Here is a 55853-nt window from a genome sequence, read left to right as displayed (position 1 = left end):
GCGAGGACGAAGCCGCCCGCGACGACGAATGCCCGGTCCACCTTCTGGGCCAGGGCCGCGGAGACCGGGGCCGCGGCGCCGATGACGACCGACGGGGCCAGGCTCCACAGGGCGGCCTCCAGGGTGCCCATGCCGAGTACGGACTGCAGGTACTGGGTGGTGAAGTACGCCGAGCCCATCATGGCGAAGGCGGCGATCGTGTTGAGGCCGACGCCGGCGCCGAAGCCGCGGCCCCGGAACAGCGCCCTGGCGACCATCGCGTCCTCACGGGTGCGCTGACGGCGGACGAAGACATATCCGAAGGCCAGGCCGGCGAGCAGGCACCCGAGACGCAGGGGCTCGAAGCCCTCGGCGGCGATCTCCTTGAGCCCGTAGACCACGGGGAGCACGGCCGCCATGGACAACGGCACCGACAGCAGGTCGAAGCGGCCGGGGGCCGGGTCCATGAACTCGGGGACCAGTACGGGGACCAGGGCCAGCAGGAGCAGCATCGCGGGCACGTTGACGAGGAAGACGGAGCCCCACCAGAAGTGGTTCAGCATCACGCCGCTGAGCACCGAGCCGAGGGCGATCCCGCCGGTCATGGCCCCGGACCAGATGGCGATGGCCTTGCCGCGCTGCTGGTCGTCCTGGAAGAGGTTGCGGATCAGCGCGAGCGTGGAGGGCATCAGGGTGGCGCCCCCGATGCCGAGCAGCACGCGGGCCGCGATCAGCATCTCCGCGCTGGTGGCGTAGGCGGCGCCCGCCGAGGCGAGGCCGAAGGCGGTGGCACCGATCAGCAGCAGCCTGCGGCGGCCGATCCGGTCGCCGAGCGACCCCATGGTGATCAGCAGGCCGGCGAGGGCGAAGGCGTAACTGTCGAAGATCCACAGCTGCTGGGTGGCGCTCGGGTCAAGCTGCTCGGTGATGGCGGGGATGGCGAAGTAGAGGACGGAGACGTCCATCGAGACCAGGAGCAGGGGCAGCAGGAGGACCGTGAACGCGGTCCATTCGCGGCGGCCGGCGAGTCGCGCGGTGGCGCTGGGGTTCGTCATGAGGAGGAATGTACATTCGTCATAAACGGTTGTCTATGACGGATGTACATGACGCTTGTCTTGGACTTTCGTCTGTGACGTCCGTCTTGCTACGGTGACGCCATGGGACATCGCGAAGATCTGCTTGAAGGCGCCAAGAAGTGCCTGGTCGAGAAGGGATTCGTGCGCACGACGGCGCGCGACATCGTGAAGGCGTCGGGCGCGAACCTGGCCTCGATCGGCTACCACTACGGCTCGAAGGACGCCCTTCTGGCCGAGGCCTTCATCGGCCTGATGCAGGAGATCGGCGACGTCTTCAAGGAGGGGGTGGCGGGCGAGGGCGGCTCGCTCGAGCGGTTCCAAGGGGTCTGGGAGGGCTTCTTGGCCCACCGAGCCGAAGCCGGTCCGGTCTGGTCGGCCAGTGTGGAGGTCGCCTTGGCCGGCGACCGGATGCCGGACCTGCGGGCCATGCTCGCCGCCTCGCAGGCCGAGGGGCGCCGGGGGCTCATCTCGATGCTCACCGGGAACCCGGAGGAGGAGATCACGGAGCGGGAGGAGCGGACGCTCGGGGCCTTCTACCAGGCGCTGCTCAACGGCCTCATGCTCCAGTGGCTCTTCGACCCGGAGTCGGCGGCCAGCGCGGAGGAGTTGACCGAGGGCATGCGGGCCGCCGCCACCGCGGCGCTGGCGCGCCCCGCGGAGTAGCACGCCGGGCGGCCCGAGCAGAGCCGGAACCACCGCCCGGGCCGGACGCCCCCGCATTCGACCGGGGACGAGGGGGAGTCGCGATGGCGGCACGAGCCGTGCGCGGCAGCCGCGGCCCGGCGCGGGTGCCCGCATGGCTGTTCACCGCCGAGGTACCTACGGGACGCCGCCGGCCGGGATCGCGATCCGGCCGCGGGAACTGCCCCTGCCCCCATCGCGCCGCCGCGCGCCTTCGAGGGGGCACGGCCCGGCTGTTCGGGCACTGGGCCGCCTTCCCGGACACCACCTCCTTCGAGGTGACGGCCGGTCACGGTGGGGGAGCGGCTCCTCCCCGACGCTGCGGAGCGGCGCACCGCTCCGGAAGGGGGTCCGCCACCGCTGAGGCCCCGTCAACAGGTGATGACGACCTTGGCGCTCGCGTGTTCCATCTCGAGGTAGCGGATGGCCTCGGCCGCTTCGCTCAGCGGGTAGGTCCGGTCGACGGCCGGAGCGAGCGCACCCCGCTCGACGAGCTCGCTCAGCGCCGCCAGGTTGTCCGCACTCGCCTTCGCCGTCAGGACGTGGATTCGCGCGCCGCCGAAGCGGGACATGAGTTTCCCGCGGATGATGAGGCCCATCGGGCCGAACAGGCTGCCCCCTTCGGACACGCCGCCGCCGGACAGGACCACCGCGCCCGTGGGGGTCGCCGCACGCCGCAGGTCGGCCAGCGTCCGGTTGCCGACCAGGTCGAGCACGAGGTCGTACCGCAGGCCCGTGCGGGTGAAGTCCTCCTGCCGGTAGTCGACGACGTGGTCGGCGCCGAGCGAGCGGACCAGATCCACGTTCCGCGTGCTGCACACGCCGGTCACCTCCGCGCCGAGCGCCTTGGCGATCTGCACGGCGAAGGTCCCCACCCCGCCCGAAGCGCCGTTGACCAGGACGTGCTGTCCCGGCCGCAGCCGCCCCAGATCGCGCAGGCCCATCAGGGCGGTGTTCCCGGCCAGGGGCACCGCCGCGGCCTGCTCGAAGGTCAGGCCGGCCGGTTTCGCGCCCACCACCTGCTGCGGGGCGCGCACGTACTCGGCGAACGCCCCGTCGGCCTCGCCGTACACCTCATCGCCGGGACGCAGGCCGGTGACGCCCCGGCCGACGGCCTCCACCACACCCGCGAAGTCGGTGCCCTGGATCGGCTGTCTGGGTCCGGTCAGCCCGAAGGCCAGGCGTGCCACGTACGGATCGCCGCGCATGACGTGCCAGTCGCGGGCGTTGACCGAGGCCGCGCGCACCCGTACGAGCACCTCGCCGTCGCCGGGGGCCGGGCGGTCGACCTCCTTGAACTCCAGAACGTCGGATGAGCCGTACCGGTCCTGGACGATCGCCTTCATCGGGCCTCCGTAAGTCAGGTGTTCGCGACGTTAGGGGACCCGCGGCCGTACGGGTATCGGGGACCGCCCCTAGGGGCCACCCCGAGCCGGCCCCCGTCGTCAGCCGTGGAGCCGGGACGCCTTGAGGGCCATGTGCAGCAGCAGCCGGTCCTCGCCCTCGTCGAGGTCCAGCCCGGTCAGCTGCTCCACCCGCGAGAGCCGGTAGTACAGGGTCTGCCGATGGATCCCCAGGGCCGCCGCCGCGCGCCCCGCCTGCCCCGCGCAGTCCAGGAACACCTCCGCGGTGCGGGCCAGTTCGCGGTGGGCCGGCTCCAGCAGGGCCCGGGCCGCCGGATCGTCCACGGGGTCGGAGGCGAGGGCGGCCAGCATCCGGTACGGGCCGATGGCCGACCACCGCGCGACCCGGCCGAGCCGGGGCTGCGCCGCGGCCGCGCGGGCCGCCGCGACGGCCTGCTCCCAGGCGGCGGGCAGCGCCCCCAGGCCCCGGATCGGCTCGGCCACACCGGCGGTGGCGAGACGCGCTCCCGGTGCGGCGGCACCCGCGCCCGCTCCGCCCGCCCCGGCTCCGGACGCCCCCGGGAGCAGCCGGGCCACCGCCGCCAGGGCGGGGTCCAGGGCGTCCGGCGAGCGCAGCCGCAACAGCACCGCGAGGTCGCCGCCCCCGGACGCGGCGCCGCCGGCGTCGCCGCCGCCGTCGGCCCCTCCCGCCCCGCGCGGGACCACGCAGACCGCCGCCGCGCCCGGCACCGAGGCCGGGGCCTCCCCGGGCCACGGCGCCACGCACACCGCCGCGTGCAGCCCGTCCCCGCCCGCGCCCAGGGCGAGCCGCAGCGCGGACACCGCCATGTCCTGCTGCCAGCCCCGCCCGGCCGTCAGCACCGCCAGGAACTCCCGCGAGAGGTCGGCGCCCGCCTTCGCCTCCTCGGCGAGCAGGACCCCGATCCGCTGGGCGACCTCCATGGCCGCGTCCAGCGCCGCGGCGCTCGGGCCGGGATCCTGGTCGAGGAGCCACACGTACCCCTGCACGATGCCCCGGTAGCGCACCGGAAGGCAGATCCGCCCCCGGAAGACCCCCGCGTCGGGCGCCGCCGGGATCCGGACGGGCCCGGTGGCGCGGGCGATGCCGAACCCCTCGAACCAGGACCGGACGGCCGCCGTCGACTGCCGCGTGAGGATCGACCGGGTCCGGACCGGGTCCATCGCGGCGTCGTCCTCGCTGTCGTGCGCGCCGAAGGCGATGAGGCGGAAGTCCCGGTTCTCCAGCGTCGCCGGGGCGCCGAGCAGCGCCGAGATCTCGTCCACCAGGTCCTGGTAATCGCCCTTCACCCGGACATTCTCCCACCCGTCGCGCGGCTCTTCAGACAGATGTATGAGATCCGGGACACGGATGCGTGACAGCTGTCGATGGCAGAGCATCGAAGCGATCCTTAGGTTTCACGGTGGTTTTACTTGAGCTTTTCTTCTGCCACCCGCTGGAGGTGCCCCCGTGCTGGGTCCCGTGATCCTCGCCGCTTCGCGCAGCGACAAGATGCGCCGAATCGTCTCTGCCGCCCCGGTGACCAAGCCCGTGGTGAACCGGTTCATCCCCGGTGAGACGGTCGAGCAGGTGATCCCGATCGTCGAGGACCTCACGCGCAGCGGCCTGGAGGTCACCCTCGACGTCGTCGGCGAGGACATCACCGAGGTGGCCCAGTCGTACGCCGCCCGTGACGCCTACCTCCGGCTCATCGAGCACCTCGCGGTCCTCGGCCTCGGCGAGACCGTCGAGATGTCCGTGAAGCTGTCGATGTTCGGCCAGGCGCTGGAGGGCGGCCACGAGCTCGCCCTCGCCAACGTCCGCCCGGTCGTCGAGGCCGCCGCCGCCATCGGGACCACCGTGACCCTCGACGCCGAGGACCACACCACCCTCGACTCGATGTTCGCCATCCACGAGGAGCTGCGCCGGGACTTCCCGCAGACCGGCTGCGTGATCCAGGCGTACCTCTTCCGCACCGAGGCCGACGCCCGGCGCCTCGCCGCCGCCGGCAGCCGCGTCCGGATCGTGAAGGGCGCCTACAAGGAGCCCGCCGAGGTCGCCTACCAGGACAAGGCCGAGATCGACAAGGCCTACGTCCGGATCATGAAGATCCTGATGGAGGGCGAGGGCTACCCGATGATCGGGTCGCACGACCCGCGCCTGATCGCCATCGCGCAGGAGCTCGCCCGGGCCGCCGGGCGCAAGCTGGACGAGTACGAGTTCCAGATGCTCTACGGCATCCGCAGCGAGGAGCACCTGCGGCTCGCCGCCGAAGGACACCGGATGCGCGTCTACACCGCGTACGGGACGGACTGGTACGGCTACTTCATGCGCCGCCTCGCGGAGAAGCCCGCCAACCTCCTCTTCTTCCTCCGCTCGATGATCACCAAGAACTAGTCCAGAACCAGGTCAAGGAGTTAGCAGAGCCATGGACGCAGTGACCCAGGTCCCCGCTCCGGTCAACGAGCCGGTCCACTCGTACGCCCCCGGCAGCGCCGAGCGCGCGCGTCTCGAAGCGCAGCTCAAGCAGCTGTCCGAGAACCCGATCGACCTCCCGATGACGATCAACGGCGTCAAGCGCATGGGCGGCGGCGAGCGCTTCGACGTGGTCCAGCCCCACGACCACAAGTCGGTCATCGGCACCTACGCCAACGCCACCGAGGCCGACGCGCAGGAGGCCGTCGACGCGGCCCTGGCCGCCGCCCCGGCCTGGCGCGCGATGTCCTTCGACGACCGCGCCGCGATCATCCTGCGCGCCGCCGAGCTGCTGGCCGGCCCGTGGCGCGAGAAGCTCGCCGCCTCGACGATGCTGGGGCAGTCCAAGACCGCGCAGCAGGCCGAGATCGACACTCCCTGCGAGCTCGTCGACTTCTGGCGCTTCAACGTCCACTTCGCCCGCCAGATCCTGTCCGAGCAGCCGGTCGCCAACTCCGCCGGCGTGTGGAACCGCAGCGACCACCGCCCGCTGGAAGGTTTCGTCTACGCGATCACGCCGTTCAACTTCACGGCCATCGCCGGCAACCTGCCGACCGCCCCCGCCCTCATGGGCAACGTGGTGGTCTGGAAGCCCTCCCCGACGCAGACCCACTCCGCGGTGCTCCTCATGGAGCTCCTGGAGGAGGCCGGCCTGCCGAAGGGCGTCATCAACCTGGTGACGGGCGACGGCATCGCGGTCTCCGAGGTGGCCCTGAACCACCCCGAGCTCGCGGGCATCCACTTCACCGGTTCGACCAAGACCTTCCAGTACCTGTGGAAGACGGTCGGCAACAACATCGAGAAGTACAGGTCCTACCCGCGCCTGGTCGGCGAGACCGGCGGCAAGGACTTCGTCGTCGCGCACCCCTCCGCGGACCGCGCGATCCTGAAGACCGCCCTGACCCGCGGCTCCTTCGAGTTCCAGGGCCAGAAGTGCTCGGCGTCCTCGCGCGCCTACATCCCGGCCTCGATCTGGAACGACGGCTTCAAGGAGGCCTTCGCGGCCGAGGTCGACGGCATCGCCATGGGTGACGTCCGCGACCTGACCAACTTCATCGGCGCCGTCATCGACGAGCGGGCCTTCGCGAAGAACAAGGCCGCGATCGACCGTGCGAAGGCCGACCCGACCTGCGAGATCATCGCGGGCGGCACGTACGACGACTCGGAGGGCTACTTCGTCCGCCCGACCGTCATCGCGTGCACCGACCCGGAGAACGAGGTCTTCACGACCGAGTACTTCGGCCCGATCCTCGCGGTCCACGTCTACGAGGACGCCGACTTCGACGCGATGCTGGCCCAGATGGAGTCCGTCTCGGCGTACGCCCTGACCGGCTCGATCATCGCCGCCGACCGCTACGCGGCGGCGGACGCGATGGAGAAGCTGCGCTTCGCGGCGGGCAACTTCTACATCAACGACAAGTCCACGGGCGCCGTGGTCGGCCAGCAGCCCTTCGGCGGCGGCCGTGCCTCGGGCACGAACGACAAGGCCGGCGCGGCGACCAACCTCCAGCGCTGGACCTCGACCCGCTCCATCAAGGAGACCCTGGTCCCGCCGACCGAGTACGGCTACCCCCACATGGGCTGACCGCCCCCGCAGAACCCCGCCCCCGCTCCGGTACCCCCAAGTCCGGAGCGGGGGCGGTCCCATGTCCGGGAGCGACAACTCCTGCTAGCCTGAGCCCGGTTGTCGTGTACGGCGACACGCTCCACGACTCGGGCCCGGCTTCCCGAGGGAGCCGAGGGCTCTGACGAGTTCCCGTACGGGTGGGATGAATGCCAGGAGATACGAGACCTCTACGCGTCCGTGCCGGGACGACGCCCGGGGAGACGTATGTCCAGGCGCACCGACAACCGCCACCGCGTGGCGACCATCTGCCGTGAAGCCACCGGTCTGCCGCACCACACCTGCCTCGAGTGGGCCGAAGCCGGCCTGATCACCCGCCACCGGCCGGTGCCCGACGCGGCCCACCCGGCCCAGCGCGCCTTCGAGGCGAGGGTCGCGCTGACCGCGGGCGACGCCCTGCGCGACGGACAGCTCGACGGGGCTGTCTTCGGTGTCGTCGCCGCAGCACCGACGGCGGGCGGACTCTCCCTCAGGCTCCACGACCAGATGGCCCGGAGGCTCCTTACCGAGCTGCTGCCCCGCCTCGACGAGAGCTACGGGGGGCTGCGCGGCGTGCCGGGCCTGCGGGTCACCGCCGACCGGCGGGGGCCGGTCCTGCGGGACGCCGCCGGGGGCGGTTCCGTCCGCATCCAGGGGCTCTCCGGTTCCTGGCGGCTTCCGGACGACGGCGACGGGCTGCGGTACGTGGGTCGCATCGCACCCAGGGAGCCGCATGAGGCGGAGCAGGAGGAACTCCACTACTGGACGGGCACCGCGATGGCCGGACCGGACCCCGCCTCCCGCGACCACCTGCTCAGTCGGCTGCTCCGCCGCCCCCGGCTGGTCAACCGGACGGGGACCGCCCACGGCTGGGTGAACTCCTACTGCCACCAGTACCAGGACCTCGTGCTGGAGTGGTGCTGCGCGCCGGGCGCTCCCGCGATGGAGCAGCGTCTGCGGCGCAGTGGTCTCGCCGCGCCCCCGGACGGGACTCCCCCCGAACCGGCGGTGCGGGCCGGCCGTCCCGGGGTGATCCGGCTCGGGGCTGCCGAGGTGACCGTTCGGTGCATGGACTTCGCACACGCCGGCGGGGAGATCGCCGAGATCACCGCGTCGATCGAGCGGAGGTACGGGTGATGCTGACCGCCGCGATCGTGACGGCCGCCGTGCTCGGTGTGGCCAAGGTGGTGCGGGACTGGCTCATCCTGCGACAGGTGCGGGCGGCGATGGACGCCTGTGCGCCGGAGGACCGGGTGCGGATCGGGATGCGGCTCGCCGAGGCCCTCGGCGGCGGGCAGGCCGCCGTGGCCCCGGAACCGCCCGCCGGAGAGGACGTCAGACCTCCACGATGACCTGGTCGAGGGACTTGCGGACCAGGTCCGGGACCTGGCAGTCGTCCGCCGGGTAGCCGACCGGGATCACCGCGAAGGCCTTCTCGTTCTCCGGGCGCTCCAGTACCCGGGAGAGGAAGCGCATCGGGCTCGGTGTGTGGATCAGCGCCGCCAGGCCCGACAGGTGGAGGGCCGACAGCAGCATGCCGACCGCTATGCCGACCGACTCGTCCACGTAGTAGTGCTTGCGCTTCGTGCCGTCCGGGCCGAGCCAGTAGCGCTGCTGGAAGACCACGATCAGGGCCGGGGCGTCCGTGAGGTGGGTCTTCACGGCGTCCGTGCCGAGGGGGCGCAGGGCCGCGAGCCATTCGTCGCCGAGTCGGCCGTCGTAGGAGAGCTCCTCCTCCTGCTCGGCGGCGGCGCGGATCCGCTCCCGTACGGCGGGGTCCTTGACCAGGACGAAGGTCCACGGCTGCTGGTGCGCCCCGGACGGAGCGGTCGCGGCGCACGCGATGGCGTCGCGGACCACCTGCTCGGGCACGGGGTCGGGGGAGAAGTGGCGTACGGTCCTGCGCTCGTCCATCCGCGCCCGCAACTCGGCGGCGCGCGCCAGGGATTCCTCGCCGGGCATCCGTGCGGGGCGGTAGGGGGCGGGTCGGTACGGCAGGCCGTGGATCGGGGTCCACGCTTCGGCATCGGGCGACATGGGGCGAGTCTGCCGGGGCAATGGTCCAGACCGCCAGAGCCGCGTCGGCCCGAAGGCGGCCGGTGTACGGCGTTCCGCGTCCGCAATGCGGTCGCCTCGGTCGCCCTTGGTACGGTCCCGGGATGAGCGACTGGGACGCGGAGGCCGTACGAGCCCGGCTGCGCGAGAAGGCGGGGGCCCCTGGAGCGCCGCGCCGGAGCCACGGGTACGTGCTGGAGGCCGCCCTCCCGGAATCCGTGGTGCGTGCCTTCGAGGAGGAGCACGCGATCCGCCTGCCGGCCGCCTACCGGGGCTTCCTCGTGGCCGTCGGCGACGGGCCCGCCGGCCCCGGGTACGGGCTCATGCCGCTGGCCACCCCGCGTCCGGACGCCGATGAGGACGGCGCCGCGGAGGCGGAGTGGCAGGACGACCGCGGGCCGGGCCGCCTCGCCGCGCCCTGTCCGGTCACGGAGCCCCGGCCGTTCGACGCGGACCGGAGGTTCGACGCGCGCGAGGGGCTGACCCGGGGCACGCTCGTCCTCGCCGACCAGGGCTGCGGCACGTACTCCCGGCTCGTGGTCACCGGCCCCCGGGCGGGCCAGGTCTGGCACGTGGACCAGGACTTCGGGAGCTGCGTGCCCGAGAGCCCGGACTTCCGCGCCTGGTACACGGCATGGCTGGAGCGGTGACGGACACGCGGACCGCGCCCGCGCCCGCTCCTGCGGCACGGCACTAGCTTCCGCTGATGCTGGGGGCGCCCGTCTCGATGTGGCCCGTGTAGCGGCGCGACCAGGTGCCGTCGGAGTCGGCGAGGATCGTGAAGTCGTACCAGCCGTTGCTGTACGCCACCGCGTTGAAGTAGTCCTCGGTGGAGGAGTTCGCCGGGACGGTGTAGGTCCACGGGCCGTCGGTGCGGTAGGCGTTCGAGCGGACCGTGAAGGTGACCGGCGAGGCCGAGGCGTTCGTCATCCTGAACCAGATCGCCGTCCTGCCCGTGCCCGCCTCGACGGCGAAGCGGGCCGCGACCTCCAGGGACTTGCCCGGCTTCGTGGCGTCGCCGAGGAAGCGCCGCAGGAAGCGGTTCGGGCCGTACATCGAGATGTCGTACTTGCCGGAGCCGCTGCCCAGCCCGATGTTGAAGTAGTCGGTCGAGGTGGCGCCCGGGTCGACCGTGTACTGCCAGGCGGCCGTGTCCCGGTACTGGTGCGGGTGGATCGAGAAGTGCGCCGGCCGCTTCGCCTCGGCGCCCTGGTTGGTCATGGAGAACCAGGCCAGGATCTTGCCGGCCGCGCCGAACTCCAGCCGGTCCATGTTGCCGTTCACCTGGTACGGCAGGGCCCGCGCGGGGCGGGTGCCGGGCTCCTGGGCCGGGAGGGCGTTGTCCTGCGGCGCCGGGTTGGGCAGCGGGCCGCAGGTCGACTGGCCGATGACCTTGGCCGTGCCGGGCAGGCCCGCGGGCACCCCGTAGACCGGGTGCGCGAAGTCGAACACGCCGGTCAGGTCGCCGACGACCTTGCGGCGCCAGGCACTGATGTTCGGGCAGGTGGCGGGGGTGCCGAGGGCAGCCGTCCACGTCTCCATGAAGCGCAGTACGGAGGTGTGGTCGAAGACCTCGGAGCTGACCCAGCCGCCCCGCGTCCACGGCGACATCACGATCATGGGGACACGGAAGCCCAGCCCGACGGGGATGCCGTCGATGTACTCGCCGGGGGTGCCCGGCGGGGCGACCGGCGGCGCCACGTGGTCGAAGAACCCGTCGTTCTCGTCGTAGTTGAGGAACAGCACGGTGGAGTCGAAGACCTCCGGGTTCGCGGCGAGTGCCCGGTAGACCAGGTCCACGAAGTGCGCGCCGTCGCCGGGCGGGGCGTACGGGTGCTCGGAGAAGGCCTCGTTCGCCACCACCCAGGAGACCTGCGGGAGGGTCCCGGCGACGACGTCGGCGCGGATGGCGGCGGCGATGTCGTCCGGGGTCGAGCCGGTCACCTTCGGCACGGAGCCCATGCCGCGGTCCCACAGCGGGTCGCCCGGCCTGGCGTCGGTGAACTTCTTGAAGTAGGCGAGCCCGTTGTCCCCGTAGTTGTCCTGGGCGTTCTGGTAGACCTTCCAGGTCATGCCGGCCCGCTGGAGGGCTTCCGCGTACGTCTCCCAGGTCAGCCCGGACTCGTCGCCGCCGTCCTTGCTGCCCGCGTCGACCTTTCCGCTCCACAGGAAGGTGCGGTTCGGGCCGGTCGCGCTGAGCGTGGAGCAGAAGTAGGCGTCGCAGATCGTGTAGTTGTCGGCGAGCCCGTAGTGGAAGGGGATGTCCCCGCGGTCGAGGTAGCCGAGGGTGTGGGTCTTGCCGACGGCGGTCACCCAGTTGTCCATCCGGCCCTTGTTCCAGGCGCCGTGCTGGGAACTCCAGCTGTGCGGGAGGTCGCCGGTGCACTGGGCGAGGGTCTCGCTGTCCGCCCCGCCGGCCGGCGGGGTGGAGGACAGCTTGAACGGGTACTGCCGGGCGCCCCAGTTGTACTGGTTGAAGGTGCCCCAGCCGCCGGGGATGTTGCCGGCGGCGCGGTCGCCGAACCCGCGGACACCCTTCAGCTTGCCGAAGTAGTGGTCGAAGCTGCGGTTCTCCTGCATGAGGATCACGACGTGCTTCACATCGGTGATGGTGCCCGTCGCGGCGGCCGCGGCCGCCGTCGCCGGCAGGAGCGGGGGCAGGGCGGCCCCGGCCACCAGCCCCGCGCCGATTCCCACGAAACCTCTGCGGCTGATCGGTGTCACTGAGTCCTCGCCTCCAACTCCAGTGCCCCGTTGGCACATTGACGCACAGAGTGGCGGCAGCCGATGCAAAGGTCTACATCCGTGCGGTAAGAACTCGGTGAACATCCGGTTGGCCTGATTCAGTCGTCGATCCGCACGAGCATCTTGCCCAGATTGTCCCCACGGAACATGCCCAGGAAGGCGTCCACCGTGTGATCGAAGCCCTGCACAACGGTGGTGTCGGTGCCGATCCGGCCGCTGCGCAGGTGCGGGACGAGGAAGTCCTCCAGCTCGTCCTGGAGATTGGTGTGATTGCGAACCAATACCCCTTCCAGCCGCAGTGACTTGTGTACGACCTCGAAGAGGTTGCGGGGCGCGGCCGGGGACCGGTCGCCGTTGTACATCGACAGGGCGCCGACCCAGGCGATCCGCCCGTACTCGCGCAGCACGTCGATCGCGCCCTCCAGGTGCTCCCCGCCGACGTTGTCCACGTAGACGTCGATGCCGTCGGGGGCGGCCTTCGCGAGCTGCTCGCCGACCGGCCCGTCGTGGTAGTCGAAGGCCGCGTCGAAGCCCAGCGTCCGGGTGAGGTGGCGGACCTTCGCCGCCGAGCCGGCGCTGCCGATGATCCGGCGGGCGCCGAGCAGCCGGGCGATGCGGCCGGTGGCCGTGCCGACCCCGCCGGCCGCGGCGGAGACGAAGAGGTCCTCGCCCTCGCGCAGGGCCGCGGTCCGGGTCAGCGCGGCGTACGCGGTCAGGCCGGTGCCGCCGAGGATGGAGAGGTACGCCTCCAGCGGGACGCCCTCGTGGCCGCGCAGCCTGCGCGTGCCGTCGGTGCCCAGGGTGACCAGGGCGTGCGTGCGCCAGCCCGAGCGGTGGAAGACCAGGTCGCCCTCGGCCAGGCCCGGGTCGCGGGAGGCGATCACCCGGCCGACGGAGCGCCCTTCGAGGGGGGTTCCGAGCGCGAAGCCGCCCTCGCCGCCGTCCATCAGCCCTCGGTGGTACGGGTCCACGGAGAGGAGCAGGTTCCGCACGAGGGCGGTGCCGGGCCCCGGCTCGGGGACGGGGGTGCGGACGTACGTGAAGTCGGCGGCTGTGGGGAAGCCGGTCGGGCGGGCGATCTGGTGGACGGCGTACGCGGTGGTGTTCGTGGTCATGGCGCAGACGCTAGGAAGGAATCACCGGGCCGGGCAGAGGGTTGGGCTCATGGAAGCGGCACATCCATGAACAGCGCTCATAGAACGAGGTGAAGGCCATGACAGCCGGCCAGTTGGCGCCGCAGGAACTGCGGGTCCTGGTCGCCGTCGCCGACAGCGGCGGCTTCTCCGCCGCGGCGGTCGCGCTCGGCCTCACCCAGTCGGCCGTCTCGCACTCCGTGCGCGGCAGCGAGGGCAAGCTCGGCGCGGTCCTCTTCGAGCGCGGCCGCGGCGGAGCCTCGCCCACCGCCGCGGGGGAGCGGGCCGTCGGCCACGCCCGCCGGATCCTGAGGCAGTACGAGGTGATGGGCGCGGAGGTGCGCGGCGCGGCCCGCGGCGCGGACCCGGTGGAGGGCGTGCTCCGCATCGCCGCCTTCCGCAGCGCGGCCCTGCACCTGCTGCCGCCCGCCCTGGAACGGCTCACCGCCCGCCACCCCGGCATCCGCCCCGAGGTCAGGGTGGTCCGGGAGATCGGGCCGGGCACGGCGGGGGAGGTCGCCGCCGGCCGCGCGGACCTCGGCATCGCGACCCTGGGCGCCGCGCAGGGACTGCCGCCGGGCCTGCTGAGCGGGGTGCTGGTGGAGGAGGCGTACGCCCTGGTGCACCCGGCGGGGCACCCCGAACCGAAGGCGCTGCCCCTGATGGACTGGGACGAGAACTGCGGCTCGTACACCCGTGCCTGGTGGCTGGCGCAGGACTGGATCCCGCGGGCCACCGTCAAGGCGGAGGACGACGCGATGGTGCTGACCATGGTCGGCCGCGGGCTCGGCATGGCGATCATGCCCGAGCTGTCCCTCCGGGAGGCGACCGACGCCGTGGACGTCACCTGCCTGGGCCCCGGGGGGCCGGTGAGAAGCGTGGGATACGTCACCACCCCGGAATCGGCCGCAACCTTCGCCGTAAGGGCTCTGATCAGGGAACTCCGCTCCGGGAGCAGCTGAAAACGGAGCCTTCGGAGCGGCCTTCCGGGCCGCCCGGCGTCTCAGATAGTAGGAAGTCCGAGTAATTGCGGAGACAGACAGCGGGAGCTGCCCTAGCTTGGTAGGAGCCGAACGTCTCGCCGATCCGGCGAATGGCGGTAGAGGGCGCGCGCCCCGGCAGGCAACCCCTGCGGCGCACTGCTCCCCGCCTCTTCCGGCGCCTTGAAGGAACCCCTCATCCGTGGCCCCGCCACGCCGTGATCTCAAGGAGTCGATCACCCATGAAGACCACCACCGCCACCGCATCCCGCCGCGTCCGCCGCTCCTCCACGGCCGACGCCGACCGCAAGAACGCCGCAGCCGCCCTGCAGCGCGCGCTCGACCGCCGTGACAACGGCGGAGCGACCGGTCACTGATCAACCCGCTCATCCGACATATTGCGCCACGCGTCCACATGGCGGACGCAATATGTCTGAGGGCTGGGACAGGGAGTACGGTTTCGCCATGTCGACCAGCATCAATCTCGCAGTGATCCCCGGTGATGGCATCGGCCAGGAAGTCGTGGCTCAGGGCCTCAAGGTCCTTACCGCGGTCCTGCCCCAGGATGTGAAGCTGGAGACCAAGGAATACGACCTCGGCGCCCAGCGCTGGCACCGCACCGGTGAGACCCTCCCGGACGAGGAGCTCGAAGCCCTCAAGCACCACGACGCGATCCTGCTGGGCGCCATCGGCGACCCCTCGGTCCCGTCCGGCGTGCTGGAGCGCGGTCTGCTGCTGAAGCTCCGCTTCGCCTTCGACCACTTCATCAACCTGCGCCCCTCGAAGCTCTTCCCGAACACGGCCACCCCGCTGGCCGGCCGTCCGGAGATCGACTTCGTCGTGGTCCGCGAGGGCACCGAGGGCCCGTACACCGGCAACGGCGGCAGCCTGCGCACCGGCACCCCCGCCGAGGTGGCCACCGAGGTCAGCATCAACACCGCGTACGGTGTCGAGCGCGTCGTCCGTGACGCGTACGAGCGGGCCAACGCCCGTCCCCGCAAGAAGCTGACCCTGGTCCACAAGAACAACGTCCTCGTGTACGCGGGCCACATGTGGAAGAACATCTTCGACAAGGTCGGCCAGGAGTACCCCGAGGTCACCACCGACTACCTGCACGTCGACGCCGCGACGATCTTCTTCGTCACCCAGCCCGAGCGCTTCGACGTCATCGTGACGGACAACCTCTTCGGTGACATCCTCACCGACCTGGCCGCCGCCGTGACCGGCGGAATCGGCCTCGCCGCCTCCGGGAACATCAACCCGACCGGCGCGTTCCCGTCCATGTTCGAGCCCGTCCACGGCTCGGCCCCGGACATCGCGGGCACCGGCAAGGCCGACCCGACCGCGACGATCCTCTCCGTGGCCCTCCTGCTGCGCCACCTGGGCTACGAGGCCCAGGCCGCCCGCATCGAGGACGCGGTCTCCGCCGACCTCGCGGAGTGCGACGGCACCTTCCGCTCCACCGACGCCATCGGCGACGCACTCGCCGCGCGAGTAGCCGGCTGACCCGGCTGCACCACTCCAGGAAGCCGTCGGGTCACACAGGCGACCCGGCGGCTTTTCCTGCGCGGCCCCGGGTGCCACCATCTCCCTGGGCCGCTGTCCCCGCTTCTCCGAAGTCCTCGCGCGCGCGATAATCGAACGCGAGGCCGCGGAATGCGGGGAAGCTCGGACGTCCTAGTACGCCGTGAGCGCGGTCCGCCATACACAACCGGTGAAGGACAAGCACTCATGACGACGCCCACGATCGAGCTCAAGCCCTCCTCGCACCCGCTGTCCGACGCGGAGCGCGAGGCGATCCTGGCCAGCCCCGGCTTCGGCCGCCACTTCACCGACCACATGGTGACGATCAAGTGGACCGAGGGCCGCGGCTGGCACGACGCAGAGCTGGTCCCGTACGCGCCGCTGTCGATCGACCCGGCGAACATGACGCTGCACTACGCGCAGACCATCTTCGAAGGCCTCAAGGCGTACAAGCAGCCCGACGGCACCGTCGCCACCTTCCGCCCCGAGGCCAACGCCGAGCGCTTCCAGGCCTCCGCGCGCCGCATGGCCATGCCGGAACTGCCGACCGAGCTGTTCATCGCCGCCTGCGACGCCCTCATCCAGCAGGACCGGGCCTGGGTCCCGGACTCCGGTGAGGCCTCCCTGTACCTGCGGCCCTTCATGTTCGCCTCCGAGGTCGGGCTCGGTGTCCGCCCGGCCAACGAGTTCCTCTTCATCGTGATCGCCTCACCCGCCGGCGCGTACTTCCCCGGTGGCGTGAAGCCGGTCTCCGTCTGGCTCTCCGAGGACTACGTCCGCGCCGTCAAGGGGGGCACCGGCGCGGCCAAGACCGGAGGCAACTACGCGGCGTCGCTGGTCGCCCAGGCCCAGGCGGCCTCGCACGGCTGCGACCAGGTGGTCTGGCTCGACGCCGTCGAGCACCGCTGGATCGAGGAGATGGGCGGGATGAACCTGTACTTCGTGTACGGCGACCGCATCGTCACCCCCGAGCTCACCGGCTCGCTCCTGCCGGGCATCACCCGCGACTCCCTCCTCACCATCGCCCGCGACCTCGGCTACACCGCCGAGGAGGGCCGCCTGACCACCGAGGACTGGGAGCGGGACAACGCGAACGGCACCCTCACCGAGGTCTTCGCCTGCGGCACCGCGGCCGTGATCACCCCGGTCGGCTCGGTCAAGTCCGAGCGCTCCAACTGGATCCAGGGCGACGGCGAGCCGGGCGAGGTCACCATGAAGCTCCGCAAGGCCCTCCTGGACCTCCAGACGGGCCACGCCGCCGACACCCACGGCTGGATGCATCCGCTGGGCTAGTGCGTCCTCCCCCTCACGACCCGAAGGCCCCCCGCGCGATTGCGGGGGGCCTTCGGGTCGTGAGGGGGAGCGGGGCGGGGGCGTGGTCGGGGCTACTCGTCCGCCTCGTCCTCGTGCTTCTCGCGCTCCTGCTTCGTCCCGTCCGGGCCGAGACCCACCAGGACATCACCGAAGGCGTGGGCCAGGCCTGCGGCACCCTTGACGATCTTGCCCGCGACGTATGCGAGTTCTTCCACGACGTCTCCCCGTGTCGTTCGTGGCGGCCCTGTCCCGTTCGGCCGCCGTCGTCCAGGTAGACGCCACCACGGGCCCGACGGTTGAACGCCGAGGCAGAACCGCGGAACCCGGAGGGGGCCGGCTCAGGCGGCGGCGGCCGCCGGCTCCGGCTCCTCCGCGGCGGGGGCGGCCGCGGGGGCGGTGCGGGCGGTCAGGACCGTGTACACCAGGCCGCCGACCAGGCCGGAGAGGATGAAGGAGCAGTCCACCCCGCCGGTCAGGGCCAGCAGCGGGCCCTCGTAGAAGGGGGTGGTCACCGCGAGCAGGCCGACCCCGGCGCCGATGGCCCAGGAGACGGTGGCGGCGAGGTTCCAGCCGCCGCGGTACCAGTAGATCCCGCCGACCGAGCGGCGGTTGAAGACCTGGAGGGCGTCGGCGTCGTACCGGCCGCGGCAGCGCACGAAGCCGATCAGGGTGATCACGGCCCAGGGGGTGCCGATCGCGGTCAGCAGCAGCACGAACGAGGTCATCGCGGACTGGACGTCCCACTCGAAGGAGCCGAAGAAGACGAACGCGGTGGCGACGGCCGCGGCGATCACGGTGGCCTTGGTGCGGGTGGCCCTGGGGACGATCGCGTCCAGGTCGAGGCCCATGGAGTAGAGCATCAGCCCGGCGTTGCCCACCGAACCGGCCGCGGCGGCGGCGAGCAGGGGGATCAGGTACCAGAACGGCGCGGCCTCGACGAGGGGCCCGGCGTAGTCGGCGCCGGCCTTGGCGGCGAGGGCGGTGTAGGTGCCGAAGAGCTGCGGGACCAGGAGCCCGATCAGCAGGCCCAGACAGGTGGCCCAGAAGACCTTGCGGGAGCTGTGGGCGCGGGGGGAGATGTAGCGCGTGTAGTCGCCGAGCAGGGTGATGAAGGCGACGGGGCCGCTGAGACCCGCGGCGACGGCCGCGAGCAGCCAGGTCGGCCAGAAGGAGCCGAGGAGGAGGGGGGTCTCCGGCGGCGCGGCGGTGGTGAAGCCGGGGGCGTAGGCGTAGATCCCGATGGCCAGCAGCACCACCATGCCGATGGACAGGACCTTGCTCATCCGGAGCAGCAGTCGGTAGCCGAAGACGGCCCCGACGACGGTACACGCGGCGAGTACGCCGTACATCGCGGCCCGCGAGACGCCGGTGTCGGGCAGTCCGGTGAGGCGGGACAGTACGCCGACCATGACGTCGCCGCCGATCCACAGCGTCAGCGCGGTGTAGCCGAGGGCGAGCAGCAGGCCCACGACCGACCCGACCAGCCGCCCGCGGACGCCGAACTGGGCGCCGCTGGACGTCGACAGGTTGGTGGCCGTCCGCAGGGAGACCAGCGCCAGCGGCGCGGTGAAGGCTATGCCGACGAGGGTGCCGGTCACGATGGCGGTGACCGAGGGCCACAGGCCCAGTCCGAAGGACGGGGGCAGCCAGCCGAAGACGATCACGCCGAGGCAGAGGTTGGAGCCGAGGAGGATCGAGATCAGGTCACGGGGACCGCTCGTCCGCTCCTCCTCCGGAATGGTGTCGACTCCGCGCTGTTCGATGGGCATGGGGGGACTCCCTTGGCAGGGCGGGGGGTGGTTGCATATGCGTTTGAGTGACACTCAATGTGACTTACTGCCTGGTCCCAGGTCAATGATTCCTTGCGAGGAAATGAAGAGTTAGAGTGATGCTCTAACCCATCGACTCAAGAGGTGGTGGATCGGCATGCGGCTGACCCCTACGGAGCGCGACCGGCTGCTGCTCCGCGGCGCTGCTGAACTGGCCAGGGCCCGGCGGGCCCGGGGCCTGCGGCTCAATGTCCCCGAGGCCACCGCGCTGATCGCGGACACGGTCTGCGAGGCGGCGCGCGACGGCAAGCGGCTGGCGGAGGCGATCGAGGAGGCCCGCAGCGTGCTGGGGGCGGACGACGTCCTCCCCGGCGTGGCCGACGTGGTCACCGAGGTGCACGTGGAGGCCGTCTTCGACGACGGTTCGCGTCTCGCGGTGGTCTCGTCGCCCATCCGGGGCGCGGTACCGCTCGGCGACGACGCCCCGGGCGCGGTCGTGCCCGGCCCCGGCGTCCCCCAGCCGGAACCCGTGCTCCACCTGCGGGTGCGCAACACCGCCCCCGTGCCGGTGAGCGTCACCTCCCACTTCCACTTCTTCGAGGCGAACCCGCGCCTCGACTTCGACCGCGCCGCCGCCTACGGCATGCGGCTGTGCGTACCGGCCGGCTCGTCCGTCCGGTTCGACCCGCACGGCGAGGGCGAGGTCGGCCTGGTCCCGATCGGCGGCGACCGCATCGCCATCGGCTTCGCGGGCCTGGTCGACGGTCCGCTGGACGCCCCCGGCGCCAAATCGCTCGCACTGAGCAGGGCCGCGGCCTGCGGGTACCTGGGCGCGGCCCAGGAGCCCGGCCCGGACGCCCCGGCCGCCGGCACCGCCGGCACCACCGGCCAGGAAGGAACCCAGGCGTGAGCCGTCAGACCCCCCACACCGACCACAGCGCGCACTGCGCTCCCGGCAGCCGCCACATCGACCCGCACGAGTACGCGGCCGTCTTCGGCCCCCGCGTCGGGGACCGGGTGCGGCTCGGCGACTCCGGACTCACCGTCCGGGTGGAGTCCGACGCGCAGAAGCCCGGCGACGAGTTCCTGGCCGGTTTCGGCAAGACCGCGCGCGACGGCCTGCACCTGAAGGCCGCCGCCGTCCGCGAGACCTGCGACGTCGTGATCAGCAACGTCCTGGTGATCGACGCGGTCCTCGGCATCCGCAAGGTCTCCATCGGCATCCGCGAGGGCCGGATCCACGCCATCGGCCGGGCCGGCAACCCCGACACCCTCGACGGCGTCGACGTCGTCGTCGGCACGGGCACGTCGATCGTCTCGGGCGAAGGCCTCATCGCCACCGCCGGAGCCGTGGACACCCACGTCCACCTGCTCTCCCCGCGCGTCATGGAGGCCTCGCTCGCCGCGGGCGTCACCACGATCATCGGCCAGGAGTTCGGCCCGGTCTGGGGCGTCGGCGTCAACTCCCCGTGGGCGCTGAAGCACGCCTTCAACGCCTTCGACGCCTGGCCCGTCAACATCGGCTTCCTCGCCCGCGGCTCCTCCTCGGACGCCGCCCCGCTCGTCGAGGCCCTCGCCGAGGGCGGCGCGTCCGGCTTCAAGGTCCACGAGGACATGGGCGCTCACACCCGGGCCCTGGACACCGCGCTGCGGGTGGCCGAGGAGCACGACGTACAGGTCGCCCTGCACAGCGACGGCCTGAACGAATGCCTTTCCGTCGAGGACACCCTGCGCGTGCTGGAAGGCCGTACGATCCACGCCTTCCACATCGAGGGCTGCGGCGGCGGGCACGTCCCGAACGTCCTGAAGATGGCGGGCGTGCCGAACGTCATCGGCTCCTCCACCAACCCCACCCTGCCCTTCGGCCGGGACGCGGTCGCCGAGCACTACGGCATGATCGTCTCCGTCCACGACCTCAAGCCGGACCTGCCCGGTGACGCCGCCATGGCCCGCGACCGGATCCGCGCGGGCACCATGGGCGCCGAGGACGTGCTGCACGACCTGGGCGCGATCGGCATCACCTCCTCCGACGCCCAGGGCATGGGCCGGGCCGGTGAGACCGTACGCCGGACCTTCGCCATGGCCGCCAAGATGAAGGGCGAGCTCGGCCCCCTGGAGGGCGACGGCGAGGGCGACGACAACGCCCGCGTGCTGCGCTACATGGCCAAGCTGACCATCAACCCGGCCATCGCCCACGGCCTGGCCCACGAGATCGGCTCCATCGAGGTCGGCAAACTCGCCGACATCGTGCTCTGGCGCCCCCAGTTCTTCGGCGCCAAGCCGCAGCTGGTCCTCAAGTCGGGCTTCCCGGCCTACGGCGTCACCGGCGACCCCAACGCGGCCACCGACACCTGCGAACCGCTGGTTCTCGGCCCGCAGTTCGGCTCGTACGGGGCCACGGCCGCCGACATCTCCGTCGCCTTCGTCTCCGCCGCCGCCGCGGCCCTGGGCGGCGACGAGATGCCGACCCGAAGGCGCCGGGTCGCCGTCCGCGGCACCCGCGGCATCGGCCCCAAGGACCTGCTCCTCAACTCCCGGGTGGGCGCGGTCGATGTGGACGCGCGCAGCGGCCTCGTCTCCCTGGACGGGGAACCGCTGCGCTCCGAGGCGGCCGATTCGGTCTCCCTCAACCGCCTGTACTTCCTCTGAGCAGCCTCGCCCGTCAGCCCGTAAGGACCCCTCATGACCACGAACAAGCCCGTCCACGACGGATTCCGGATGCCCGCCGAGTGGACGCCCCACGAGCGCACCTGGATGGCATGGCCGAGCCCCAACCCCACCTTCACCAACGAGCAGGAGCTCGCCGAGGCCCGCGAGGCCTGGGGAGCCGTGGCCCGCGCCGTGCGCACGTACGAGCCCGTGACCCTCGTCGTCTCGCCCGGTGACGCCGAGAGCGCCCGCGCCATCGTCGGCGACGACATCCAGCTCGTGGAGCGGGACCTGGACGACGCCTGGATGCGCGACATCGGTCCGACCTTCGTCACCAACGACGCGGGCGAGCTGGCGGCCGTCGACTGGACGTTCAACGGCTGGGGCGCCCAGGAATGGGCCCGCTGGGAGCACGACTCCAAGATCGCCCGGCACATCTCGGACATGGTCGGCACCCGCACCTACAGCACCTCCCTGGTCAACGAGGGCGGCGCCATCCACGTGGACGGCGAGGGCACCGTGCTCCTCACCGACACCGTCCAGCTGGGCAAGGGCCGCAACCCCGACTGGACCCGCGAGCAGGTCGAGCAGGAGATCCACGCCCACCTCGGCACCACCAAGGCGATCTGGCTCCCGTACGGCCTGGCCGGCGACTACGGCACCTACGGCACGCAGGGCCACGTCGACATCGTCGCCGCCTTCGCCCGCCCCGGCGTCGTCATGGTCCACAGCCAGCCCGACCCGGCCCACCCGGACCACGAGCGCTGCAAGACCATCGCGGCCATCCTGCGCGCGTCCACGGACGCCCGGGGCCGGCGGCTGGAGGTCGTGGAGATCCCGGCGCCGACCGTGCTGGAGGAGGACGGGGAGTGGGTGGACTACTCCTACATCAACCACTACCTGTGCAACGACGGCGTCGTCCTGTGCTCCTTCGACGACCCGCGCGACGAGGAGGCCGCGGAGATCTTCCGCGGACTGTTCCCCGAGCGGACGGTGACCCTCGTCGACGCACGTACGATTTTCGCCGGGGGCGGCGGTATCCACTGCATCACCCAGCAGCAGCCGAAGGTCTGACCCGAGGCACCACGTTCGAAGGAGTGACCATGGCGGCGGGCGGAGTACCGGTACGGGCGGCGCGCAAGAACGCGCCCCCGCGCGAGGACGTACTCGTCGCCGCCATGGCCACGATCGCCGAGCGCGGGCTGGAAGGCCTGACCATGGCCGGCCTGGGCCGCGAGGTCGGCATGAGCAGCGGTCACCTCCTCTACTACTTCCGCAGCAAGGACGAGCTCCTGCTGCAGACCCTGGAGTGGAGCGAGGCGGAACTGGGCACCGAGCGGCGCGCGCTGCTGTCCCGGCGCGGCCCGGTGCGGGAGCGGCTGCAGGCGTACGTGGACCTCTACGTGCCCACGCAGGCCCGCGACCCGCACTGGACGCTGTGGCTGGAGGTCTGGAACCGCTCCCAGAACGCGGGCCCCGAGGAACGCGACCGGCAGGCGGCCATCGAAGGCGCCTGGCACCGCGACCTGGTGGCCCTGCTCGCGGAGGGCATCTCGCGCGGCGAGTTCCGCCCGGTGGACCCGGACCGCCTGGCGACCCGCACCCGCGCTCTGCTGGACGGCTTCAGCATCCAGCTGGCCGTGGGTCTGCCGACGGTGAACCGCGAGCAGATCCTGGACCACGTCCGCGAGTTCCTCACGGAAGCCCTCACCCCCCTTCCGTAGGCCGGCGGCCGGGCGTGACCGGCGGGCTACGGCGCCGCAGCCGGGCCTTCGCCCCGACTCCGCGCCTCAACCGCCGGCGGGGCCGGATCGCCCTGCGGGCACCCCTCTCGGCCGGCGGGCCAGGCCGAACGCGGCCCCGCGGCCCGGGCGCTTCCCGGATCCCCGGCGGCGTCTGCGCGGGGGCGGGGGCGGTGCCCGCATGCTGAGATCCCCGTCCATCCGCGGCGAGCGGTATGGCACACTGCGAGCGTGCCTGCTCAGCTCATGATTATCGCCAGCAGCGCGCCGGTCCTCAGTGGCCGCTGAACCGTGGAAGACCTTCGCGGGAAGCGGCCACCGTGCCCCAGACCCGCGCGCAGACCTCTCGCACCCGCGAGAGGTTTTTTCGTTTCCCGGCACCATCCATGCGGGGACGTGGACGCGCGCGATGATGGGGGCAGTGACTGCGGTTTGGCCCTTTGGCGGGCATCCGGAACCACTCATCCGACAGGAGCCAGATCAGCATGACGACGACACCAGAGGCGGCAACCGTGCTGTCCGGGGGCCTGGACGACAGCTTCCACGTCTTCGACACCACCCTGCGCGACGGCGCCCAGCGCGAGGGCATCAACCTCACCGTCGCCGACAAGCTGACGATCGCCCGGCACCTGGACGAGTTCGGCGTGGGCTTCATCGAGGGCGGCTGGCCCGGCGCCAACCCCCGTGACACGGAGTTCTTCGCGCGTGCCCGGGCGGAGATCGACTTCAAGAACGCCCAGCTCGTCGCCTTCGGCGCGACCCGGCGCGCCGGCGGATCGGCCGACACGGACCCGCAGGTGCGGGCCCTGCTGGAGTCCGGCGCCCCGGTGATCACCCTCGTCGCCAAGTCCCACGACCGGCACGTCGAGCTCGCCCTGCGGACCACCCTCGACGAGAACGTGGAGATGGTCCGCGACACCGTCTCCTACCTGGTCGGCCAGGGCCGCCGCGTCTTCGTCGACTGCGAGCACTTCTTCGACGGCTACCGGGCCAACGCCGAGTACGCGAAGTCCGTCGTGCGCGCCGCCCACGAGGCCGGCGCCGACGTCGTCATCCTCTGCGACACCAACGGCGGCATGCTCCCCGCCCAGGTGGCCGCGACCGTCGCCACCGTCCTCGCCGACACCGGCGCCCGCCTCGGCATCCACGCCCAGGACGACACCGGCTGCGCCGTCGCCAACACCCTCGCGGCCGTGGACGCCGGCGCCACGCACGTGCAGTGCACGGCCAACGGCTACGGCGAGCGCGTCGGCAACGCCAACCTCTTCCCCGTCGTCGCCGCCCTGGAGATCAAGTACGGGCGCACGGTCCTCCCCGAGGGCGCGCTGGCCGAGATGACCCGCATCTCGCACGCCATCGCCGAGGTAGTCAACCTCACCCCCTCCACGCACCAGCCGTACGTGGGCCTCTCCGCCTTCGCGCACAAGGCGGGCCTGCACGCCTCGGCCATCAAGGTCGACCCGGACCTCTACCAGCACATCGACCCCGAGCGGGTCGGCAACACCATGCGGATGCTGGTCTCCGACATGGCCGGCCGGGCCTCCATCGAGCTCAAGGGCAAGGAACTCGGCGTCGACCTCAACGGGGACCGCGCGCTGATCTCCCGGGTCGTGGAGCGGGTCAAGGAGCGGGAGCTCCAGGGCTACACGTACGAGGCCGCCGACGCCTCCTTCGAGCTGCTGCTGCGCGCGGAGGCCGAGGGCCGGGCCCGCAAGTACTTCCGCGTGGAGTCCTGGCGCGCGATCGTCGAGGACCGCCCGGACGGCACCCACGCCAACGAGGCCACGGTCAAGGTGTGGGCCAAGGGCGAGCGGATCGTCGCCACGGCGGAGGGCAACGGCCCGGTCAACGCTCTGGACCGGGCGCTGCGGGTGGCCCTGGAGCGCTTCTACCCCCAGTTGGCCAAGTTCGAGCTGATCGACTACAAGGTCCGCATCCTGGAGGGCAAGCACGGCACGGAGTCCACGACCCGCGTGCTGATCTCCACGACGGACGGCACCCGCGAGTGGTCCACGGTCGGCGTCGCCGAGAACGTGATCGCCGCCTCCTGGCAGGCCCTGGAGGACGCGTTCACGTACGGCCTCCTCCACGCGGGCGTGGAACCCGCCGAGTAGCCCCCGGCGGGTCGGCAGGTGCCGGACCGCGTCCGCCGTCCGGCGAGGTCCGGTGCTCTTATGTCCTGTTCACACAAGGATGAGGGCGTTCGGGTAGCTTCGTGGGTATGAGGACCAGGCTGATATCCGTACGCGTGGGATCGGTGCTGTCCGGCCTGCTGCTGGCCCTGTCGGCGACCGCTCTCGTGGTCGCCCCCCAGGCGTCGGCCGACACCGGTGTCGCCGCCGTGGGGGAGGCCCTCAAGCGCGGGCCCGTCTACGTCGACCCCCGGGCCGAGGCCCAGCTGCCGAAGGACCGGGCGGACGCGCTCGCGAAGAAGATCAAGGACGCGAACAGGCCGGTGTTCGTCGCCGTGCTGCCCGCCACCGCGGAGTACCCCCCGGACAAGGTGCTGGGGGCCGTCCGCGCCGAGACGGGCATCACCGGGCTGTACGCGATCCGGCTCGGCGACGGCTTCGACGCCGGCGCCGACCGGACGGTCATGCCGAGGAACGCCGTCCGCAACCTGACCGACGCGGTGAAGGTCGGGTCCCCGGACGCGAGCACCCAGCTCGACAACTTCGTGGACCAGGCGCTCAGCCAGGCCAAGGGCCGCGCCCCCGCCTCCTGGGGCGGCGGCACCGGCACGGACTCCGGCGCCCCCGTCGGCGGGCTGATCACCCTCGCCGCGGTCGCCGCGGTCGGCGGCGGCGGTGCGTACGCGCTCGTGCGGCGCAACCGGAAGAAGAAGGAAGAGGCCCGGCGCGAGGCCGTCGAGCGGCTCGGCGTGGTCGTCGACGAGGACATCACGGCCTTCGGCGAGGAACTGGAACGGCTCGACTTCCACCCCGGCGAGCCCGGTGCCGACGACGCCATGCGCAAGGACTACGAGCAGGGGCTCGACTCGTACGAGAAGGCCAAACAGATCATGGCCTCGGTCCAGTACCCGGAAGAGGTCAAGGGGGCCACCCAGGCCCTGGAGGACGGCCGGTACGCACTGGCCCGGCTGGACGCGCGCCGGCAGGGCAGGCCGCTGCCCGAGCGCCGTTCGCCCTGCTTCTTCGACCCGCGCCACGGGCCGAGCACCGAGGACGCCACGTGGGCCCCGCCCGGCGGGGCCGAACGTACCGTGCCCGTCTGCACCGCGGACGCCGTACGGCTGCGCGACGGCCTGGACCCGGCGGTGCGCACGGTCGACACCGAGCACGGACCGCGCCCCTACTACGACGCCGGCCCGGCGTACGGTCCCTGGGCCGGCGGCTACTTCGGCGGCGGCATCCTCCCCGGCCTGCTCATGGGCACGATGCTCGGTTCGATGATGTCCAGCCCGGCCTACGCCTCCGACTTCGGCGGCGGCAACGGCTTCGACGGCGGCTTCGACGGCGGGGACGTGTCGGGGGCCGACTTCAACCCCTCCGACTTCGGAGGCGGGGACTTCGGCGGCGGCGGAGGCTTCGACGGCGGCGGCTTCGACGGCGGGGGCGGCTTCTAGCCGCCCCCGGAGCCGCCCGGTCAGGCCTGCTTGATCGCGGAGATGTCGAAGGTCAGCTTCACCTTGTCGCTGACCATCACGCCGCCGGCCTCCAGCGCGGCGTTCCAGGTCAGGCCCCACTCGGAACGCAGGATCTCGGCGGATCCCTCGAAGCCCACGCGCTCGCTGCCGTAGACGTCGGTGGCGGAGCCGTTGAACTCCAGGTCGATGGAGAGCGGCCGCGTGACGTCCTTGATGGTCAGCTCGCCGGTGATGCGGTACTTGTCGCCGCCCAGCTGCGCCGCCCCGGTGGACCGGAAGGTCATCTTCGGGAACAGCTCGGCGTCGAAGAAGTCGCTGCCCAGCAGGTGGGCGTCACGGTCCGCGATGCCGGTGTTGACCGAGCCGATCGCCACGTCGATGGAGGCGGTGGACCGGGCCGGCTCGCTGCCGTCCAGGTGCAGGCTGCCCTCGAACGTCTCGAACGCGCCGCGCACGTTGGTCACCATGGCGTGCCGGACGGTGAAGCCGATGCTGCTGTGGGCGGGGTCGATGGCGTAGTCGCCGGTGAGGGCGGCGAGCGCCGGGTCCACGGCGAGCGTGGCGGCGGTGGTGGCGTCGGCGGTCTGGCTGCGGCGGGTGAAGATGCCCATGACGTGCTCCTCGGTGGGGGGATCCGGGTCTGTTGAATGTTCAACGACCTCAACGAGAACGACGTTAGGCCTATTCCGTTCAAATTTCAACATCTCTGCGGGGTGTCACGCGGTTCTGTGGAAGTCACACAAAGGACGAAGGTCCCGTCTGGTGGAGTCCATGCATCCTTTCGCCGTACTGTGCGGGCCGGACAGCGGAACACTCCCGAGACTGTGCGGAATGAACGGAGGTTTTTGATGGCCCGCTTCGTAAGGTCGGTACATGACCGTTGTGGACCAGACCCCGAGCGAGCCCACGGACGCCCGCGGGCGCGTGGCCGAGCTGCACTCCCTGCGCGAGCAGGCGCGGCGCGGCCCCAGTGACCGCGCGACCGAGACCCAGCACGCCAAGGGCAAGCTCACCGCCCGTGAGCGCATCGCGCTGCTGCTCGACGAAGGGTCCTTCAAGGAGGTCGAGCAGCTGCGCCGCCACCGGGCGACCGGCTTCGGCCTGGAGGCCAAGAAGCCGTACACCGACGGTGTGATCACCGGGTGGGGCACGGTCGAGGGCCGCACGGTCTTCGTGTACGCGCATGACTTCCGGATCTTCGGCGGTGCGCTGGGCGAGGCCCACGCCACGAAGATCCACAAGATCATGGACATGGCCATCGCGGCCGGTGCCCCGCTGGTCTCCCTGAACGACGGGGCGGGCGCCCGGATCCAGGAGGGCGTCTCCGCCCTCGCGGGCTACGGCGGCATCTTCCAGCGCAACACCAGGGCCTCGGGCGTTATCCCGCAGATCTCGGTCATGCTGGGCCCGTGCGCCGGCGGCGCCGCGTACTCCCCGGCCCTGACGGACTTCGTGTTCATGGTGCGGGACACCTCGCAGATGTTCATCACCGGCCCGGACGTGGTCCGCGCGGTGACCGGCGAGGAGATCACCCAGAACGGCCTGGGCGGCGCCGACGTGCACGCCGAGACCTCGGGCGTCGCGCACTTCGCGTACGACGACGAGGAGACCTGCATCTCCGAGGTCCGCTACCTCATCTCGATGCTGCCCTCCAACAACCGCGAGAACCCGCCCGTCCACGAGTCGAGCGACCCGGCCGACCGCCGCAGCGACGTACTGCTGGACCTGGTCCCCGCCGACGGCAACCGCCCGTACGACATGCTCAAGGTCATCGAGGAGATCGTCGACGAGGGCGACGTCCTGGAGATCCACGAGCGCTGGGCCCGCAACATCATCTGCGCCCTGGCCCGGATGGACGGACAGGTCGTCGGCATCGTCGCCAACCAGCCCGGCCACCTCGCCGGCGTCCTCGACATCGAGGCCTCCGAGAAGGCCGCGCGCTTCGTCCAGATGTGCGACGCCTTCAACATCCCGATCATCACGCTGCTGGACGTCCCCGGCTTCCTGCCGGGCGTCGACCAGGAGCACGGCGGCATCATCCGCCACGGCGCCAAGCTGCTGTACGCGTACTGCAACGCCACCGTCCCGCGGATCTCGCTGATCCTGCGCAAGGCCTACGGCGGCGCGTACATCGTCATGGACTCCCAGTCCATCGGCGCCGACATCACCTACGCCTGGCCCACCAACGAGATCGCCGTCATGGGCGCCGAGGGCGCGGCCAACGTCATCTTCCGCAAGCAGATCGCGGACGCCGAGGACCCCGAGGCCATGCGCGTCCGCATGGTCAAGGAGTACAAGGCCGAGCTGATGCACCCGTACTACGCGGCCGAGCGCGGCCTCGTCGACGACGTCATCGACCCGGCCGAGACCCGCGAGACCCTCGTGGCCGCCCTCGCGATGCTCCGCAACAAGCACGCCGACCTGCCGTCCCGCAAGCACGGCAACCCGCCGCAGTAAGAGGAGACAAGCCACCGATGAGCACCGACACCCTTCTGCGCGTCGAAAAGGGCAACGCCGCCCCCGAGGAGCTGGCCGCGATCACCGCGATCCTGCTGGCCCGCGCCGCCGCCACCCCCGAGACCGCCGCCACCCCCCGCTCCCAGGCCGGCTGGCGCCGTCTGGAGCGCACCCCGGGCTTCCGCGCCCCGCACAGCTGGCAGGGCTGAGCCCCGAAGCCGAGAAGGCCCCGCACCGAACGGTGCGGGGCCTTCCGCGTTCCGCCCGCGGAGACCGCCCGCGCGAAACCGCCCGCGCGATGCCGAAGGCCCCCGTGTCGTGGACACGGGGGCCTTCGGCGGACGTCCGGCGGCCGCTACCGCAGGCGGGCCATCAGCGCGTGCTCGACGAGCGTGATGAGGGCGCTCTTGGCGTCCGCGCGGTGGCGGGCGTCGGTGGTGATGATGGGGGCGTCCGGGCCGATCTGCAGGGCCTCACGGACCTCCTCCGGCGTGTACGGCTGGTGGCCGTCGAAGCCGTTGAGCGCGATCACGAACGGCAGGCCGCTGTTCTCGAAGTAGTCCACCGCGGGGAAGCAGTCCGCCAGGCGCCGGGTGTCCACGAGCACGACGGCGCCGATGGCGCCGCGGACGAGGTCGTCCCACATGAACCAGAAGCGGTCCTGGCCCGGGGTACCGAAGAGGTACAGGATCAGGTCCTGGTCCAGCGTGATGCGGCCGAAGTCCATGGCGACCGTGGTGGTCGTCTTGTCCCCGGTGTGGGTCAGGTCGTCGATCCCGGCGGAGGCGCTGGTCATGACGGCTTCGGTGCGCAGCGGGTTGATCTCGGAGACCGCGCCGACGAACGTGGTCTTGCCCACGCCGAAGCCACCTGCCACCACGATCTTCGCGGAGGTGGTGGAGCGAGCGGGAGCCGCTCCGCCGTTAGAGCTTGCGAAGTCCACTGAGCACCCTTTCGAGCAGTGTCACATCTGGCTGGCCGCCGGCAGACTCGTCGCCGCCGGGCTGGTGAATGGCGACAAGGCCCGCCTCAGCCAGGTCGGCGACGAGGATGCGGGCGACACCAAGAGGAATGGAGAGAAGTGCCGAGATCTCCGCGACGGATTTGATCTCCTGGCACAGGCGGCAGATGCGCTGGTGCTCGGGCAACTGCCCTTGCAGGCGCGCGGGATCCGCCGTGGTACTGACCAGCGCCTCGATGGCGAGCTGGTAGCGCGGCCGGGTACGGCCGCCGGTCATCGCGTACGGACGCACCAGCGGGTTGTGTGCCTTGGGAGCCGGCTGCCGGGAAGCGCGCGGAGGCGGCTGCACCGGCATGGACGGCTGCTGAGGCTGCTGGGGCTGGCCGTACGGCTGTTGCTGGTACGGGTTGTGCTCCGGCACGGGCCGGCTGGGAGCGGAGGGGAAGTTGAAGCGGTTCTGGTCGTGCCCACCCTGCGGCTGCTGCTGCTGAGCGCCGCCATAAGGATGTCCTCCGGGTGTTGTCACGTTTCCTCCTCCGACTCCAAGAACGCAGTACTCCCTGTGGAACCGCGCCACCGCACCCTACGGTGCGATGGCGCGAAACACACTGCCTGTCTGTTAGTTGAGAAGACTTCCCTGCAGCTCCGCACGCAGATCCGGAGTCAGGACACTGCCCGCTCGGTCCACAAGGAGGGCCATCTCGTAGCCCACGAGGCCGATGTCGCACTCGGGGTGCGCCAGCACTGCCAGCGAGGATCCGTCGGAGACGGACATGAGGAAGAGGAATCCCCGGTCCATCTCGACCACGGTCTGGTTGACGGCGCCGCCCTCGAAGATACGGGAGGCTCCGGCGGTCAGCGAGGTCAGACCGGAGGCCACGGCCGCCAGCTGATCGGCGCGGTCGCGCGGAAATCCGTCGGACATCGCCAGCAGAAGGCCGTCGGCGGAGACCACCACCGTGTGGGACACCCCGGGGGTGTTGTCCACGAAGTTGGTGATCAACCAGTTCAGGTTCTGCGCCGCCTGGCTCATCGCGCTCACACTAACGCTCCTGGTCATAGCTGTTACTTGACTGCTCGGAACCCGCGTTGCGTCCCTGCTGGACACCCCGCCGCAGGTTGCTCAACCTGCCGCGGACGTCCTCCGGGGCGCGGGAGACCTGGGGGCCTCCCTGCGGGGTCGTCTCCGCTGCGCCCTCGACCAGGTTGGCCTTGGGCACCCGCCGAGGAAGACCGGACGGGGTGACCCCGCCCGCCTTCGGCTCACGGAGTTTGGCGGCCTGCTGCCAGCGCTCGTCGTTGCCCGAGCGCCAGCCGCTGGTGCCATCCGTGCTTTCCGCGTCCCGCTCCGGCGCCGCGGGCTGCTGCTGACGCGGCGGCCGCTGCTCGAAGAGGGACCCGGGGGACTCCGCTTCCTGTTGTGCCGGCTGCCACTGCTGCTGGCTGCCGCGGCGCGGCAGGCCCGCCCCGGTCATCGCGTGACCGGTGTCCGCAGCGGTGCCCGAACGGTCGAAGCCTACGCGCTCCGGAGCCTGTTCGGGTACGGCAGGCGATTCCGATTCGGTGCCGTAGTCCTGCTCGTACGCGGGCTGGTAGGCGTTCTGGGCGGGCCACTCGGCCTGCTCCGGCTTGGCCTCGTAGCCGCCGTCGTAGGACTGCCCGGACTGCTGCTGCTCCTGGTAGCCGGCTTCCGCATAACCGTAGTCCTGCGGCTGGTACGCGTCGAAGCCCTGCTGCGGCTGCTGAGCCTCGTAGGGGGACTCGTAACCCTGTTCGGGCTGCTGCTCGTAGCCCTGGTACGGCTGGTACCCGTGTTCCGGCTGGGGTTCCGGATAGCCGCCCTGGGCGGCCGGTCCGGCCTGGTCCTCGTACGACGGCTCCTGACCCTGGGGGTAGCCCCCCTGGGCCTGGGCCTCCAGCGCGGCACGGCGCTCCTCACGGACGAGGGAGCGGCCGACCGGGTCGAGGTCACGGCCGTCGGCGGACGGCTGGTCGTAGCGCGAGTCGTCGAAGCCGAGCTCGGCCGCCGTACGCATCGGAGCGGCCTGCTGGGCCTGCTGCTGCGGGATCATCGAGGAGACGGTGAAGTCGTCGTCCGGGATGCCCTCGCCACCGCCACCGTGGGTGATGGCGTCCGGGAGCATGATCAGCGACGTGGTACCGGCCGCCTCGCCCGAGGGGCGCAGCTGGACGCGGATGCTGTGGCGGTCCGCCAGCCGGCCGACCACGAACAGACCCATGCGCTGCGAGATCGCGGCGTCCACGGTCGGCGGGTTGGCGAGCTTGTGGTTGATGTCCGCGAAGTCCTCGGCGGTGAGGCCGATGCCCTTGTCGTGGATCTCGACCATCACGCGGCCGTCCGGCAGACGGGTCGCGTTGACGCGGACCTTGGTCTGCGGGGAGGAGAACGTGGTGGCGTTCTCCAGCAGCTCGGCGAGGAGGTGCACGAGGTCGGTCACGGCCTGGCCGTGGATCTCGGCGTCGGAGACGCCGGAGAGCTCGATGCGCTCGTACTGCTCCACCTCGGAGGAGGCGGCGCGCAGGACGTCGACGAGGGGCACCGGCTGGTCCCAGCGGCGGCCCGGCTCCTCGCCCGCGAGGATGAGGAGGTTCTCGCCGTTGCGGCGCATACGGGTGGCCAGGTGGTCCAGGCGGAAGAGGTTCTCCAGCTGGTCCGGGTCGGCCTCGTTGTTCTCCAGGTCGGTGATGAGGGTCAGCTGGCCCTCGATCAGCGACTGGTTGCGCATGGAGAGGTTCGTGAAGATCGCGTTGACGTTCCCTCGCAGGAGGGCCTGCTCGGCCGCGAGCCGGACCGCCTCGCGGTGGACCTGGTCGAAGGCGCGGGCGACCTCGCCGATCTCGTCCGCGGAGTCGATCGGGATCGGCTGCACGCGGGTGTCGACCTTGCCGGGGTCCGTGCGCGAGAGCTGGTCGACGAGCGACGGCAGGCGCTGCTCGGCGATGTCGAAGGCGGCGGAGCGCAGGCGGCGCATCGCACGGCCCATCTGGCGGGCCATGAGGCCAGCGAGGATGAAGGCGGCGAGCAGGGCCACGACGACGATGGCGCCGTTGGTGATGGCCTCGTTGCGGGCGGCGTCGGAGACCGCTACGGCGTCCTTGACGGCCTTGTCGAGGAGTTCCTTCTCGACCTCGTCGTAGCCGTCGAACTTCGCGGTGGCGGCGGCCTGCCAGGCGGCGGGCGTGGTGCCGCCTTCGGCCAGCTGCTTCTTGGTCGCGCCGCTGGCGATCGCCTCGGTCATACCGGTGAGGGGGGAGCCGTTGGGCCCCGCCGGCGGCGGCACGAACTTGGCGCCGGCCTGCTCGGCCTGGCGCTTGGCCTCGGTCAGCCGCGCCTCGCCCGCCTTGGACTTCGCCGCCATGACCTCCTTGAGGCGGTTCACGTCCTCCTCGGTACCGGCCGCGACGTACTCGCCGATGGCGATTTCCTCGAGGTAGGCGTAGGAGGAGAAGGCGACGAGCTGCCCCTTGCGTATGTTCTCGTCGGGGTTCGGACGGACCAGCAGGTGGGTGCCGACGGAACGCTGGAGCGAGTTCGCCGCCTTGGCGAGCTCGATCGCGTAGACCATGCGGCCGTACGAGGTCACGTTGCCGGTGCCGAGGCCGAGCTCGTTCGAGAACTGCATGAGGTAGTGCTCGACGAGCACATAACCCTCTTCGGTCGGGATGGGACCCGGCTGACCGTTCTGAAGGTTCTTCTTCGGGGTTTCGAGGGCCTGCTGGTAGGCCTTCTCGCGGACCTGCGTCAGCTTGGGCTCCTCCGCGCGGAAGAGCTCCAGACGCCGCTCCATGCCCTGGTTCTGGGGCAGGTCCTTGACGGCCTGGTCGAACTTCACCTTGGCCGTGTCGGTCGCGTTGCGGACCTTGGCGACGGTGTCGTTCTTGGAGTCGCCGGTCAGCAGCGGCTCGGCGGAGAGGTCACGCTCGTTGAGCAGCGCCTGGCTGTATTCGGAGGCGGCCTGGACGACCCTGGCTATCTTCTCGGCGTCCTTGGCCTCGTTCCAGGTGTCGATGGAGCCCTTCACCTGGAAGCCGCCCATGACCAGCCCGACGAGGGCGGGCACGAGCAGGATCGCGTTCAGACGGGTCGGCACGCGCCAGTTGCGCGGGGAGAACCTGCTGGTGCTCCCGCTGCTCACGGGCGGGGCCACGGGGACGTCGACCGGCGACGCGGCCGCTCGCGGCGGCGGGGTGAAGTTGCCGCGCGCGGGTTCATCCGCGGGGCTTGCGTTGCTTCGCCTCACTCGACCAACAACCTCTCGGCGGTACTACTAGCTAGTTCATTGAATTCCAGCACGGTTAACGGCCGTGTTCCAAACAGTTGAAACCGGCCATTCCCCGAGACCTACGCCTCACATAAATCGGACATAAAGAGCTTCCTGCGGCAAAAATAGGGGGAGTTGTGCGCGTAGCGGCACCAACCGAACGCACCCCGTCGCCAACTGCCGCCAATTCTCTGTCGAAACGTTATGAACCGAAGGGGCGGGCCGTGTCGTAGGACACAGCCCGCCCCTCCGGCGGCAGTTGAACGGTCTTACTTGAGCCGCGCCATCAGCGCGTGCTCGACGAGCGTGATGAGTGCGCTCTTGGCGTCCGCGCGGTGGCGGGCGTCGGTGGTGATGATGGGGGCGTCCGGGCCGATCTGCAGGGCCTCGCGGACCTCCTCCGGCGTGTACGGCTGGTGCCCCTCGAAACCGTTGAGCGCCACGACGAACGGCAGGCCGCTGTTCTCGAAGTAGTCCACGGCCGGGAAGCAGTCCGCCAGGCGGCGGGTGTCGACCAGCACGATGGCGCCGATGGCGCCGCGGACGAGGTCGTCCCACATGAACCAGAAGCGGTCCTGGCCCGGGGTACCGAAGAGGTACAGGATCAGGTCCTGGTCCAGCGTGATGCGGCCGAAGTCCATGGCGACCGTGGTGGTCGTCTTGTCCCCGGTGTGGGTCAGGTCGTCGATCCCGGCGGAGGCGCTGGTCATGACGGCTTCGGTGCGCAGCGGGTTGATCTCGGACACGGCGCCGACGAACGTGGTCTTGCCCACGCCGAAGCCACCCGCCACCACGATCTTCGCCGAGGTGGTGGAGCGGGCGGGAGCCGCTCCGCCGTTAGAGCTTGCGAAGTCCACTGAGCACCCTTTCCAGCAGCGTCACGTCCGGCGTGCCGCCGGCCTCTCCATTGCCCGGCTGGTGGATGGCCACCATTCCGGCCTCCGCCAGGTCGGCGACGAGGATCCGGGCCACACCGAGCGGCATCGACAGCAGCGCGGAGACTTCCGCGACCGACTTGACCTCACGGCACAGGGTGCAGATGCGCTGGTGCTCCGGGAGCAGGCCGGACAGGTGCATCGGATCGGCCGTGGTGCTGACCAGGGCCTCGATGGCGAGCTGGTAGCGGGGCCGGGTACGGCCGCCGGTCATCGCGTACGGACGCACCAGCGGCTGTTCGCCTTCCGAGTACGAATCTCCGTACGCATCGGGGTAGGCGGGGGGCGGGGTCATTGATCCTCCGGGCTGGACAGCAGTGGTCAGCGTGCCGTCTGACGGGGCGGCCGGTGGGGGGACGGTATGACGGCCTATCGGGGGTACTGGGTTCCGGGGCGGGAGCCCCGGTCTCCCGGCCGGCAGTACCGGCCGACCGGGAGATGGACGGTCAGCTGAGCAGGCTTCCCTGAAGCTCCGCGCGCAGGTCCGGGGTGAGGACGCTGCCCGCTCGGTCCACGAGGAGGGCCATCTCGTAGCCCACGAGGCCGATGTCGCACTCGGGGTGCGCCAGCACGGCCAGCGAGGATCCGTCGGAGACGGACATGAGGAAGAGGAATCCCCGGTCCATCTCGACCACGGTCTGGTTGACGGCGCCGCCCTCGAAGATGCGGGAGGCTCCGGCGGTCAGCGAGGTCAGACCGGAGGCCACGGCCGCCAGCTGATCGGCGCGGTCGCGCGGGAAGCCTTCGGACATCGCCAGAAGGAGGCCGTCGGCGGAGACCACCACCGTGTGGGACACCCCGGGGGTGTTGTCCACGAAGTTGGTGATCAACCAGTTCAGATTCTGTGCCGCCTGGCTCATCGAACTCAACTAACGCTCCTGCTGGTAAGTGGGGTCGATGTGGTAACTGCCGGTCGCCGGACCACTGTTGCCGGCCTGGCGACCCTGCTGGATACCCCGTCGGAGGTTGGTCAGACGGCCGCGGACGTCGTCGGGTGCCCGCGAGACCTGAGGGCCGGCCTGCGCGTCCGCCTGCTGCTGCGCGGTACCGGCCACGAGGTTGGCCCGCGGAACCCGGCGGGGCAGACCCGAGGTGGTGATGCCGCCTGCGGCGGGCTGGCGCACGCGCTCGGCCTGGCGCATCAGCTCGTCGTTCGGTGAGGACTTCCAGCTGACGGTCGGCATGGCGCCGGTCGTCGCCTGGGCGGGCTCGGCCGCGAACTCCTGGCCGCGCTGCGGCAGCTGGTGCTGCTGCGGGGCCGGGGCGGACTGCTGCGGCTGCTGGTGCTGCTGGGGAATCGCCGTGGCGGGAACCTGCGCGGGGGACTGCTGCCCCTCCTCGCGGAACCAGTTCGACTCCAGCGATTCGAAGATCGGGCTGCGGTCCTGGCCGTGACCCGTCGCCGGAGGCAGGGCCTCGGGCTGCGGGGCCTGCGGCTGCTGCTGCGGGGCCTGCGGCGAACGGGGGAACCCGCCCACACCCGGGCCGCCCGGACGCTGGGGCTGGAAACCGCCCGGGCGCTCGAACTGACCGGTGGCCGACTGGTCCTGGTAGCCGCGTACGTCGGGACGCTCGAACTGCCCGGTCGTGCTGTTGCCGCCGTTCCCCTGGGGGAGCGGGGCGTTGAAGTCGGGGCGGGCGAACTCGGCCGTCGAGCCGGGGCCCGACAGCTCGTCGTGGCCGCGCGCCTGGTCGGCACCCCAGCTGGTGGTCTGCGGGGCGGGAAGCTCCGCACGCGCGGCGCCGCCGCGCGGCGGCAGCTGCGGCCGCGGGCCGTTCTGCGCCGGATCCGCGGGGGCGGCCGGCTGCTGGAAGGCCTGCGGCTGCTGCTGGGGCTGCTGGCCCTGCTGCTGCGGGCGCTCGAAGCCGTTGCCCTGCTGGAACCCGGAGGGAGCGGCCGTCGGGCGGGCCTGCGGACCGCCGGACAGCCCGGCACCCGCGAAGTTCGCCGTGCCGGCGCCCGCGCCGGCCGTACCGCGGCCCGGCAGCGGCGAACCGCCGCCGAAGCCGCCCTGGCCCTGACCCTGGCCCTGGCCCGTCGGACCCGTCGGGGCACCGCCGCCGAAGCCGCCCTGGCCGCCCTGCTGCGGGCGGGCACCGGGGCCGCCCGGCTGCTGCGGCCGGCCGCCCTGCGGACGCTGCGGTCCGGCGCCGCCGTCGCGGCCCGGCAGCGCCGCACGCTGACCGCCCGCGCCGACCTGGCCGCGCTGGGCGGCGGAGCCGACGGGCTGACGCCCGGCAGGACCGGGAACGGAACCCTGCGCGGCCGCGGCCGGGCCACCGGCCGGAGGCTGGCCCGGAGCACCCGGGGCACCGGGACCGCCCGGCTTCTTGCCGCCCTGGGCGACGTCCACCGGAAGCATGACGAGGGCCGTCGTACCGCCCGAGTCGGAGGGGCGCAGCTGGATGCGGATGCCGTGTCGCAGGGACAGGCGGCCGACCACGAACAGGCCCATGCGGCGGGAGACGGAGACGTCCACGGTCGGCGGCGCCGCGAGGCGCTCGTTGATCGCGGCGAGGTCCTCGGGGGACAGGCCGATGCCGGTGTCGTGGATCTCGACGAGCACACGGCCGTCGGGAAGCGCGTGACCGGTGACCCTGACCTTGGTCTGCGGGGAGGAGAACGAGGTGGCGTTCTCCAGCAGCTCGGCGAGGAGGTGCACGAGGTCGTTGACGACGCGGCCGGCGACGTCGGTGCCGGGCACCGACGCGAGTTCGATGCGCTCGTACTGCTCCACCTCGGACGCGGCGGCACGGAGCACGTCGACGAGCGGGACGGGGCGGGTCCAGCGGCGGCCCGGCTCCTCGCCCGCGAGGACGAGGAGGTTTTCGCCGTTACGGCGCATGCGGGTCGCGAGGTGGTCGAGCTTGAAGAGCGAGGACAGCTGGTCCGGGTCGGCCTCGCGCGACTCCAGCTCGGAGATGAGCGAGAGCTGACGCTGGATGAGGCCCTGCGAACGGCGCGAGAGGTTGGTGAACATCGCGTTGACGTTGCCCCGCAGGAGGGCCTGCTCGGCGGCGAGGCGGACCGCCTCGCGGTGCACGTCGTCGAAGGCCGCGGCCACCTGGCCGATCTCGTCGCGGGTGTGCACGCCGACCGACTCCACGGACGTGTCGACGTCCTGCGGGTCGGACTCGGAGAGCTGCTTGACGAGCTCGGGCAGACGGTCCTGGGCCACGCGGGTGGCGGTGTCCTGGAGGCGGCGCAGCGAGCGGATCATCGAGCGGGCCATGACGAAGGCGCCGACGAGCGAGACGCCGAGCACGAGGAGGATCAGGGCACCGTTGATGATGGCGTCCTGCTGCGACTCCTGCTTGAGCTCGCGGGCCTTCTGCTCCATGTCCTCGAGGAGGCTGAGCTCGATCTGCTTCATCGCCGAGAGCTTGGTGCCGTCGGCGTCGTACCAGTCCAGCCAGGACCGGTTCTTCTCGCGCAGGAAGGCGTCCTGGGTCGAGAGCACGCGGCGCGCGTAGTGGTCGGCGCTGGCGATCTCGGAGTTTCCGTCGCCGAGGCCGGCGAGGAGTTCCTCGGAACGGCCCTGGTAGACGAGTTCGAAGGTCTTCTTCGACTGCTGCTCACCGCGCTGGGCGGAGAGCGCGTACAGACGGTCGTTCTCCTTCAGGTTGCCCTGCTTCTCCGAGCTCTCGGGGAGCGAGGCGGCGATGATCGCGCGCTGGATGGAGGCGTACTCCTTGGCGGACGAGAACGCCGCCAGGGCGCGCGTGCGCTTGATCATCTCCGGGTTGGAGGTGGCCTGGGCCATGTCCTGGGAGAGGGAGAGGAGCGAGACGATCAGCGCGTTGTACTCGGTGACGGTCTGCTGGGCACCGTTGGCGTACGCGTGCTTGCGGATGTCCTCGATGTTGGTGAGCTGACGGCCGATCTGCAGGATGTTGTTGCGGATCGACTTGAGGGTGTCGTCCTTGCCCTGGACGTCGTCGACCTTGTCGGTCGCGGCGGCGAAGGCCTTGGCAGCGTTGTCGGTCTCCTGGCGCTTGCCGTCGACCGTGCTGTTGCTCGTGCCCTTGCTGATCGAGAGCGGACCCGCCGAGATGTCCCGCTCCTCCTGGAGCATGGCGGCCAGGTGGGTGGCCTGCCGGGTCATCGTCGTCAGCAGCTGCATGTGTTCGAGCTGCGCGATGTCGTTGAGCGAGTCGTTGATGCGGAAGCCACCGAGCGTGGTGGCGGCGACGACCGGCAGGGTCAGCAGCGACACCAGTCGCGTGCTGATTCGCCAGTTCTGCATGGCGAGACGGGAACCGGGCCCGCTGGGGGCCTTCGGTATCGCCGTGTCCTGCGGCTCGGTCTGACCGGCCTTGGCGGACTTCCCGCGGCCCTTCGCCTTCACCGTCGCGGAGGCGTCGCGGCCCGCGCCGTCGACAGCCGGCCCGCGGTTCTGGGCGTGCTGGGGCGAGGTGCCACGGTCGGTCCCGCGCGGCTCCTGCTCGACCGCGGCGTCTCCACGGCCCTGGCGGGCCTGGGGAGACCCCTTGCCGTCCCTCTTGAATCGTCCCTGCACTAGCGTCGCAACCTCTGGACCAGGCGCCCCGCCGGGAGACCGGCGGAACGGTGTCGAGTCGTGGGGCACTAACGGCCCCATGGTGGTCGTCGGTGACCGGCGCGTCTCCTGCTGACTGCCACCGCGCTCGGCGCCAGTCGCGCCACCTGCGCGCCGGTTGATTACCGCGGTGGTCCCGCGAATTCCAGCACAGTGCCGGATCTCCAACAAGGTGCGCGTGTCGGCCCGGAGCGTCGGTGACGTCACGTGACGGGCGCACTACGCGACGTGGAGCCACTTTCGGTCGAAACCGGACTTACGCCACCCAAACGTCAGGCCTGTCAAGGTGTCCCAGTCGAGATGATCAGCAGCGGAATGGAACATTCAGTGGCGCAATGTCCGTTTCTTCGGCCCACTTTGACTGTCCGTTATGCCGGTATTGCCGGGTGGTGGGTGAGCAAACTCACACGGCCGTGGCCAATACTTACCGGTTCGGCGAGGGATTTAGATGTTTAGCCTTGCCCTTTACAGGGTTGACGGCCGCGTCAACCGGCACCCACAGACCAGCTGAGGCCTGAAACCCCCATGAAGACGACCACGATGTTCCGCAACATAGCCAACCCCCGCCGCACCACCCTCGCGCACCTCAAGGACGCCGAGGAGCTGCAGGCGGCCCCGGCCGCCCCGGAGCACGCCGTCGACCTGCCGACCCAGACGGCCAACCCGCGCCGCACGGTCCTCATGGACGCCCCGGTCGTCACCCCGGCGCAGTAGCGGCCGCGCAAAACAGCGCGGGGCGCCGCTGCCCACCGCGTTAGCCTGGAGTCCGCAGACTCCAGCAGGCGGAAATACAGAGGGGCAGACGCAACACGTGCGCATCGCCAGGTTCTCGATCGACGGAAATGTCGCCTTCGGCGCGGTCGAGGGCGACGCAGCCCTCGGGGCGGCCGAGGGTGGGCTCGTCCTCGACATCATCAAGGGCATCCCGTTCGCGGACTTCGAGCTCTCCGGTACGAAGGTCCCGCTGAGCAAGGTCCGACTGCTGCCGCCCGTGCTCCCCAACAAGGTCGTGGCCATCGCCCGCAACTACGCGGAGCACGCGGCGGAGCTCGCCAACGAGGTCCCGGACGAGCCGATCACCTTCTTCAAGCCGTCCACCTCGGTGGTCGGCCCCGGCGACCCGATCGCGTACCCCTCCTTCTCCGAAGAGGTCCACCACGAGGCCGAGCTGGCCGTGGTCATCGGCCGCATGTGCCGCGAGGTCCCGCGTGAGCGCGTCAAGGACGTCATCCTCGGCTACACCTGCGCCAACGACGTCACCGCGCGCGACGTCCAGCGGCGCGAGAAGCAATGGGCGCGGGCCAAGGGCTTCGACAGCTCCTGCCCCCTCGGCCCCTGGATCGAGACCGACCTGGACCCGGGCGACCTGACCATCCAGTGCACCGTCAACGGCGAACAGCGCCAGCTCGGCCGCACCAGCGAGATGATCCGCTCCATCGAGGACCTGGTCGTGCACATCAGCGAGGCCATGACGCTGCTCCCGGGCGACGTCATCCTCACGGGGACCCCGGCCGGAGTCGGCCCCCTCAACGTCGGCGACGAGGTCGCCGTCACCATCGAAGGCATCGGCACTCTCACCAACAAGGTGATCAAGCGTGGCTAACGCGACCCCCCGCGTACGTTTCTGTCCCTCCCCGACCGGCAACCCCCACGTGGGCCTGGTCCGCACCGCCCTCTTCAACTGGGCGTTCGCCCGCCACCACGGCGGCACGTTCGTCTTCCGCATCGAGGACACCGACGCGGCCCGCGACTCCGAGGAGTCGTACGGCCAGCTGCTCGACTCGCTGCGCTGGCTCGGCTTCACGTGGGACGAGGGCCCCGAGGTCGGCGGCCCCCACGCGCCCTACCGCCAGTCCGAGCGCATGGACATCTACAAGGACGTCGCGCAGAAGCTCCTCGACGGCGGTTACGCCTACAGGTGCTACTGCACCACCGAGGAGCTCGACGCGCGCCGCGCGGCCGCCCGCGCCGCCGGCAAGCCCTCCGGGTACGACGGCCACTGCCGCGAGCTGACCACCGTGCAGGTCGAGGCGTACGAGGGCGAGCACCGCTCCTCCATCGTCCGCTTCCGGATGCCCGACGAGCCGATCACCTTCACGGACCTCGTCCGCGGCGAGCTCACCTTCACCCCGGACAACGTGCCGGACTTCGGCATCGTCCGGGCCAACGGCGCCCCGCTGTACACGCTGGTCAACCCGGTCGACGACGCGCTCATGGAGATCACGCACGTCCTGCGCGGCGAGGACCTGCTCTCCTCCACCCCCCGCCAGATCGCCCTGTACAAGGCGCTGATCGAGCTGGGCGTCGCCAAGACCACCCCCGCGTTCGGCCACCTGCCGTACGTGATGGGCGAGGGCAACAAGAAGCTCTCCAAGCGCGACCCCGAGGCCTCGCTCAACCTGTACCGCGAGCGCGGCTTCCTCCCCGAGGGCCTGCTGAACTACCTCTCGCTGCTCGGCTGGTCCTTCTCCAAGGACCAGGACGTCTTCTCGATCGAGGAGATGGTGGCGAAGTTCGACATCGACGGCGTCAACGCCAACCCGGCGCGCTTCGACCTCAAGAAGGCCGAGTCGATCAACGGCGACCACATCCGCCTGCTCGACCCGAAGGTCTTCGCGGACCGCTGCGCGCCGTGGCTGCAGGCCCCGCACGCCAACTGGGCGCCCGAGGACTTCGACGCCGAGGCGTGGGCGCGCATCGCGCCGTACGCCCAGACCCGCGTGACCGTGCTCTCCGAGATCACCGCCAACGTCGACTTCCTGTTCCTGAAGGAGCCGGTGGAGGACCAGGCGTCCTGGGACAAGGCGATGAAGGGCGAGCCCGCGGCCCTGCTGACCACCGCGCGCGAGAACCTGGAGTCGGCCGACTGGTCGGACCCGGAGTCCCTCAAGCAGGCCGTCCTGACCGCCGGCGAGGCGCACGGCCTCAAGCTCGGCAAGGCCCAGGCCCCGGTCCGCGTGGCCGTCACCGGCCGCACGGTCGGCCTGCCGCTCTTCGAGTCCCTGGAGATCCTGGGCAAGGAGCGCTCCCTGGCCCGCATCGACGCGGCCCTGGCGAAGCTCGCCGCGTAACACCGCGCGTCCCACAGGGGGCGGCGGCCGGACCTCCGGCCGCCGCCCCCTGCGGCGTTGTCGGGGGCCGCCGCCATGGGCGTCCACGCCCGAAGACCGAACAGCGCCCCAGACCCCTTCGTCTGCATCGGCGGCGGCGCCCCGGCGGCCTTCACCGACCTCGTGGCCTTCTCCTCCAGCTCGGGCGACGGCTCGTACCCGACCTGGGTGGGCCGCGACGCCGACGGGGAGACCACCTGCTTCGTCGCGGACTTCTTCGTCGTGCCTCCGCGGGAGGCGGAAGCGGCGTAGCCTCGGCTCCATGCCGATCCGCGCCGTGCTCTGGGACATCGACGACACCCTGTTCGACTACACCGGGGCCGACGCCGCGGGGCTCGCGCGGCACCTGGCGGCGGAGGGGATCGCGCAGCGGTACGGCACGCCCGCCGAGGCGCTCGCGCTCTGGCGGCGCATCACGGACCGCCACTGGGCCCGTTTCGCGGGCGGCGAGGGCACCTTCCAGGGGCAGCGGCGGGACCGGGTGCGGGAGTTCCTGGAGCGGCCCGCGATGACCGACGGCCAGGCCGACGCCTGGTTCGACCAGTACGTCGCGCACTACAAGGCCGCCTGGAAGGTCTTCCCCGACGTCGTGCCCGTGCTCGACTCCCTCGCCGCCGACTACCGGCACGGGGTGCTCTCCAACTCCTCGCTCGCCAACCAGGACCCCAAGCTGCGCGACCTCGGCCTGCGCGACCGCTTCGAGGTACTGATCTGCGCCGTCGAACTCGGGGTGAGCAAGCCCGAGGCGGCGGCCTTCATCGCCGCCTGCGAGGCGATGGGCCTGTCCCCGGGCGACGTGGCGTACGTGGGGGACCAGCCCGAGATCGACGCGCGCGGTGCCCGCGACGCCGGCCTGGTCGCCTTCTGGCTCGACCGGGACGGCGGCCGGGGCCCCGGACCCGATGGCGCACACCGGATCGAGGGCCTTGACCAGCTCCCGGAGCTGCTGGCCGCAGATACCCGTTTTGGAGCACGGTCAGGCATCCGGTAATGTTCTTTCTGCGCCGCCGGAGCGGGCCGAAAGGCCGGACGGGGGCGCCACTCGAAAGAAAATCCCCCCGAGGGGTTGACTTTCAGTGGGGTATAGTGTAATTGGCAACACGAGGGTTTCTGGTTCCCTTATTCTAGGTTCGAGTCCTGGTACCCCAGCGCAGTGCAGCAGTAACGCAGTGCTTAGCCCCCGTTGTGTAGCGGCCTAGCACGCCGCCCTCTCAAGGCGGTAGCGCCGGTTCGAATCCGGTCGGGGGTACAGATCCTTCCCGCGAGATCTCCAGGGTCGCACCCGGACATTTTGATGCAGGATCGCTAGGGCCCCCGTTGTGTAGCGGCCTAGCACGCCGCCCTCTCAAGGCGGTAGCGCCGGTTCGAATCCGGTCGGGGGTACTGTGGTCTGGTCTAGACCACCCTTGGGCTATGGTGTAATTGGCAACACGAAGGTTTCTGGTTCCTTTGTTCTAGGTTCGAGTCCTGGTAGCCCAGCGCAGTACCTGCAAGCCCCCGTTGTGTAGCGGCCTAGCACGCCGCCCTCTCAAGGCGGTAGCGCCGGTTCGAATCCGGTCGGGGGTACGCACAGAAGAGGCCCTCCGCGTTCATCGCGGAGGGCCTCTTCGCTGTGTCCGGGACCCTCTGCGCGCACCGACAAGTACGGGCCCGGAGGCGCGTGTTCGGACGTGTGCGGCGTCGTACGCGCCCCCGGGCCCGGGGGATGGATGAAGGGGGTCGGCGACCGGGGAGCGGATCAGCCGGAGCGGCGCAGGGCCTCCGTCAGGCGGGCGGCCGCGTCGATGACGGCCTGGGCGTGCATCCGGCCCGGGTGGCGGGTCAGGCGCTCGATCGGCCCGGAGACCGACACGGAGGCCACCACGCGGTTCGACGGCCCGCGCACGGGCGCCGACACGGAGGCCACGCCGGGCTCCCGCTCGCCGATCGACTGCGCCCAGCCGCGGCGCCGTACGCCCGAGAGGGCCGTCGCCGTGAAGCGCGCGCCCTGCAGGCCGCGGTGGAGCCGCTCGGGCTCCTCCCAGGCCATCAGGATCTGCGCGGACGAGCCGGCCTTCATCGGGAGCGTGGAGCCCACCGGGACGGTGTCCCGCAGGCCCGACAGCCGCTCGGCGGCCGCCACGCAGATGCGCATGTCTCCCTGACGGCGGTAGAGCTGAGCGCTCTCGCCCGTCACGTCGCGCAGGTGGGTCAGTACCGGTCCCGCCGTGGCCAGCAGTCGGTCCTCGCCGGCCGCGGCGGCGAGCTCCGCCAGCCGCGGACCGAGGATGAACCGGCCCTGCATGTCCCTCGCCACCATCCGGTGGTGTTCCAGTGCCACGGCCAGCCGGTGTGCCGTGGGTCGTGCGAGCCCTGTCGCCGCGACCAGCCCGGCGAGGGTGGCCGGACCGGACTCCAGTGCGCTCAATACCAGAGCTGCCTTGTCGAGAACGCCGACGCCGCTAGAGTTGTCCATGAAACGATATTCACGTCTCACACTGTGAAACGCAAGTTCAAATTTTCCAAGAACAAGCGAGTCTGTATGTGCGGGTCCACGAACCACTGGGTCCGAGCCGTCGTCCGGGACGTGGGGGTACGGGCGATCAGGCGCAACAGATCTCTATGAAGCGCCGGCACAACCGGCCGGCCGGAGGGAAAGCGATGGGTAGGACACTCGCGGAGAAGGTCTGGGACGACCATGTCGTCCGGCGCGCCGAAGGCGAGCCCGACCTCCTCTTCATCGATCTGCACCTGCTGCACGAGGTGACCAGCCCGCAGGCCTTCGAGGGCCTGCGTCAGGCCGGCCGCAAGGTCCGACGCCTCGACCTCACCATCGCGACCGAGGACCACAACACCCCCACCCTCGACATCGACAAGCCGATCGCGGACCCGGTCTCCCGGAACCAGCTGGAGACGCTCCGCAGGAACTGCGCCGAGTTCGGCGTACGGCTGCACTCGCTGGGCGACGTCGAGCAGGGTGTCGTGCACGTCGTGGGGCCGCAGCTGGGTCTGACCCAGCCCGGCACCACCGTGGTCTGCGGTGACTCGCACACCTCCACCCACGGCGCGTTCGGTGCGCTGGCCTTCGGCATCGGCACCAGCCAGGTCGAGCACGTTCTGGCCACCCAGACGCTGCCGCTGGCCCGCCCGAAGACGATGGCGATCACCGTCACCGGGGAGCTGGCCGAGGGTGTCACCGCCAAGGACCTGATCCTGGCCATCATCGCCAAGATCGGCACCGGCGGCGGCCAGGGCTACGTCCTGGAGTACCGCGGCGAGGCCATCGAGAAGCTCTCGATGGAAGCCCGCATGACCATCTGCAACATGTCGATCGAGGCCGGCGCCCGCGCGGGCATGATCGCCCCCGACCAGACCACCTTCGACTACCTCGAAGGCCGCGACCACGCCCCCACGGGCGAGGACTGGGACGCCGCCGTCGCGTACTGGCGGACCCTGCGCACCGACGACGACGCGGTCTTCGACGCGGAGGTCGTCATCGACGGCGCCGCGCTCTCCCCGTTCGTCACCTGGGGCACCAACCCGGGCCAGGGCGCGCCGCTGTCGGCCAACGTCCCCGACCCGGCTTCGTACGAGGACGCTTCGGAGCGTCTGGCCGCGGAAAAGGCCCTGGAGTACATGGGGTTGACCGCCGGGCAGCCGCTGCGCGACATCAAGGTCGACACCGTCTTCGTAGGTTCCTGCACCAACGGCCGCATCGAGGACCTGCGCGCCGTCGCCGGGATCGTCGAGGGCCGCAAAGTCGCCGACGGCGTACGGATGCTGGTCGTCCCCGGTTCGGTCCGGGTCGCCCTGCAGGCCGTGGAAGAGGGCCTGGACAAGGTCTTCAAGGAGGCCGGCGCCGAGTGGCGGCACGCGGGCTGCTCGATGTGTCTGGGCATGAACCCCGACCAACTGGCGCCGGGTGAGCGCTCCGCGTCCACCTCCAACCGCAACTTCGAGGGCCGGCAGGGCAAGGGCGGGCGCACCCACCTGGTCTCCCCGCAGGTGGCCGCCGCCACCGCGGTGCTGGGCCATCTGGCCTCGCCCGCCGACCTGTCCGCCGCCGACGCGACCGCCGGAGTCTGAACCATGGAAGCCTTCACCACCCACACCGGCCGGGCCGTCCCGCTGCGCCGCAGCAACGTCGACACCGACCAGATCATCCCGGCCCACTGGCTGAAGAAGATCACCCGCGACGGGTTCGAGGACGGGCTCTTCGAGGCCTGGCGCAAGGACCCGGAGTTCATCACGAACCGCCCGGAGCGCGCCGGCGCGACCGTCCTGGTCGCCGGTCCCGACTTCGGTACGGGTTCCTCGCGCGAGCACGCCGTCTGGGCCCTGCAGAACTTCGGCTTCAAGACGGTCATCTCCTCCCGCTTCGCCGACATCTTCCGCGGGAACTCGCTGAAGAACGGCCTGCTGACCGTCGTCCTCCCGCAGGAGACCGTCGACAAGCTGTGGGAGCTCACCGAGGCCGACCCGGCCGCCGAGATCACGGTCGACCTGGTCGCCCGCGAGGTCCGAGCGGAAGGCGTCGTAGCGGAGTTCGAGCTCGACGACAACGCCCGCTGGCGTCTGCTGGAGGGGCTGGACGACATCTCGCTCACCCTTCAGAACGAAGCGGACATCGCCACGTACGAAAGCGCCCGCCCGGCCTTCAAGCCGCGCACCCTTCAGGCCTGATTCCTGCCTGATCAGCGCTTATTCACCTTCGGGTGATCACATCGACAACACTGTGCCCCCCACCGGACGGTGGGGGGCACAGCTGTGTGTTGAGGCCCCGTGAGGCGACAACTCGCCCCAGATGGCACAATCTGTGCATGGAACGCGACAGTCAACTTGAGCTCTACGAACTGGTCGCGGATCGATTGAAAGAAGCACACACACGGGTGCGCTCACTGCAAGTCCCGGAGGGCGTAAGGATGGCGCTGTCCCGGAAGCTGTTGGTCGTCACGGCCGCGGCGAAGCACGATCTCGCCGATGCGGCAAGGCGCCTGGACAGGTTGATGAAGGACCTCGACGAGGGTCGATTCCCTGAAGGCGACTGATGCGAAGGAACTCCGTAACGTCCTCCGGCGTTGCGGCACTAGGGTGATTAGCCCGTTTCGTGTTTGATTTGCGGTATATATCCGCCTAACGTGCGAAATAAGCTTGAACACATTCGTTCTGGCGAAGTCTCCGAAGGGGAAGACGTGAACAAGGCGCAGCTCGTAGAAGCGATTGCCGACAAGCTGGGCGGCCGCCAGCAGGCCGCGGACGCTGTCGACGCGGTACTGGACGCGATCGTCCGCGCTACCGTCGCGGGCGACCGGGTCTCGGTCACGGGCTTCGGCTCGTTCGAGAAAGTCGACCGGCCGGCCCGTTACGCCCGCAACCCGCAGACGGGTGAGCGCGTCCGGGTCAAGAAGACCTCGGTGCCCCGCTTCCGCGCGGGCCAGGGCTTCAAAGACCTGGTCAGCGGCACCAAGAAGCTCCCCAAGGGCGGCGAGGTCTCGGTGAAGAAGGCGCCCAAGGGCAGCCTCACCGGGGGTGCCTCCGCGACGGTGAAGAAGGCCGCCGCGAAGAAGGCCACCACCGCCAAGAAGGCCGCGGCGAAGACCGCGGTCGCAAAGAAGACCGCGGCGAAGAAGACCACCGCGACCGCCAAGAAGACCACCACCAAGACCGCCGTGGCCAAGAAGGCCGCCCCGGCGAAGAAGGCCAACGGGGTCAAGAAGGCCGCGACGACGGCCAAGAAGACCACCGCCGCCGCCAAGAAGACCGCCCCGGCGGCCAAGAAGGCCACGGCGAAGACGACCGCGCCCGCCAAGAAGACGACGACGCGCAAGGCCACCGCGAAGAAGACCACCACCGCACGCAAGAAGTAAGCGGGGGTACGAGTCACACACGCCGGGCCGGTTCCCCCTGGGGGAGCCGGCCCGCGGTGCTTTGCCCCGCTGCCCGGCATTCGCGCAGGTCAGAGGCGGGGAGAGGCAGGTGTCAGAAGGTCTGCAGCGTGACCAGGGTGATGCGCAGCCCCGGGCCCTCGCCGTCCGTCTCGATCCGGACGCGCTGTCCGGGCCTCAGCATCCGCAGGCCCCCCGCGTCGAAGGCGGCTGTCTCGAAGGGCACCGGGGTGCCGTCGTCCAGCAGCACACTGCCGCTGCGGGTCTCGGAATCGTACGTGTACGCGGTCGCCTGCATACCGGCACTGTATCGGGCCGTGTGGCGGCCCACGCCGAGGGCGAGCGCGGTCCGCAGATCCGCCGCCGTGTCCACGTCGCGCCGCACGCTGTCCACGCCCGCCAGTGCGATTTCCACCGCCCCCGAGGCCGAATGCCTGGCCCGCGAGGACCCCCCGAACGAGGGTGCCAATTCCATGTCCGGGGCCGCCGAAAGCAAGGTCGTCCCGATTCCGGCGGCATCCGCCAGAAATGCCCGGGGAAATACGGCGGCCGTATCGAGCACGCGTAGCAATTCCCGGGGCCGCAGTGCCGGCAGGTCGGCGTTCATCGCGGCCACCGCCGCCCCAGGCCGCCCCGCCCGCACCGCCCGCGCCCCATGGGCCAGCGCCGCGTTGAGACCGGCCCCCGGGGCGTCCGGGACGATCCGCGCACCCAGCCCCGCGAGTTCCGAGCCGGCCGCCGCGTCGTCCGTGACGACCACCACATCCGCGACCGCGCTGCAGGCCAGGGCCCCGGCGACGGTGTCCAGGGCGAAGGCCAGGGCGAGTCCGGGACGGGCCGCGCCCACGGACGCGGCGAGACGGCTCTTGGCCACCGCCAGAGGCTTCAGCGGGACCACCAGACTCCAGACGGCGTTCGTGGCCGCCCCCTTCCCTCGGGTTTCTCCCTCCGGCGCACTCGGCCCCCATTGTCACCTCCGCCGGGACGGCCCGGGGCGGTCCCACGTGAGCGGGGCGTACGGTGTTCTCGACAGAGACCGGACCGGGGGCCACACTTGTCCGGCCGACGAGGTGCCCAAGCCGCGCACCGGTCCTAGAGGAAGGTGTCCGAGTGTCCCGCCGCAGAATCGGCTTCTGGTACCGCCTGGCTGCGGTCATCGCCAAACCGCCCCTGGTAGTGCTCTTCAAGCGGGACTGGCGGGGAATGGAGCACATTCCGGCCGATGGTGGATTTATCACCGCCGTCAATCACAACTCGTATCTGGACCCGCTCTCCTACGCGCACTTCCAGTACAACACCGGCCGGGTGCCCCGATTGCTCGCGAAGGCGGCGCTCTTCAAGGTGCCTATTGTCGGCTCGATCCTGCGCGGCAGCGGGCAGATCCCGGTCTACCGGGAGAGCACCAACGCCCTGGACGCATTCCGGGCCGCCGTGGACGCCATCGAGCGCGGCGAATGCGTGGCCTTTTACCCGGAGGGCACCCTCACCCGCGACCCCGACATGTGGCCGATGGCCGGCAAGACCGGCGCAGCCCGTGTCGCGCTGATCACCAAGGCGCCCGTCATTCCCGTGGCCCAGTGGGGCGCGAATCTCGCGATGCCGCCCTACGCCAAGGAGAACAAGGTCAGCCTCTTCCCGCGCAAGACCCTCCAGGTGCTCGCCGGACCACCGGTGGACCTCTCCGCCTTCTACGACCGGGAACCCACCCCGGAAGTGCTCAAGGAGGTCACCGAGGTCATCATGGCGGCCATCACCGGGCTGCTGGAGGAGCTGCGCGGCGAAAAGGCGCCCGAGCAGCCGTACGACCATCGCAAGGCCAGGGCGGAACAGCGGCGCAAGGCCGCGGGGGAGGGCAAGAAGTGACACGTCCCGTGAAGGCGGCCGTCTTCGGAACAGGCTCGTGGGGCACGGCCTTCGCCATCGTGCTCGCCGACGCCGGCTGCGAGGTGACCCTGTGGGGCCGCCGCCAGGAGCTGGTCGACGCCATCAACACCAGCCACACCAACCCGGACTACTTCCCCGGTGTCGAACTCCCCGCCGGCCTCCGGGCCACCACCGACCCGGCCGAGGCCGCGGCGGACGCCGACTTCACCGTCCTCGCCGTCCCCTCCCAGACCCTGCGCGGCAACCTCGCCTCCTGGGCCCCGCTGCTGGCCCCCGACACGGTGCTCGTCTCCCTCATGAAGGGCATCGAACTCGGCACCGCCAAGCGGATGAGCGAGGTCATCGAGGAGGTCGCCAAGGTCCCCGCCGAGCGCATCGCCGTGGTCACCGGCCCCAACCTCGCCCGGGAGATCGCCGCCCGGCAGCCCGCCGCCTCCGTCGTCGCCTGCATGGACGAGGCCGTGGCCCAGCGCCTGCAGGCCGCCTGCCACACCCCGTACTTCCGCCCGTACACGAGCACCGACGTCATCGGCTGCGAACTCGGCGGCGCCGTCAAGAACGTCATCGGCCTCGCCGTCGGCATCGCGGACGGCATGGGCCTCGGCGACAACACCAAGGGCTCGCTGATCACCCGCGGACTCGCCGAAGCGACCCGCCTGGGCGTCGCGATGGGCGCCGACCCGCTCACCTTCTCCGGCCTCGCGGGCCTCGGCGACCTCGTCGCCACCTGCTCCTCGCCGCTCTCCAGGAACCACACCTTCGGCACCAACCTGGGCCGCGGAATGACCCTGGAGGAGACCATCGCGGTCACCAAGCAGACCGCCGAAGGGGTCAAGTCCTGCCAGTCCGTGGCCGATCTGGCCCGCCGGCACGGGGTGGACATGCCGATCACCGACACCGTGGTGGACATCGTCCACCACGGCAAGCCCACCCTGGTCGCACTCAAGGAACTGATGGGACGCAGCGCCAAACCGGAACGTCGCTGACACCCTTCCGCACGCATGAGCGGGTACCCTCGTGGCGATATGAGCAGCGAGAACCTCCCCCAGACCCCTGAGCAGCAGGGCCGCAAGCCCCGCGTGGCCGTCGTGTTCGGCGGCCGCAGCTCGGAACACGCCATCTCGGTCGTCACGGCGGGCGCCGTCCTGCGCTCCATCGACCGGTCCAAGTACGAGGTGCTGCCCATCGGCATCACCACGGACGGCCGGTGGGCGCTGACCGCCGACGCACCCGAGCGCATGGCCATCGCGGACCGGCAGCTCCCGAGCGTCGAGGAGCTCGCGGACTCCGAGGACGGCTCCGTCGTGCTCTCGGTCGATCCCGCCAGCCGCCAGGTCGTCTACACCGAGCCCGGTGCCGTTCCCAAGGCCCTGGGCGAGGTCGACGTCGTCTTCCCCGTCCTGCACGGCCCCTACGGCGAGGACGGCACCCTGCAGGGCCTCCTGGAGCTCTCCGGGATCCCGTACGTCGGCTCCGGCGTCCTCGCCTCGGCCGTCGGCCAGGACAAGGACTACATGAAGCGGGTGTTCACCTCCTTCGGGCTGCGCGTCGGCCCGTACGTGACCATCCGCCCCCGCGAGTGGGAGGCCGACCAGGCCGCCGCCAAGGACAGGATCCTGGACTTCGCCGCCGAGCACGGCTGGCCGCTGTTCATCAAGCCCGCCCGGGCCGGCTCCTCCATCGGCATCACCAAGGTCGACGACCCCTCCGGCCTCGACGCGGCGATCCGCGAGGCGCGCCGCCACGACCCGAAGTTCATCGTCGAGGCGCTCCTGCGCGGCCGGGAGATCGAGTGCGGCGTGCTGGAGTTCGAGGACGGGCCGCGCGCGAGCGCCCCCGCCGAGATCCCGCCGGTCTCCAGCCACGACTTCTACGACTTCGAGGCGAAGTACATCGACTCCGCCTCCGGGATCGTGCCCGCCCCGCTCACCCCGGAGCAGACCGCCGAGGTCCAGCGCCTCGCGGTCGAGGCCTTCGAGGCCGCGTCCTGCGAGGGCCTGGTGCGCGCCGACTTCTTCCTCACCGAGGACGGCGAGTTCGTCATCAACGAGATCAACACGATGCCGGGCTTCACCCCGATCTCGATGTACCCGCTGATGTGGCAGGAGTCGGGCATCGGCTACCAGGAGCTGGTGGACCGCCTGCTCCAGGCCGCCCTGCGCCGCTCCACCGGCCTGCGCTAGCCGCACCGGGCCCCGTACCGCAGACCGCCCGCCGACCCGCCCCGGAAGGGGCCGGTCGGCGGGCGGTCGCTGTGAGGAGGGCCCGGCGGTGTGCTCAGTACGAGGAGACGCCCTCCGGCACCGTCCTGGCCACAGCCGTGGACAACCCCACCAGCATCCCCGCGTCCGTGGCATGCTCCTTGTCGACCACGACCTCCGTGTATGCCTTGCGCAGACCGGTGGTGAACCGGAAACCCCCGTCGTCGAGCTTCTCCAGCAGCCAGGAGACCCCGTTCACCTGGACGCCCTCCTGCTCCGGATCGGCCATCGCGGGAGGTCTGGGGATACCGCACCGCAGTACGATCGCCGAGCCGCCCCACGCGGCGGTCAGCGCGGACTCCGGTTCGGTCCTGGTCCGGGCCTGACCGGCCACCGTCTCCGGGAGCTCCCCGTGCAGCGCCGCACAGAGCCCCGCGACCTCGGCCGGCGGCGTGGGCGGCGGGTCCACCCGTGCCCCGGACCCACCGGGGGAGCACGCCGCGAGGGCCACGAGGGCCGTCGCGGCAGCGGCGGACAGGGCACGGACACGGACGACGGGCCGGGGGTGCAGTGACATCACCGGCCAACAGTAGACGGGGGCTACAGATGGACCACCGGGCAGGTCAGGGTGCGGGTGATCCCCTCCACCTGCTGGACCTTGGCGACCACCATGCGGCCGAGCTCGTCCACGGTGTCGGCCTGGGCGCGCACGATCACGTCGTACGGCCCGGTCACGTCCTCGGCCTGGATCACCCCCGGGATCTGGCCGATGGACTCGGCGACGAACGACGCCTTGCCCACCTCGGTCTGGATAAGGATGTACGCCTGTACCACGGAACCTCCAGGGCGGCCACGAGGATCATTTCCCCTAACCTTCGGGTGGGCCCCACACGATCGAAAGGGCCGGGGGAAGAAGGGACGCCACGGTACCGCGTCGCCGAGCGCCACGGGGAGACCCGGGGGCACGGCGCCGCGCGCAGCGGGGCGTACGGAGAGCAGAAGTTGACGTATCTGTTGACGGTACCCAGAGCTGTGACGGCTCGCGACCGCAAGCGGACTGGGCAAGAAGGGGCACAGCGATGAAGGGCACTGTGGGCGAGCTGGGGGAGTTCGGCCTCATTCGGGAACTCACCTCACGGCTCACCACCACCCCGGCGGTCCGGCTCGGTCCGGGCGACGACGCCGCGGTGGTGTCGGCCCCCGACCGGAGGGTCGTGGCGAGCACCGACATCCTGTTGGAAGGCAGGCACTTCCGGCGCGACTGGTCCACGGCGTACGACGTCGGCCGCAAGGCCGCCGCCCAGAACCTGGCCGACATCGCCGCCATGGGCGCCGTGCCGACCGCGCTCCTCCTCGGCCTCGTCGTCCCGGCCGAACTGCCGGTCACCTGGCCCACCGAGCTGATGGACGGCATCCGCGACGAATGCCAGGTGGCCGGCGCGGCCGTCGTCGGCGGCGACGTGGTCCGCGGCGACGACATCACCGTCGCCATCACCGCCCTCGGCGACCTGCGCAACCACGAGCCCGTGCTGCGCTCCGGCGCCCGGCCCGGCGACGTCGTCGCCGTCACCGGCTGGCTCGGCTGGTCCGCCGCGGGCTTCGCCGTGCTCTCGCGCGGCTTCCGCTCCCCGCGGGCCTTCGTCGAGGCCCACCGGCGCCCCGAGCCCCCGTACCACGCGGGCCCCGCCGCCGCCGGACTCGGCGCCACCGCCATGACCGACGTCAGCGACGGACTGATCGCCGACCTCGGGCACATCGCCGAGGCCAGCAAGGTGCGGATCGACCTGCACACGGCGGCCCTGGACATCCCGACCCAGATGTACGACATCGGCCAGGCCGTCGGCGTGGACCCGCTCCAGTGGGTCCTCACCGGGGGAGAGGACCACGCGATCGTGGCGACCTTCCCGCCCGATGTGAAGCTGCCCGCCCGCTGGAAGGTCATCGGGGGAGTGCTCAACCGCTCCGCGCTGCCCCAGGTGACCGTGGACGGCGCACCCTGGGCCAGCACCGGCGGCTGGGACCACTTCGGGGCCGACCCGGCATCCCACGACGGACCGGCGTGAGCGTCGCCCCGCCCCGGTGCCTGACCGTCGCCGGATCCGACTCCGGCGGCGGCGCGGGCATCCAGGCCGACCTCAAGACCATGCTGGCGCTCGGCGTCCACGGGATGAGCGTGGTGACCGCCGTGACGGCACAGAACTCCCTCGGGGTGCAGGGCGTCTGGGAGCTGCCCGCGGAGGCCGTCAGGAGCCAGTTCAGAGCCGTCGTGGACGACATCGGCGTGCAGGCCGTGAAGACCGGGATGCTCTCCTCCGCCGTACTCGTGGAGACCGTGGCCGAACTGCTGGCCACCACCGGCGCCCCGGCCGTCGTGGACCCCGTCGGCGTCTCCAAGCACGGGGACGCGCTGCTCGCCGCCTCGGCGCTGGACGCCGTACGCACGGAGCTGCTGCCCCGGGCCACCGTGGCCACGCCCAACCTGGACGAGGTGGCGCAGCTCACCGGCCTGGCCGTCGAGCGCGAGGACGACATGCGGCGGGCCGCCGACGCGATCCTCGGCTACGGCCCCCGGTGGGCGCTCATCAAGGGCGGCCACCTCGCGGCCCACGGGGACCGGGCCGTCGACCTGCTCACGGACGGGACCGAGGAGCACTGGCTGCGCGCCCCCCGGCATCCCAACCGGCACACCCACGGCACCGGCTGCACGCTCGCCAGCGCGGTCGCGGCCGGCCTCGCCAAGGGCCTGACCGTCCCGGCGGCCGTCAACGGAGCCAAGGAGTACGTCACGGGCGCCATCGCCGCCGGCTTCACGCTCGGCGGGGGCATCGGCCCGGTGGACCACGGCTGGCAGTGGCGCTGAGGCCGGCCCCGTCGCGGTGACCTGACGGCCGTCAGGTCACCGCGA

At 71.1% G+C, this 55853-nt stretch carries 52 protein-coding genes, 5 tRNA genes and 1 pseudogene (1 of these 58 only partly in view); 37 read left to right on the top strand and 21 right to left on the bottom strand.

Annotated features, from left to right (window positions below):
* Positions 1-1034: the 5' portion of an MFS transporter gene (locus ACZ6Y1_RS11350; protein WP_469626115.1), read on the bottom strand. 514 nt of this gene lie to the left of the window's left edge; only the first 1034 of its 1548 coding nucleotides appear in the window; the start codon lies at positions 1032-1034; its stop codon lies off the left edge, out of view.
* A 102-nt stretch (positions 1035-1136) separates the two neighbouring features.
* On the opposite strand from ACZ6Y1_RS11350, the gene ACZ6Y1_RS11345 reads away from it, so the two are divergent.
* On the top strand, positions 1137-1718 hold the full coding sequence (locus ACZ6Y1_RS11345) for a TetR/AcrR family transcriptional regulator (RefSeq protein ID WP_469626112.1): 582 nt from the start codon (positions 1137-1139) through the stop codon (positions 1716-1718).
* A 389-nt stretch (positions 1719-2107) separates the two neighbouring features.
* On the opposite strand, the gene ACZ6Y1_RS11340 is transcribed toward ACZ6Y1_RS11345, so the two are convergent.
* Together ACZ6Y1_RS11340 and ACZ6Y1_RS11335 are read right to left on the bottom strand one after the other, a co-directional pair.
* Entirely contained in the window at positions 2108-3082 is a 975-nt protein-coding gene (locus ACZ6Y1_RS11340) for an NAD(P)-dependent alcohol dehydrogenase (protein WP_469626109.1), read from the bottom strand.
* Positions 3083-3181: 99 nt separating this feature from the next.
* Positions 3182-4408 (bottom strand): PucR family transcriptional regulator, encoded by a 1227-nt coding sequence (locus ACZ6Y1_RS11335; RefSeq protein WP_469626106.1) that lies wholly within the window; start codon positions 4406-4408, stop codon positions 3182-3184.
* A gap of 160 nt (positions 4409-4568) precedes the next feature.
* On the opposite strand from ACZ6Y1_RS11335, the gene ACZ6Y1_RS11330 reads away from it, so the two are divergent.
* The 4 genes from ACZ6Y1_RS11330 (at position 4569) to ACZ6Y1_RS11315 (ending at position 8528) form a co-directional block, all read left to right on the top strand.
* Complete coding sequence (locus ACZ6Y1_RS11330) at positions 4569-5495, top strand: proline dehydrogenase family protein (protein WP_469626104.1); 927 nt, start codon at positions 4569-4571, stop codon at positions 5493-5495.
* Between the two features lie 31 nt (positions 5496-5526).
* Positions 5527-7158 (top strand): L-glutamate gamma-semialdehyde dehydrogenase, encoded by a 1632-nt coding sequence (pruA, locus tag ACZ6Y1_RS11325; protein WP_469626101.1) that lies wholly within the window; start codon positions 5527-5529, stop codon positions 7156-7158.
* A 246-nt stretch (positions 7159-7404) separates the two neighbouring features.
* Complete coding sequence (locus tag ACZ6Y1_RS11320) at positions 7405-8313, top strand: hypothetical protein (protein ID WP_469626097.1); 909 nt, start codon at positions 7405-7407, stop codon at positions 8311-8313.
* Positions 8313-8528 carry a hypothetical protein gene (locus ACZ6Y1_RS11315; protein ID WP_469626094.1) on the top strand — a complete coding sequence of 72 codons (216 nt, stop codon included), beginning with the start codon at positions 8313-8315 and terminating at the stop codon, positions 8526-8528. Before ACZ6Y1_RS11320 ends, ACZ6Y1_RS11315 begins: the two co-directional genes overlap by 1 nt.
* On the opposite strand, the gene ACZ6Y1_RS11310 is transcribed toward ACZ6Y1_RS11315, so the two are convergent.
* Complete coding sequence (locus ACZ6Y1_RS11310; RefSeq protein WP_469626091.1) at positions 8512-9213, bottom strand: nitroreductase family protein; 702 nt, start codon at positions 9211-9213, stop codon at positions 8512-8514. The two genes, ACZ6Y1_RS11315 and ACZ6Y1_RS11310, sit on opposite strands and share 17 nt — an antisense overlap.
* A 122-nt stretch (positions 9214-9335) precedes the next feature.
* Between ACZ6Y1_RS11310 and ACZ6Y1_RS11305 the strand changes: the two genes are divergently transcribed.
* Positions 9336-9881: an SMI1/KNR4 family protein gene (locus tag ACZ6Y1_RS11305; RefSeq protein ID WP_469626087.1), complete on the top strand. Its 546-nt coding sequence runs from the start codon at positions 9336-9338 to the stop codon at positions 9879-9881.
* Between the two features lie 43 nt (positions 9882-9924).
* On the opposite strand, the gene ACZ6Y1_RS11300 is transcribed toward ACZ6Y1_RS11305, so the two are convergent.
* Both ACZ6Y1_RS11300 and ACZ6Y1_RS11295 read right to left on the bottom strand, forming a co-directional pair.
* Entirely contained in the window at positions 9925-11955 is a 2031-nt protein-coding gene (locus ACZ6Y1_RS11300) for a phosphocholine-specific phospholipase C (protein WP_469626085.1), read from the bottom strand.
* A gap of 119 nt (positions 11956-12074) precedes the next feature.
* Positions 12075-13091: an NADP-dependent oxidoreductase gene (locus tag ACZ6Y1_RS11295; protein ID WP_469626081.1), complete on the bottom strand. Its 1017-nt coding sequence runs from the start codon at positions 13089-13091 to the stop codon at positions 12075-12077.
* Positions 13092-13189: 98 nt separating this feature from the next.
* Between ACZ6Y1_RS11295 and ACZ6Y1_RS11290 the strand changes: the two genes are divergently transcribed.
* The 4 genes from ACZ6Y1_RS11290 to ACZ6Y1_RS11275 all read left to right on the top strand — a co-directional run bounded on the left by ACZ6Y1_RS11290 (position 13190) and on the right by ACZ6Y1_RS11275 (position 16906).
* Entirely contained in the window at positions 13190-14071 is an 882-nt protein-coding gene (locus ACZ6Y1_RS11290; protein WP_469626077.1) for a LysR family transcriptional regulator, read from the top strand.
* A 260-nt stretch (positions 14072-14331) separates the two neighbouring features.
* On the top strand, positions 14332-14466 hold the full coding sequence (locus tag ACZ6Y1_RS11285; RefSeq protein ID WP_384733596.1) for a hypothetical protein: 135 nt from the start codon (positions 14332-14334) through the stop codon (positions 14464-14466).
* Positions 14467-14554: 88 nt separating this feature from the next.
* Entirely contained in the window at positions 14555-15595 is a 1041-nt protein-coding gene (locus tag ACZ6Y1_RS11280) for a 3-isopropylmalate dehydrogenase (protein WP_469626074.1), read from the top strand.
* Between the two features lie 225 nt (positions 15596-15820).
* On the top strand, positions 15821-16906 hold the full coding sequence (locus tag ACZ6Y1_RS11275; RefSeq protein ID WP_469626071.1) for a branched-chain amino acid aminotransferase: 1086 nt from the start codon (positions 15821-15823) through the stop codon (positions 16904-16906).
* A 92-nt stretch (positions 16907-16998) separates the two neighbouring features.
* Here ACZ6Y1_RS11275 and ACZ6Y1_RS11270 read toward each other — a convergent pair whose 3' ends face one another.
* Both ACZ6Y1_RS11270 and ACZ6Y1_RS11265 read right to left on the bottom strand, forming a co-directional pair.
* On the bottom strand, positions 16999-17142 hold the full coding sequence (locus ACZ6Y1_RS11270) for a hypothetical protein (protein WP_469626067.1): 144 nt from the start codon (positions 17140-17142) through the stop codon (positions 16999-17001).
* A gap of 123 nt (positions 17143-17265) precedes the next feature.
* Positions 17266-18696, bottom strand: coding sequence for a cytosine permease (locus ACZ6Y1_RS11265; RefSeq protein WP_469626064.1), 1431 nt, complete (start codon positions 18694-18696; stop codon positions 17266-17268).
* A 157-nt stretch (positions 18697-18853) separates the two neighbouring features.
* Between ACZ6Y1_RS11265 and ureA the strand changes: the two genes are divergently transcribed.
* The 6 genes from ureA to ACZ6Y1_RS11235 all read left to right on the top strand — a co-directional run bounded on the left by ureA (position 18854) and on the right by ACZ6Y1_RS11235 (position 26673).
* Complete coding sequence (ureA, locus tag ACZ6Y1_RS11260; RefSeq protein WP_469626061.1) at positions 18854-19606, top strand: urease subunit gamma; 753 nt, start codon at positions 18854-18856, stop codon at positions 19604-19606.
* A gap of 56 nt (positions 19607-19662) precedes the next feature.
* On the top strand, positions 19663-21345 hold the full coding sequence (locus ACZ6Y1_RS11255) for an urease subunit alpha (protein WP_469626595.1): 1683 nt from the start codon (positions 19663-19665) through the stop codon (positions 21343-21345).
* Between the two features lie 33 nt (positions 21346-21378).
* Positions 21379-22419: an agmatine deiminase family protein gene (locus tag ACZ6Y1_RS11250; protein ID WP_469626058.1), complete on the top strand. Its 1041-nt coding sequence runs from the start codon at positions 21379-21381 to the stop codon at positions 22417-22419.
* A 29-nt stretch (positions 22420-22448) separates the two neighbouring features.
* Complete coding sequence (locus ACZ6Y1_RS11245) at positions 22449-23069, top strand: TetR/AcrR family transcriptional regulator (RefSeq protein ID WP_469626055.1); 621 nt, start codon at positions 22449-22451, stop codon at positions 23067-23069.
* Between the two features lie 503 nt (positions 23070-23572).
* Positions 23573-25201, top strand: a complete 1629-nt coding sequence (gene cimA, locus ACZ6Y1_RS11240) for a citramalate synthase (RefSeq protein WP_469626052.1) — start codon at positions 23573-23575, stop codon at positions 25199-25201.
* Positions 25202-25308: 107 nt separating this feature from the next.
* Complete coding sequence (locus ACZ6Y1_RS11235; RefSeq protein WP_469626049.1) at positions 25309-26673, top strand: hypothetical protein; 1365 nt, start codon at positions 25309-25311, stop codon at positions 26671-26673.
* Between the two features lie 20 nt (positions 26674-26693).
* Here the strand turns inward: ACZ6Y1_RS11235 and ACZ6Y1_RS11230 are convergent, their stop codons facing one another.
* Positions 26694-27305 carry a YceI family protein gene (locus ACZ6Y1_RS11230; protein WP_469626046.1) on the bottom strand — a complete coding sequence of 204 codons (612 nt, stop codon included), beginning with the start codon at positions 27303-27305 and terminating at the stop codon, positions 26694-26696.
* A gap of 262 nt (positions 27306-27567) precedes the next feature.
* Between ACZ6Y1_RS11230 and ACZ6Y1_RS11225 the strand changes: the two genes are divergently transcribed.
* Both ACZ6Y1_RS11225 and ACZ6Y1_RS11220 read left to right on the top strand, forming a co-directional pair.
* Positions 27568-29151 carry an acyl-CoA carboxylase subunit beta gene (locus tag ACZ6Y1_RS11225; RefSeq protein WP_469626044.1) on the top strand — a complete coding sequence of 528 codons (1584 nt, stop codon included), beginning with the start codon at positions 27568-27570 and terminating at the stop codon, positions 29149-29151.
* A 17-nt stretch (positions 29152-29168) separates the two neighbouring features.
* Positions 29169-29360 (top strand): acyl-CoA carboxylase subunit epsilon, encoded by a 192-nt coding sequence (locus ACZ6Y1_RS11220; protein ID WP_376656562.1) that lies wholly within the window; start codon positions 29169-29171, stop codon positions 29358-29360.
* A gap of 146 nt (positions 29361-29506) precedes the next feature.
* Here ACZ6Y1_RS11220 and ACZ6Y1_RS11215 read toward each other — a convergent pair whose 3' ends face one another.
* From ACZ6Y1_RS11215 to ACZ6Y1_RS11180, 8 genes are all read right to left on the bottom strand, one after another.
* Complete coding sequence (locus tag ACZ6Y1_RS11215; RefSeq protein WP_073911148.1) at positions 29507-30094, bottom strand: GTP-binding protein; 588 nt, start codon at positions 30092-30094, stop codon at positions 29507-29509.
* Entirely contained in the window at positions 30075-30638 is a 564-nt protein-coding gene (locus ACZ6Y1_RS11210; RefSeq protein WP_469626038.1) for a DUF742 domain-containing protein, read from the bottom strand. Before ACZ6Y1_RS11210 ends, ACZ6Y1_RS11215 begins: the two co-directional genes overlap by 20 nt.
* A gap of 93 nt (positions 30639-30731) precedes the next feature.
* Complete coding sequence (locus ACZ6Y1_RS11205) at positions 30732-31145, bottom strand: roadblock/LC7 domain-containing protein (protein ID WP_030037347.1); 414 nt, start codon at positions 31143-31145, stop codon at positions 30732-30734.
* Positions 31146-31155: 10 nt separating this feature from the next.
* Complete coding sequence (locus ACZ6Y1_RS11200; RefSeq protein WP_469626035.1) at positions 31156-34374, bottom strand: sensor histidine kinase; 3219 nt, start codon at positions 34372-34374, stop codon at positions 31156-31158.
* A gap of 290 nt (positions 34375-34664) precedes the next feature.
* Positions 34665-35252, bottom strand: coding sequence for a GTP-binding protein (locus ACZ6Y1_RS11195; RefSeq protein ID WP_254385735.1), 588 nt, complete (start codon positions 35250-35252; stop codon positions 34665-34667).
* Positions 35233-35625 carry a DUF742 domain-containing protein gene (locus ACZ6Y1_RS11190; protein ID WP_365166228.1) on the bottom strand — a complete coding sequence of 131 codons (393 nt, stop codon included), beginning with the start codon at positions 35623-35625 and terminating at the stop codon, positions 35233-35235. The genes ACZ6Y1_RS11195 and ACZ6Y1_RS11190 overlap by 20 nt, the downstream gene beginning before the upstream one ends.
* A gap of 151 nt (positions 35626-35776) precedes the next feature.
* A complete protein-coding gene (locus ACZ6Y1_RS11185) occupies positions 35777-36190 on the bottom strand; it encodes a roadblock/LC7 domain-containing protein (RefSeq protein WP_150212026.1) in 414 nt (137 codons plus the stop codon).
* Between the two features lie 9 nt (positions 36191-36199).
* Positions 36200-39850 carry a sensor histidine kinase gene (locus tag ACZ6Y1_RS11180; protein WP_469626030.1) on the bottom strand — a complete coding sequence of 1217 codons (3651 nt, stop codon included), beginning with the start codon at positions 39848-39850 and terminating at the stop codon, positions 36200-36202.
* Between the two features lie 564 nt (positions 39851-40414).
* Between ACZ6Y1_RS11180 and ACZ6Y1_RS11175 the strand changes: the two genes are divergently transcribed.
* The 10 genes from ACZ6Y1_RS11175 (at position 40415) to ACZ6Y1_RS11130 (ending at position 44565) form a co-directional block, all read left to right on the top strand.
* Positions 40415-40603 (top strand): hypothetical protein, encoded by a 189-nt coding sequence (locus ACZ6Y1_RS11175; RefSeq protein ID WP_469626027.1) that lies wholly within the window; start codon positions 40415-40417, stop codon positions 40601-40603.
* A 97-nt stretch (positions 40604-40700) separates the two neighbouring features.
* Complete coding sequence (locus tag ACZ6Y1_RS11170; protein WP_469626023.1) at positions 40701-41492, top strand: fumarylacetoacetate hydrolase family protein; 792 nt, start codon at positions 40701-40703, stop codon at positions 41490-41492.
* On the top strand, positions 41485-42960 hold the full coding sequence (gene gltX, locus ACZ6Y1_RS11165; RefSeq protein ID WP_469626020.1) for a glutamate--tRNA ligase: 1476 nt from the start codon (positions 41485-41487) through the stop codon (positions 42958-42960). The genes ACZ6Y1_RS11170 and gltX overlap by 8 nt, the downstream gene beginning before the upstream one ends.
* Positions 42961-43035: 75 nt before the next feature.
* Positions 43036-43251 (top strand): DUF4241 domain-containing protein, encoded by a 216-nt coding sequence (locus ACZ6Y1_RS11160; protein WP_469626018.1) that lies wholly within the window; start codon positions 43036-43038, stop codon positions 43249-43251.
* A gap of 10 nt (positions 43252-43261) precedes the next feature.
* Positions 43262-43990 (top strand): HAD family hydrolase, encoded by a 729-nt coding sequence (locus ACZ6Y1_RS11155; RefSeq protein WP_469626015.1) that lies wholly within the window; start codon positions 43262-43264, stop codon positions 43988-43990.
* 86 nt (positions 43991-44076) lie between these two features.
* Positions 44077-44148 (top strand) — tRNA-Gln (locus ACZ6Y1_RS11150).
* A gap of 27 nt (positions 44149-44175) precedes the next feature.
* Positions 44176-44248, top strand: a tRNA-Glu gene (locus tag ACZ6Y1_RS11145).
* Between the two features lie 61 nt (positions 44249-44309).
* Positions 44310-44382, top strand: a tRNA-Glu gene (locus ACZ6Y1_RS11140).
* A gap of 24 nt (positions 44383-44406) precedes the next feature.
* Positions 44407-44478: transfer RNA gene (locus ACZ6Y1_RS11135), tRNA-Gln, on the top strand.
* Positions 44479-44492: 14 nt separating this feature from the next.
* A tRNA-Glu gene (locus ACZ6Y1_RS11130) sits at positions 44493-44565 on the top strand.
* 172 nt (positions 44566-44737) lie between these two features.
* On the opposite strand, the gene ndgR is transcribed toward ACZ6Y1_RS11130, so the two are convergent.
* Positions 44738-45454, bottom strand: a complete 717-nt coding sequence (ndgR, locus tag ACZ6Y1_RS11125; protein ID WP_469626011.1) for an IclR family transcriptional regulator NdgR — start codon at positions 45452-45454, stop codon at positions 44738-44740.
* Positions 45455-45639: 185 nt separating this feature from the next.
* Between ndgR and leuC the strand changes: the two genes are divergently transcribed.
* The 4 genes from leuC to ACZ6Y1_RS11105 all read left to right on the top strand — a co-directional run bounded on the left by leuC (position 45640) and on the right by ACZ6Y1_RS11105 (position 48845).
* Positions 45640-47064, top strand: coding sequence for a 3-isopropylmalate dehydratase large subunit (gene leuC, locus ACZ6Y1_RS11120; protein WP_469626008.1), 1425 nt, complete (start codon positions 45640-45642; stop codon positions 47062-47064).
* Between the two features lie 3 nt (positions 47065-47067).
* Positions 47068-47661 carry a 3-isopropylmalate dehydratase small subunit gene (gene leuD, locus ACZ6Y1_RS11115; protein WP_469626006.1) on the top strand — a complete coding sequence of 198 codons (594 nt, stop codon included), beginning with the start codon at positions 47068-47070 and terminating at the stop codon, positions 47659-47661.
* 137 nt (positions 47662-47798) lie between these two features.
* Positions 47799-48026, top strand: a complete 228-nt coding sequence (locus tag ACZ6Y1_RS11110; RefSeq protein WP_030009267.1) for an SCO5555 family protein — start codon at positions 47799-47801, stop codon at positions 48024-48026.
* 144 nt (positions 48027-48170) lie between these two features.
* Positions 48171-48845: an HU family DNA-binding protein gene (locus tag ACZ6Y1_RS11105; protein ID WP_469626004.1), complete on the top strand. Its 675-nt coding sequence runs from the start codon at positions 48171-48173 to the stop codon at positions 48843-48845.
* Between the two features lie 319 nt (positions 48846-49164).
* Here the strand turns inward: ACZ6Y1_RS11105 and cofC are convergent.
* A pseudogene (gene cofC, locus ACZ6Y1_RS11100) lies at positions 49165-49764 on the bottom strand (2-phospho-L-lactate guanylyltransferase); the annotation flags it as partial.
* Positions 49765-49973: 209 nt separating this feature from the next.
* Between cofC and ACZ6Y1_RS11095 the strand changes: the two are divergent.
* From ACZ6Y1_RS11095 to ACZ6Y1_RS11085, 3 genes are read left to right on the top strand one after another with little or no spacing between them, the layout of a single operon-like run.
* Positions 49974-50726 carry a lysophospholipid acyltransferase family protein gene (locus tag ACZ6Y1_RS11095; RefSeq protein ID WP_469626002.1) on the top strand — a complete coding sequence of 251 codons (753 nt, stop codon included), beginning with the start codon at positions 49974-49976 and terminating at the stop codon, positions 50724-50726.
* On the top strand, positions 50723-51733 hold the full coding sequence (locus tag ACZ6Y1_RS11090; protein ID WP_469626000.1) for an NAD(P)H-dependent glycerol-3-phosphate dehydrogenase: 1011 nt from the start codon (positions 50723-50725) through the stop codon (positions 51731-51733). Before ACZ6Y1_RS11095 ends, ACZ6Y1_RS11090 begins: the two co-directional genes overlap by 4 nt.
* A 39-nt stretch (positions 51734-51772) precedes the next feature.
* Positions 51773-52930 (top strand): D-alanine--D-alanine ligase family protein, encoded by a 1158-nt coding sequence (locus tag ACZ6Y1_RS11085; protein WP_469625998.1) that lies wholly within the window; start codon positions 51773-51775, stop codon positions 52928-52930.
* 94 nt (positions 52931-53024) lie between these two features.
* Here the strand turns inward: ACZ6Y1_RS11085 and ACZ6Y1_RS11080 are convergent, their stop codons facing one another.
* Positions 53025-53525 (bottom strand): DUF3515 family protein, encoded by a 501-nt coding sequence (locus tag ACZ6Y1_RS11080; RefSeq protein WP_469625996.1) that lies wholly within the window; start codon positions 53523-53525, stop codon positions 53025-53027.
* Positions 53526-53548: 23 nt separating this feature from the next.
* Complete coding sequence (locus ACZ6Y1_RS11075) at positions 53549-53782, bottom strand: Lrp/AsnC family transcriptional regulator (protein WP_030028650.1); 234 nt, start codon at positions 53780-53782, stop codon at positions 53549-53551.
* A 245-nt stretch (positions 53783-54027) separates the two neighbouring features.
* Between ACZ6Y1_RS11075 and ACZ6Y1_RS11070 the strand changes: the two genes are divergently transcribed.
* Positions 54028-55011, top strand: a complete 984-nt coding sequence (locus ACZ6Y1_RS11070; protein ID WP_469625994.1) for a thiamine-phosphate kinase — start codon at positions 54028-54030, stop codon at positions 55009-55011.
* Positions 55008-55808 (top strand): bifunctional hydroxymethylpyrimidine kinase/phosphomethylpyrimidine kinase, encoded by an 801-nt coding sequence (thiD, locus tag ACZ6Y1_RS11065; protein ID WP_469625991.1) that lies wholly within the window; start codon positions 55008-55010, stop codon positions 55806-55808. Before ACZ6Y1_RS11070 ends, thiD begins: the two co-directional genes overlap by 4 nt.
* Positions 55809-55853: the final 45 nt, after the last annotated feature.

Source organism: Streptomyces sp. NPDC053432 (assembly GCF_055585365.1).
This window is presented reverse-complemented; position numbering and strand designations above follow the sequence as displayed.

Coding starts and splice junctions, on each gene's coding strand:
- cimA (WP_469626052.1), top strand. CDS start 23,573: ATGACGACGACACCAGAGGCGGCAACCGTGCTGTCCGGGGGCCTGGAC.
- ureA (WP_469626061.1), top strand. CDS start 18,854: ATGCGGCTGACCCCTACGGAGCGCGACCGGCTGCTGCTCCGCGGCGCT.
- ACZ6Y1_RS11310 (WP_469626091.1), bottom strand. CDS start 9,213: ATGTCGCCCGATGCCGAAGCGTGGACCCCGATCCACGGCCTGCCGTAC.
- ACZ6Y1_RS11190 (WP_365166228.1), bottom strand. CDS start 35,625: ATGACCCCGCCCCCCGCCTACCCCGATGCGTACGGAGATTCGTACTCG.
- leuC (WP_469626008.1), top strand. CDS start 45,640: ATGGGTAGGACACTCGCGGAGAAGGTCTGGGACGACCATGTCGTCCGG.
- ndgR (WP_469626011.1), bottom strand. CDS start 45,454: ATGGACAACTCTAGCGGCGTCGGCGTTCTCGACAAGGCAGCTCTGGTA.
- ACZ6Y1_RS11275 (WP_469626071.1), top strand. CDS start 15,821: ATGACGACGCCCACGATCGAGCTCAAGCCCTCCTCGCACCCGCTGTCC.
- ACZ6Y1_RS11225 (WP_469626044.1), top strand. CDS start 27,568: ATGACCGTTGTGGACCAGACCCCGAGCGAGCCCACGGACGCCCGCGGG.
- ACZ6Y1_RS11230 (WP_469626046.1), bottom strand. CDS start 27,305: ATGGGCATCTTCACCCGCCGCAGCCAGACCGCCGACGCCACCACCGCC.
- ACZ6Y1_RS11315 (WP_469626094.1), top strand. CDS start 8,313: ATGCTGACCGCCGCGATCGTGACGGCCGCCGTGCTCGGTGTGGCCAAG.
- ACZ6Y1_RS11295 (WP_469626081.1), bottom strand. CDS start 13,091: ATGACCACGAACACCACCGCGTACGCCGTCCACCAGATCGCCCGCCCG.
- ACZ6Y1_RS11205 (WP_030037347.1), bottom strand. CDS start 31,145: ATGAGCCAGGCGGCGCAGAACCTGAACTGGTTGATCACCAACTTCGTG.
- ACZ6Y1_RS11250 (WP_469626058.1), top strand. CDS start 21,379: ATGACCACGAACAAGCCCGTCCACGACGGATTCCGGATGCCCGCCGAG.
- ACZ6Y1_RS11070 (WP_469625994.1), top strand. CDS start 54,028: ATGAAGGGCACTGTGGGCGAGCTGGGGGAGTTCGGCCTCATTCGGGAA.
- ACZ6Y1_RS11155 (WP_469626015.1), top strand. CDS start 43,262: ATGCCGATCCGCGCCGTGCTCTGGGACATCGACGACACCCTGTTCGAC.
- ACZ6Y1_RS11085 (WP_469625998.1), top strand. CDS start 51,773: ATGAGCAGCGAGAACCTCCCCCAGACCCCTGAGCAGCAGGGCCGCAAG.
- ACZ6Y1_RS11320 (WP_469626097.1), top strand. CDS start 7,405: ATGTCCAGGCGCACCGACAACCGCCACCGCGTGGCGACCATCTGCCGT.
- ACZ6Y1_RS11235 (WP_469626049.1), top strand. CDS start 25,309: ATGAGGACCAGGCTGATATCCGTACGCGTGGGATCGGTGCTGTCCGGC.
- ACZ6Y1_RS11175 (WP_469626027.1), top strand. CDS start 40,415: ATGAAGACGACCACGATGTTCCGCAACATAGCCAACCCCCGCCGCACC.
- ACZ6Y1_RS11185 (WP_150212026.1), bottom strand. CDS start 36,190: ATGAGCCAGGCGGCACAGAATCTGAACTGGTTGATCACCAACTTCGTG.
- ACZ6Y1_RS11290 (WP_469626077.1), top strand. CDS start 13,190: ATGACAGCCGGCCAGTTGGCGCCGCAGGAACTGCGGGTCCTGGTCGCC.
- ACZ6Y1_RS11160 (WP_469626018.1), top strand. CDS start 43,036: ATGGGCGTCCACGCCCGAAGACCGAACAGCGCCCCAGACCCCTTCGTC.
- ACZ6Y1_RS11265 (WP_469626064.1), bottom strand. CDS start 18,696: ATGCCCATCGAACAGCGCGGAGTCGACACCATTCCGGAGGAGGAGCGG.
- ACZ6Y1_RS11345 (WP_469626112.1), top strand. CDS start 1,137: ATGGGACATCGCGAAGATCTGCTTGAAGGCGCCAAGAAGTGCCTGGTC.
- ACZ6Y1_RS11220 (WP_376656562.1), top strand. CDS start 29,169: ATGAGCACCGACACCCTTCTGCGCGTCGAAAAGGGCAACGCCGCCCCC.
- pruA (WP_469626101.1), top strand. CDS start 5,527: ATGGACGCAGTGACCCAGGTCCCCGCTCCGGTCAACGAGCCGGTCCAC.
- ACZ6Y1_RS11305 (WP_469626087.1), top strand. CDS start 9,336: ATGAGCGACTGGGACGCGGAGGCCGTACGAGCCCGGCTGCGCGAGAAG.
- ACZ6Y1_RS11340 (WP_469626109.1), bottom strand. CDS start 3,082: ATGAAGGCGATCGTCCAGGACCGGTACGGCTCATCCGACGTTCTGGAG.
- ACZ6Y1_RS11110 (WP_030009267.1), top strand. CDS start 47,799: ATGGAACGCGACAGTCAACTTGAGCTCTACGAACTGGTCGCGGATCGA.
- ACZ6Y1_RS11285 (WP_384733596.1), top strand. CDS start 14,332: ATGAAGACCACCACCGCCACCGCATCCCGCCGCGTCCGCCGCTCCTCC.
- ACZ6Y1_RS11245 (WP_469626055.1), top strand. CDS start 22,449: ATGGCGGCGGGCGGAGTACCGGTACGGGCGGCGCGCAAGAACGCGCCC.
- ACZ6Y1_RS11280 (WP_469626074.1), top strand. CDS start 14,555: ATGTCGACCAGCATCAATCTCGCAGTGATCCCCGGTGATGGCATCGGC.
- leuD (WP_469626006.1), top strand. CDS start 47,068: ATGGAAGCCTTCACCACCCACACCGGCCGGGCCGTCCCGCTGCGCCGC.
- ACZ6Y1_RS11080 (WP_469625996.1), bottom strand. CDS start 53,525: ATGTCACTGCACCCCCGGCCCGTCGTCCGTGTCCGTGCCCTGTCCGCC.